The organism is Pelotomaculum sp. PtaB.Bin117, assembly GCF_002067195.1.
Lineage (GTDB): Bacteria > Bacillota > Desulfotomaculia > Desulfotomaculales > Pelotomaculaceae > Pelotomaculum_D > Pelotomaculum_D terephthalicicum.
The window spans coordinates 1-57,671 of sequence record NZ_MVQM01000164.1 but is presented as its reverse complement, the minus strand read 5'-3'; the positions used below and the strand labels follow the sequence as shown (position 1 = coordinate 57,671).

The window sequence follows — 57,671 nt, the reverse complement described above, 5'->3', positions numbered from 1 at the left end:
GACTCTGCTAAAAGCGGATAAAGAGATTGGCCGTGTTCAGGTGGCAGACCAAGTCACGGATGAAATTTGTGAGCAATGCGGGCGCAATATGGTGATCAAAATGGGCCGTTACGGCAAGTTTTTAGCCTGTCCGGGCTTTCCGGAATGCCGCAGCACAAGGCCGTTGTTAGAACCGACCGGTGTTGGCTGCCCGCGCTGTGAGGGAGAACTGGTTGCCCGGCGCTCAAAAAAAGGGAGAAAGTTCTACGGTTGCAGCCGCTACCCGGAATGTGATTTTACCATCTGGGATCAGCCAGCGAAAGAAAAGTGCCCCGCTTGCGGCGGCTTGATGGTTGAAAAAAAAGGGGCCGGGAACAAAATAAACCTGCGCTGTATAAATGAAAAATGCAGCCATAAGGTTGTCTCAAGTAATAAAGGTAAGAGCAGAGTGAAGAAAAACCCGAAAAACAAAGTAACCGGCAAAGAAATATTGTCGCAATAAGGTATAATTTATTGACGCGGCTGTTCAAGGAAACAAGGGAGGAATAATGGAAGAACGGGTGGTAACCGTTGTCGGAGCAGGTCTGGCCGGAGCCGAGGCAGCCTGGCAATTGGCAAACCGGGGAGTAAGAGTCAGGCTGTATGAAATGAGGCCGGGCAGGCAGACACCTGTGCATCGCACGGGGGATTTTGCGGAACTGGTTTGCAGCAATTCCTTGCGCGCGGCTGCTTTGACAAACGCGGTCGGTCTTTTGAAAGAAGAGATGCGCCTGCTCGATTCTCTCATTATGGAGTGCGCCGGAGAAACAAAAGTACCGGCCGGCGGCGCGCTCGCCGTTGACCGCGATACTTTTGCCGGCCGGGTTACTGAGAAATTGTCCGCGCATCCCATGGTGGAAATTAACCGTGAAGAGATTCTGCGGATTCCTAAAGACGGGGTGGTTATCTTGGCCACCGGGCCGCTCACGGCGGAAGCCATGGCAAGGAGCATTAGAGAGTATACCGGAGAAGAGTATTTGTATTTTTATGACGCTGTCGCTCCAATTGTAACGTATGAATCTTTAAATATGGAGAAGATATTTCGTTCCAGCCGTTATGATAAAGGCGAGGCGGCTTACTTAAACTGCCCGATGAACAAGGAAGAGTATGAAATATTTTGGAATGACCTGGTGCATGCCGCGAAGGCGCCGCGGCATGCATTTGAGCAGGAGAAACATTTTGAAGGATGTATGCCTGTAGAAGCTTTGGCGGCGCGCGGCCAGGAAACTCTTTTATACGGACCGCTCAAACCAGTCGGCTTGACTGACCCGCGCACAGGCAGGAGACCTTATGCGGTTGTACAATTAAGACAGGATAATATTGAAGGAACATTGTTTAATCTGGTAGGTTGCCAGACCGCTCTGAAATGGAACGAGCAGAGCCGGGTTTTCCGGCTAATTCCCGGGCTTGAAAGCGCGGAATTCGCCAGGTTCGGAGTGATGCACAGGAACACGTTTATTAACGCCCCGGTATTGTTGTTGCCTACTTTCCAGTGTAAAAAACGACTGTCCCTTTTTTTCGCCGGCCAAATAACCGGTGTGGAAGGATATGTCGAGTCTGCGGCATCCGGTTTGATGGCAGGGATAAACGCGGCGCTGCTGGTTAGCGGCAGGGAACCGGTTGCTTTCCCGCGGGAGAGCGCGCACGGTTCATTGGCGTATTACATTACTACCGCTGATCCGTCTCATTTTCAGCCGATGAATATCACTTTCGGTCTTTTCCTCAGCCAAAAGGCAAAAATCAAGGATAAAAAAGAGCGCTACCGGTTGATTGCCGAAAAAGCGCTGGAATCTATAAAGAAGTTCAAAGAAGCCGTTGTTTAAAAAGGGATTGCCATGTACAGCTACATTGACAACTTTTTAATTTACTTGAAAACAGAAAAAAATGCCTCTCCGAAAACAGTGGAAAACTACCAGAAAGACTTGTTTCATGGCTTGGAGTTTATTTCTCGTCAGATTAATAAAAAAGATTGCGTTATTCACCCGGCGGACCTGGACCACCGAATTTTTCGCAGCTTCCTTGCTTACTCGCAAAAAAAAGGCCTTTCGCGAGCTACCATTGCCAGGCGCCTGGCGGCCTGGCGGTCGTTTTACCGCTACTTGAAGCGGGAGGAAATAGTTGAGGAAAACCCTGTGGCAAAGCTGTCCAACCCTCGTTTGGATAAGCGCTTGCCTCGTTTTTTGTATGAAAATGAGGCAAAACTGCTGGTAGAAGCGCCTGATTCGGGGAATTCGCTGGGGATGCGTGACCGGGCAATCCTGGAGACCCTGTACGCCGGAGGGTTGCGGATTAACGAACTGGTATCCCTGAATCAAGGTGATCTGGACCTTGGCGCGGGGTACGTCCGGGTAATGGGTAAAAGAGCGCGTGAAAGGCTGGTGCCTTTAGGCTCGCAGGCGGTAAACGCTCTGTCGCGTTACTTAAAGGATGCCCGCCTGCAATTATTGAGTATCGCTTCCGGCAGAAAAACGAAAGGCGCTGAGCAGGCTCACGCTGAAACCATGTTTGCCGCTAAAATACCGTCCTTATCTTTGAATAGTGCTGTTTTTCTTAACCGGTGGGGTGAAAGGCTATCAGAGCGGGGAGTACGTAAAATAGTTGACAAGTATGTAAAAAAGGTCAGTATTGAAAGGAAAATAAGCCCGCACACGCTCCGCCATTCCTTTGCCACTCATTTATTGAACGCCGGGGCGGATCTTCGTTCAGTTCAGGAAATGCTTGGCCATATCAGCCTGTCCAGCACACAGATTTATACACATGTTACGGGTGAGAGATTGAAGCAAGTTTATCGAAAAGCCCATCCCCGGGCGGAGGAGTGAGTTAGCGGTTTGCGGACCGTTGCTTGCATTATTGATTCTTAAGGTGAAGGGAGTATGACAATGTTTCACGCTACGACAATTGTTGCGGTAAAAAAGGATGGGAAAGTAGCAGTCGCCGGTGACGGGCAGGTTACTTTCGGCCAGAATACGGTTATGAAAAAAGGAGCCAGGAAAATAAGGCGACTGTATAAAGATAAAGTCGTGGCCGGATTTGCCGGTTCCGTTGCGGATGCCTTTACCTTGTTTGAAAAGTTCGAGGGGAGGCTGGAGGAATACCACGGCAACTTGCAGCGGGCGGCAGTTGAATTGGCGAAGGAGTGGCGTACTGATAAGATTTTGCGTCGTCTGGAAGCGCTTTTGATTGTGGCCGGCAAGGAAGATTTGTTGATCATATCCGGAGGGGGCGAGGTAATCGAACCTGACGACGGTGTGGCGGCTATCGGTTCCGGAGGTCCATACGCGTTGGCGGCGGCGCGCGCTCTGCTCAGGCACACTCAGCTGAACGCCGGCGAAGTTGCCGGGGAGGCGCTGGCCATAGCCGCGGAAATATGTGTGTATACCAATGACAATATCATTGTTGAAGAAGTATAATGTGTCTCGTAATAACTTAGGAGTCAGGAGTCAGAATGTGGGATGGTTTATCGTCTAGAAGCATACTGAATACCTGAATAGTAATTATGTTTTATAAATATTCTAACGTCATATTCTAACGTCAGATATCTGGCATCAGACGACCGATATGGGAGGTTAAGAAATGGAAGAGCTAACACCGCGGCGCATTGTTGAAGAACTTGACAGATATATCGTTGGTCAGGGAAAGGCTAAAAAAGCTGTTGCCGTGGCCTTGCGCAACCGCTACCGGCGCAAAAAGTTGCCTGAAGATTTCAGGGATGAAGTAATCCCGAAAAATATCTTAATGATCGGTCCGACCGGCGTTGGCAAGACCGAAATAGCCCGCCGCCTGGCCAAGCTGGTAAAGGCTCCTTTCGTCAAAGTGGAAGCGACGAAGTTTACCGAGGTAGGATATGTCGGCAGGGATGTTGAGAGCATGATCAGGGACCTTGTGGAAACGGCGATCAGAATGGTCAAGCAGGATAAACTGGTGGAAGTAGAGAGTAAAGCTATGAAGATCGCCGAAGAGAAAATAATTGAACTGCTGGCGCCGTATCCGGTACCGGAATCTCCGCCGCGCAATCCTCTGGAAATGCTTTTTGGCGCCGCAAAACCTAATGAACAGAGCGACACCCCCCAGGACCAAAAGTTCAAACGGATCGATTTTGAAAGAGACATGTTGAAGGAAAAGCTGGCAAAAGGCCAACTGGAAAATGAAATCGTGCAGATTGAAGTCGAGGATAACAAACCTCCTATGGTGGAGGTATTTACCGGTTCGGGCATGGAGGAAATGGGTGTTAATATTCAGGATATGCTCGGTGGTTTTTTGCCGAAGAAAAAACGCAAGCGTAAAGTAACCGTGGGGGACGCCAGAAAGATCCTGGTGCAGCAGGAAGCACAAAGATTGATTGACATGGATGAAGTTACGTCAGAATCAATAAGACGGGTAGAAGAAGATGGTATCGTTTTCCTGGACGAGATTGATAAAATCGCCGGACGGGAAGGATATGGCCCGGATGTATCCAGAGGCGGAGTGCAGCGTGATATCCTGCCGATTGTTGAAGGCTCAACTGTTGTAACAAAGTACGGTCCGGTTAAAACCGACCACATTTTATTTATTGCCGCAGGGGCCTTTCATATTTCCAAGCCGTCAGATTTGATTCCGGAACTTCAGGGACGTTTCCCGATCCGTGTTGAACTTGAGAACCTCACCTGTGAGGATTTTCAACAGATTTTGACAGAGCCCAGGAACGCGCTGATTAAGCAGTATACCGAATTATTGGCCACAGAAGGATTGTCGGTTAAATTTTCAAAAAATTCACTTGAAGAAATCGCAAAAATAGCTTATACTGTTAATGAACAAACAGAGAATATTGGAGCTCGCCGCTTGCATACAATCTTGGAAAAGCTTTTGGAAGATCTGTCTTTTGAAGCGCCTGAGCTCAGTAATAAAATAATTGAAATAGGTCGTGAACAAGTTGTAGAAAAATTGGTTGATGTGGTTAAGAATGAGGATTTGAGTCGGTATATTTTATAAGGAGGACATAACGACAAGGATGCATAACTTGCTCGCGAAGACACGCGCTATCAATAAACTGGTTTTGAAATCGGTAGGACACGCTGTAGATTTTAATATAGTTTCCAGTATTCTTAGTAAGAATATTGAAGCAAGTATTTATATACTTGATCAGCGTGGCAAAGTTTTGGGATATTCTTATCTTAAAGGCTGGGTTTGTGACATTATGAGAGAGATTGTGGAAGGCCGCGGTGGGTTTCCCGAAGAGTATAATGAGAATTTAATGAAAATAAATGAAACCTCCGCTAACTTCAGCCAGGTTGGCAACGCATGTGTTTTTAATCAAAAACAACCATGTCGTTTTAACAATAAAATCACTACTATGGTGCCAATCGCCGGACCTGGTTCCCGTCTCGGCACTCTGGTACTGGCTAGATTCGGCAGCCACTTTACTGATGAGGACCTTATTTTAGGGGAGTACGCGGCAACGGTGGTAGCTTTGGAAATACTCCGTTCGCGGGCTAAAAAAATTGAGGAGGATGCCCGTAGTCGCGCGGCTGTGCAAATAGCCCTGGCCACCTTGTCATATTCCGAGTTGGACGCCATCCAGAATATTTTCGAGCAGCTCGGCGGTGATGAAGGATTGCTGGTAGCCAGCAAAATAGCCGATCGGGTAGGCATCACCAGATCTGTTATAGTAAATGCCTTGCGCAAATTTGAAAGTGCGGGTGTTATCGAATCTAAGTCTCTTGGCATGAAAGGCACATATATCCATGTTTTAAATGAACACTTATTGGAGGAACTGGAAAAACTCAGCACTGCGAAAAATAAGGGAATGTAATCCTGATGTGTTTAAAATATTGCCGCCCCGGCTTGCACCGGGGTGTTTTTTATGGTAGAATACGGCTTAGTGTGAATTACACACGTTACTGGATTCAGGTAAGGGTGCCCAGGTTAGGGACTTACCGGAGATGAAGGCAGCGGAGGAACAAACCATAGCGGGGGGAGGTGTTTATCAGATGGGTGTAATATCTATGAAGCAGCTATTGGAGGCAGGTGTTCACTTCGGACATCAAACAAGACGCTGGAATCCTAAAATGGCTCCTTATATTTTTACAGATCGTAATGGCATCTATATCATAGATTTACAGAAAACGGTCAAGAAAGTGGAAGATGCTTATAATTTTGTCAAACAGCTTTCCCTTGAAGGTGATTCTATTCTTTTTGTCGGCACGAAAAAGCAGGCCCAGGAGTCGGTGCGGGAAGAAGCAGAACGTTGCGGTATGTTTTATGTGAATCAGCGCTGGCTTGGAGGTATGCTCACTAATTTCCAGACTATCAGACGCAGGATTGACCGCCTGCATGAACTGGAAAACATGGAAGCAAACGGGACAATGGAAGTTCTTCCAAAGAAAGAAGTAGCCCAATTAATGCATGAGAAGGAAAAATTACAAAAATTTTTAGGCGGCATTAAAGATATGCGACGGCTGCCGGGAGCGTTGTTCGTCGTAGACCCCCGCAAAGAGCGTATTGCCGTTGCGGAAGCGCGCAAGCTGGGCATCCCTATTGTGGCCATTGTAGATACCAACTGCGACCCTGATGAGGTGAATTATATTATCCCGGGAAACGATGATGCAATCAGGGCGGTTCGCCTCTTAACAGGTAAAATGGCGGAGGCTGTTCTCGAAGGCAAGCAGGGAGAACAATTAGCGGAATAAGCTATATCCAGGCGGGGGCTGTTTTTTCGGGAAACCCCTGCCTTCTTTCTTCCATAAAAGTTCTTATTTGAATGTTTTAAGGGTAATTTTGGATATAATATATAAGTATGAATAGATGTTAACAAAGGAGGAGCTTTACTATGTCTGCTATATCGGCCAGTTTGGTTAAAGAACTGCGGGAGCGCACCGGAGCGGGGATGATGGACTGTAAAAAAGCCCTTAGTGAAAATAATGGTGATATTGAAAAAGCTGCCGATTATCTTAGGGAAAAAGGATTGGCGGCCGCAGCAAAGAAAGCCGGCCGGATTGCCGCGGAAGGTTTGATTGAATCTTACATACATGGAGCCGGACGAATCGGTGTAATGGTAGAGGTGAATTGCGAAACTGATTTTGTGGCTAAAACTGATGAATTCAAAGCTTTTGTCAGGGAGATAGCAATGCAGATTGCTGCCGCAAAGCCCGAATACGTTAATAAGGAGGACGTACCGGCGGAGATAGTGGATAAAGAACGTTCTATACTGCGTGCCCAGGCGCTGAACGAAGGCAAGCCGGAGAAAATAGTTGACAAAATGGTGACGGGCCGTATAGAAAAATACTATAAAGAAGTATGTTTAATGGAACAGCCTTTTATCAAGGATCCGGATATTACCGTTAAACAAATGCTGACAGAAAAGATTGCGAAAATTGGTGAAAATATTAATATCAGACGTTTTACCCGCTATGAGTTGGGCGAGGGAATTCAGAAAAGGCAGAATGATCTCGCCGCTGAAGTTGAGGCAGCTACACGTAATATAGGAAAATAATTTATTATAAGAGGATGATTTTTTATCCAAATAAATGCGTTAAATGGAGGCTTGCCTTGTATGGTATCACCGAAGTACTGGCGCATAGTATTAAAGCTAAGCGGGGAAGCTCTGGCCGGCTCTTTGGGTTATGGTATAGATCCTGATGTGGTGAATACTATCGCCAGACAGGTTAAAGAAGTAATGGAATCCAGGGTGCAATTGGCGGTGGTGGTAGGGGCAGGAAATTTCTGGCGCGGGATTGCCGGCAGCGCCAAGGGTATGGACCGGGCAACGGCTGATTACATGGGAATGCTGGCTACGGTGATGAATTCCCTTGCCTTGCAAGACGCTCTGCAAAAGCATGGGGTCGACACACGCACTCAGACTGCTATCGAAATGAGAGCGGTGGCCGAACCCTATATCAGGCGCCGCGCAATCAGACACATGGAGAAAGGCAGAGTGGTAATTTTTGCCGCTGGTACCGGCAACCCGTATTTTTCCACCGATACAACCGCAGCCTTGCGGGCGGCTGAAATTGAGGCGCAGGTTATTTTGATGGCGAAGCAAGTGGACGGCGTTTATGATGCTGACCCGCTGAAAAACCCGGATGCAAAAAGATTCAAAGAACTTTCCTATATCGAAATGATCAACCGTGGCCTTGGTGTTATGGATTCCACTGCGGCTTCGTTGTGCATGGATAACAAGATACCGTTAATTGTTTTTAATTTAAACAAAGAAGGAAACATAAAAAAAGCGATCCTTGGAGAAAAAATAGGAACTTATATCGGGGGTGAGTTTAATGGCAAAAGAGATTGTTAGTGAATCCGAAAGCAGCATGAAAAAAACCGTTGAGGTAGTAAAGAAAGAATTTGCCTCTTTGCGGGCAGGTCGTGCCACACCAGCGCTATTGGATAAGGTTATGGTCAACTATTACGGTACACCGACACCTATCAACCAACTCGCTAATATTTCAGTGCCAGAAGCCAGACTCCTGGTAATTCAGCCATGGGATAAAAACTCTTTGCCCGAAATTGAGCGGTCTATCATGAAATCCGATCTAGGCATTCCGCCTACCAGTGACGGCACGGTAATCAGGCTTGCCATACCTCAGCTGACCCAGGAAAGGCGGGCTGATTTGATGAAGGTTATTAAGAAAAAAGCGGAAGAAGGCCGGGTGGCGGTGCGAAACATTCGCCGCGACACCAATGAACAACTTAAAGCGGCGCAAAAAGAGGGCAAGTTGTCTGAAGATGAATTAAAACGCCGCCAGGATGAAGTCCAGAAAATAACCGATCGTTTTGTAAAAGAAATTGACCAGCTTTTGTCAACAAAAGAACAGGAGATAATGCAGGTTTAGATGAACGGTCGCCTTGATCTCGTTGGTCTTCCTTTAGACGATGCTCTTGAACGTTGCAAGGAACTGGGGCTGGCTGTCGATGTTTTAATCACCCGCCCTGTTCGAGGGTGGATATCTAGTGACAGACTGCGTGTTGTGCGATATAATTTTGTTGTTTCAGGTGAAGTAGTGCTGACTGCAGTCTTCGAATATGCAAAGAAAGGAGGTAGTGAGGGTGGCTTACAAGATAACTGATGAATGCGTGGCATGTGGTACATGCTTGGATTCCTGCCCGAATGAGGCAATTATTGAAGAAGATGATGCTTGTAAAATCGATCCGGAAAAGTGTGAGAATTGTGGTGTCTGCATAGACGCCTGTCCTACTGGAGCTATTATTGAAGAGTAATGGACCAGCCCCCTCACCTATACGAGGGGGTTGTTTATATGGTAAAATATGTACAACCGGCGATTCTGGAGGGCTTTATTGCTATGATTAATCGAATTGTCAACTTTTGGCGTAAGAGAGAGTCTGATGAATCAGGGCTGGAAGTGCAGGACTTGCTAAAAATTATTGATAAAAAAAGATTGCCCAAGCATATTGCTATTATCATGGATGGAAATGGACGCTGGGCGCAAAGGCAAGGGCTGCTGCGCACCGCCGGTCACAGAGCGGGAGCGGAGACCCTCAGGGATATAGTTGAATTGTGCTGTGAATTGGGAATCCAGGTGTTGACTATATATGCGTTTTCTACGGAAAACTGGAAGAGACCCCGGGAAGAAGTAATTATTCTGATGGATTTACTGGTGGAGTATCTTAATAAGGAAAAGAAAGAACTTAATAAGAAAGGAGTGCGTGTCAACCCGATCGGCAGGTTGAATGAATTGCCGCAACCGGCCAGGGATGCCCTGGCTGATGCTGTGAAATTAACCTGTGAAAATAACAGGCTTATATTAAACATCGCCTTGAATTACGGGGGACGCACAGAAATTATCGACGCCATCCGGGCAATCGCCACCGGTATAGAAACAGGTCGTTATAAAGCCAGTCAAATTGACGCGGATTTGCTCTCAGACCACTTGTATACTGCCGGCCAGCCTGAGCCCGATCTTTTAATCCGGCCTTCCGGGGATTACCGGATAAGCAATTTTTTATTATGGCAGATGGCTTATACCGAATTTTGGTTTACTTCCACATTATGGCCCGAATTCCGGCGCTATCACTTGCTGTGCGCCCTGGTTGACTATCAGCGGCGGGAGCGCCGTTTTGGCGGTTTAAAACAGAATGTTTAACATATATAAAACAGCCTGACAGGTTGGTGAAGCCGTGCTCCTGCAGAGAATTATTAGCGCCTTAGTGGGTGTGCCCTTGATTGTCCTGGCTGTTTGGCAGGCAGGCATACCATTGTTGCTGTTAACTGGAATAATTGTTTTTCTCGGGTTGAGAGAAATGTCGGAGATGCTTTCCCGATTGGGGATAAAACCGTCATTCTGGCTGGCCCAGGCCGGAGGTTTAATATTGCTCGGCGGCGCATATCTTTATCATGACGGCTATCCTGGTCCTACCATTACTATCATTTTATTCCTGGAGCTTATCGCGATAGTGGCTTTTTACCCGCGTTATTCACTGCTGGACATTGCGGGTACTCTGATGGGAACGCTTTATGTGGGCTTGATGTGCTATTTTTATCTTATTAGTACCCTTCCCGACGGGGGGACCTGGCTTATTTTTATGTTTGCCTGTACGTGGGCCAGCGATACTTTTGCTTTTTTTATCGGAAAAGCTTTCGGCAGAAAGCGAATCGCTCCGGTGATAAGCCCTAAAAAAACTCTGGAGGGAGCCTCCGGCGGTCTTCTGGGAAGTGTTATTATCGCTTATTTGTTTGGAATTGTTTATCCGTTTTTACCTTTACCCAAGCTGCTGTTATTAGGTTTTATGCTGGGAATTGCCGCCGGTGTGGGTGATTTGCTTGAGTCGGCGTTTAAAAGGCAGGCCGGCCTGAAAGACTCCAGCGCTTTAATTCCGGGTCATGGCGGCATACTTGACCGATTTGACAGCGCCCTGTTTACCGCTCCTTTGGTATATTATTTCGTACGACTATTTATTATTGGCTGAGGTGGCCTGTAAATGCCCAAAAAACTAGTTATGCTAATTTATGCGATAATAATTGCGTTAATCGTTATGATTGCTGTTAAGTATATATTGCCGGTGCTGGTGCCGTTTATAATCGCGCTGGTTTTTAGCATTATTATGGAGCCGATAATTGTGGCTTTACAGCACAAGGGGAGGCTGCCCCGCGGCGTTTCCACTTTTATTGCCATGCTTATCGTCTTTGGGGGAATTGGTGTTATCTTTACGGTAGTAACCTTGAAACTTGTTGCGGAGTTGGTTCAGCTTTCAGTTTCCCTACCCGGAATTGCAGCGGATTTAAGGGTTTATTTTCAAGATTTAATCGAAAAGGCGACGACGTTTTATGTGAATCTGCCACCATATGTTACTTCTTCACTTGAACAAAATATTAACAGTATTGCCGCGAACATCGAAGGTTTTATCACTCGGGTTGTCAATTCAATACTGCAGTATATTTCATTGGTACCCGGCACTCTCACTGTCTTGTTGGTGAGCGGGCTGGCCACATATTTTTTAGCCCGGGACCGCCATTTGATTGTTCAGTTATTGCTGCGTTTCGTTCCGGAACCGTGGGGTGAAAAGTCTGTTGAGGTTATGCGGGAAATATCAGCGGCCTTTTTAGGCTACTTGCGTGCTCAAGCCATTCTTATATCTATGACTGCTATAATTAGTATTACAGGTTTGTACATAATCGGCGCAAAATATGCCCTGACCATGGGGCTTTTGATAGGCTTTTTTGATCTGATCCCTGTTCTCGGACCGGCGGGTATTTACCTGCCCTGGCTAGCATGGTCCTTTGCCTCCGGTGATACGGGTTTTGGAATCAAACTGGCAATTTTATACGCCGTAGTAGTATTGATAAGACAGATATTTGAAACAAAAATCGTTTCGGCAAGTCTTGGTTTGCATCCATTAGCGACTCTAGTGGCAATGTATGCCGGATTAAAGTTGATGGGTGTTTTGGGTTTGGTGCTTGGCCCGGTCTTGCTTATTGGCGTACAGGCCGCGCTAAAATCGGGCATTTTAAATATCAAAACAAAATAAGCATAACTTATTCAGTAGCCAGTAGCCAGAATAAGAGAACAGTGTATTGTCTTTGAATTATTCTGAGTGCTGACTACTGAACACCAGATATTAACTACTAAGGAGTCAGAAGTCAGCATTCAGGGGTCAGAATAAAAAAACAGCTTATCGTTTTTTGAAATCTTTAAATTCTGATTACTGACTACTGCATTCTGAGTACTTGAATATTATTATTGGAGTCTGACATGAAAAGAGTTGTTATCCTGGGCAGCACAGGGTCAATTGGCCGGCAGGCACTTGAAGTTATCCGTCAGTTGCCTGACCGGTTTAAAGTAGTAGGTTTGGCGGCGGGTAAGCACTGGCAGCTCCTTGCCGGGCAAATCAGAGAGTTCCGGCCGGATGCCGTTGTATTGGAAAGAGAACAAGAGCTTAATAATTTACGCGATGAGCTCGTTTGGAGCGGGATTCCGGATTTGGCCTGGGGAAGGTCCGGGCTGGAAAACCTGGCCATGCTGCCGCAAGCTGACATCGTCCTGGTTGCGGTTACCGGGGCGCTTGGTATATATCCGACTATTGCCGCGATTAGCGCAGGCAAGGATGTCGCATTGGCTAACAAGGAAACCTTGGTGGCTGCCGGACATCTGGTTATAGAGTTGGCTGCGCAAAAGAAGTCGGCTTTGTTGCCGGTTGACAGCGAACATTCAGCGATTTGGCAGTGTCTTAACGGTCAAGAGCGAGGGGCTGTGGAAAAAATTATTTTAACAGCTTCGGGCGGACCGTTTCGTAATTTCAGTAAAGAACAGCTGGATAATGTAACTGTTGATATGGCGCTTTCTCATCCAAACTGGCAAATGGGCAATAAAATTACTATTGATTCAGCCACTTTAATGAATAAAGGGCTCGAGATTATTGAAGCAAAATGGTTATTTGGGGTAAGCTACGAACAAATAGAAGTGGTTATACATCCTCAGAGCATTATTCATTCAGCAGTTGAATTTTCGGACGGGTCGGTTATAGCCCAGATGGGGCAGCCGGATATGCGGCTGCCTATACAGTACGCCCTGACTTATCCGGAGCGACTGCCGGGCTGTTGTTCCAGGCTTAAATTGACTCGTTTGCAAGAATTGACTTTTGAAGAGCCGGATATAGAGAGGTTCCCTTCCTTAAAGCTTGCCTTTGAGGCCGGGAAAACAGGGGGGACCTTGCCCGCTGTGCTTAATGCCGCCAACGAGGTAGCTGTCAATTCTTTTTTGGAAAAAAGAATTCCTTTCCAGGCAATTCCCTTTATCGTGGGTGAAGTGATGGAAAAGCATCTGACGGCAAAACAGCCTGGTTTGGAAGAAATTATGGAGGCTGACTCTTGGGCCAGGGAAACTGGGGCCGCATTAATCAGAACCTTGTAACCGCTCAGTGGTCATGAGTCAGAATGAGTGAATGGTTTATCGCCTGGAAATATTCTGGATACTGACTGCTGAATTCTGAATGCTTGATTCCAATGATAATGCAAGGTGGTGTGTTTGTTGCTGACTTTTATCGCTTCGGTATTTGTGTTTGGCATGCTGGTTATTTTCCACGAGTTCGGTCACTTTAGTATTGCCAAACTGGTTGGCATAAAGGTTCATGAATTCAGCCTGGGCTTTGGGCCGAAGCTGTTTGGTATCCCTAAAGGGGAAACTTCCTACAACCTGCGGGCATTACCCCTGGGTGGTTTCGTGCGTATGGCCGGGATGGACCCGAATGAGGAGGAAGCTGATGATGAGCGCGGATTTAATAAAAAAACCGTGGGGCAACGTGTCGCTGTTATTTTTGCCGGGCCGCTGATGAATTTTATTCTGGCGGTGGCTTTGTGGGCTTTTGTCTTTATGTTTCAAGGTATACAGGTTGGAACAACTGAGATCGAAGCAGTCATTCCCGGTTCCCCAGCTGAAAAAGCCGGTATTGTCGCAGGAGATAAAATTGTGGCTGTTAACGGAGAATACTTGGAATGGGAGAAAATTGTCACCAGGATAAGTGAGCGACCGGAAGAAAGAATCGCTGTGACTATATCGCGGGATGGTATTGAAAAACAGTATGATATAGATACTTATAGAGATGAGAACGGCCAGGGGAAAATTGGCGTCAAGTCGGTTTACAGCTACCGTAAAATGGGTTTGATACCGTCTCTGGCACTGGGATTAGAGACGACTGGAAGGATTACAGTCACTATCCTTGACTTCATTGCTAAAATGATTTTCGGGCAAGTGCCGGCGGAACTCGGCGGACCGGTGCGGGTGGTCAGTGAAATTGGCAAGGCGGCGCAGGTTGGTTTTTTCTTCCTGCTGGAGCTTTCAGCTTTTTTAAGTATTAACTTAGGTTTGTTTAACCTCTTTCCGATCCCGGCACTGGACGGCAGCCGGATTCTGTTTCTGGCCTGGGAAAAGATTGGCGGCCGGCCGGTAGACCCGGTAAAAGAAAATTACATTCACCTGGTAGGTCTCGGGCTGCTGCTGCTGTTGATGGTGGTTATTACTTATAATGATATTCTCCAGTTATATATATTCAACCAGGCGCCGGGGCAATAATGATGAAAAGAAGACTTACAAAACCTGTTTTTGTCGGCAAGGTACAGGTGGGCGGCGGGGCGCCGGTAAGTGTGCAGTCCATGACGAACACCGACACCAGGGATATTCCCGCCACCATTTCTCAGATCAATGAACTGGCGGCCGGAGGTTGCCAGATAATCCGGGTCGCTGTGCCTGACCGGGAAGCGGCGGAGGCATTGCCTCTTATTCTAAAAGAGATTAATATACCGCTGATCGCTGATATTCACTTTGATTACCGGCTGGCTCTTGCGGCGATCGGAGCGGGTGTCGACGGACTCAGAATAAACCCGGGTAATATCGGCGGGCGTGAGAAATTTAAGGAAGTGGTGGCGGCGGCTAGGGAGAGGAATGTGCCTATCCGCATTGGAGTAAACGCCGGCTCGCTGGAAAAAGAACTGCTTGCGCGGGATGGCGGAGTAACCGCGGCGGCGATGGTTGAAAGCGCCGTGCGCCACATAAAAATGCTTGAAGAATTAAATTATACCAGTATTAAAGTATCTTTGAAAGCTTCTGACATCCCTTTGATGCTGGAGTCATACCGCCTGCTGGCGGGTTTGACGGACTATCCTTTTCACATCGGGGTTACTGAGGCCGGTACCATCCGTTACGGGACCATAAAGTCCGCTGTGGGCATCGGCATATTATTGAATGAAGGCATCGGCGATACTATTAGAGTATCTTTGACCGGGGATCCCCGCCACGAAGTGAGGGCCGGTCTTGACATCTTAAAGTCGCTGGGGATCCGCAAGCGGGGTGTGGAGCTTATCTCCTGTCCCACATGCGGACGTACCCAGATCGAACTGGTAAAGATCGCGGAGGAAGTGGAGGAAAAACTTCAAGGCTTGGACAAGCCGCTAAAAGTGGCGGTAATGGGATGCATGGTTAACGGCCCGGGCGAGGCCAGGGAGGCTGATATCGGCATTGCCGGCGGTAAAGGAGTGGGAATTATTTTCCGTAAAGGGAAAGTTATCCGGAAAGTAGTAGAAGCAAAGCTTGTCGAAGAATTGTTGAAAGAGGTAGAATTGCTGTAATATTCAGGAGTCAGGAATCAGGAGTCAGAATGAGAGAATGGTTTATTGTCTTTAAATATTCTGAATTCTGACTCCTTGAAAGAAAATACTGTCTGGAGGAGTTTTATGCGAACGACAGAGTTATTTGCACCTACATTAAGAGAAGTGCCTGCGGAAGCGGAAGTAGTCAGCCACCAGCTGTTACTGCGGGCCGGTTTTATCCGCCGGGAAGCGGCAGGGGTATACACATACCTGCCGCTGGCCCTGCGTGTGTTAAAAAAGATTAATCAGATCATCCGGGAGGAAATGGACCGCCAGGGCGGGCAGGAGTTGCAGATGCCGATTATCCAATCCGCAGAGCTGTGGCAGGAGTCAGGCCGCTGGGACGTGTACGGACCGGAACTTTTCCGTTTAAAGGACCGGCATGACCGGGATTTTGCCCTTGGTCCCACACATGAAGAAATAATTACCGCGCTGGTGCGGGGTGAGGTAAGCTCTTACAAGCAACTGCCACTTTTACTATACCAGATTCAAAATAAATACCGGGATGAGCGGCGGCCGCGTTTTGGTTTGCTGCGCGGCCGGGAGTTTATCATGAAAGATCTTTATTCATTCGACCGGGATGAGCATGGTTTGCAGGTGAGTTATCAAAAAATGCACGACGCCTATACCCAGGTATTCCGGCGGTGCGGATTGCGCTTTAGACCAGTAGAAGCTGATTCCGGAGCAATTGGAGGCAGTGATACCCATGAGTTTATGGTACTGGCCGATTCCGGGGAAGCTACCATCCTATTTTGTGAAAAGGAAGCATGCGGGTATGCCGCCAATGTGGAAAAGGCCGCGCAGCCCAATGTCACAGCCAAACCCTGCGAGGACTTGAAACAGCTTGCCGAGGTGCCGACTCCCGGCGCCCATACAGTGGAAGAGGTCGCTGATTTTTTACATGTGCCGCCGCAAAAGATCATAAAAACACTTCTATATGAAACGGAAAAAGAAGTTGTCGCGGTGTTGGTCAGAGGTGACCGTGACGTCAATGAGATTAAGCTGTCAAACGCTTTGCATTGCTTGCATTTGAAGCTGGCCGGGGCAGCCACGGTACAGAACATAACCGGCGCGCGGGTTGGATTTGCCGGGCCGGTAAATCTGAAAAGCGTAAGAATAATCGCGGATTTGGAAATCTCCGCATTGACCAACGCTGTTACCGGGGCAAATAAGGATGACGCTCATTTGATTAATGTTAACCCGGTTCGTGATTTTAACGTTGATATCGTCAGTGATATCAGGATGGTGCAGGCCGGTGAACCTTGCCCCCGGTGCGGTTCGACGCTGAAAGAGGCAAAGGGGATTGAAGTAGGCCAGATTTTTAAGCTGGGGGATAAGTATAGCAAGGTATTGGGAGCCACTTACCTTGATGAGAGCGGCCTAAAAAAGGCGATTATAATGGGTTGCTACGGTATTGGCGTTACCCGGACGATGGCTGCCGCCATTGAGCAAAACCATGATCAAGACGGGATTATCTGGCCGGTTGCCATAGCGCCGTTTCACGCTGTAGTCGTACCGGTGAGCGTCAAGGATGAAAAACAGACGGCCATGGCGGAAGAAACCTACGACCGGCTTGTTAAGGCGGGGATTGAAACAGTGATTGATGACCGGCCTGAACGCGCCGGGGTCAAATTCAAGGACGCTGACCTGATTGGCTACCCTTTGCGGATTACCGTCGGGGCGAAGGCTGTGGCGAATGAGCAAGTCGAGGTCCGGGTGCGTAAAACCGGTGAAGTGGTGATGATTCCTGTTAATAAGGTGGAAAGTTCTGTGATAAAGCTTTTGGGACAATTGTAATTATGTTAAAAAAAATACTTGTTTTATCAGTTACCGTTGGTAACGGGCATATGCGGGCGGCTGAAGCTATTAAAAAAGCAGCCGGTAACCTTTATCCGGAAACAGAAGTATCCATTCTGGACACTTTCCGCTATGCCAGTCCTTTTCTGGAAAAAGTAGTCTTAGGCACGTATATGGAAATTCTGAAAATGAGTCCGGTTGTATACGGTTACTTGTACCGACAGGCGGAGAAAGGGCAGCCTTTATCAGGACGCGGTAAGCTCGAATTCAACCGTATCTTAAACCTGCTGGTTGCGCCCAAGCTGGTGAAGTATATCAAGGATTTTCAACCGGAAGTAATAGTTTGCACGCATCCTTTCCCAGTGGGGATTATGTCTCACATGAAAAAGAAAGGTATGTTTACGGGACCTGTTTTGGCGGCTATCACGGATTTTACCATACATTCTTTTTGGATATTCCCGGGAGTGGATTATTACCTGATCGGCGACGAGCAATTACAGCCTGAATGTGCGGCGTTCGGGATTAAGCCGGAAAATGTGCGGGCTACCGGGATACCGATAGATCCGGCTTTCGAAAGGAAATATAATAAGAAGGAATTACGGGAAAAGCTCGGGTTGAATCCTGAACTCCCGTCGATATTAGTTGCGGGCGGCGGACTGGGCATGGGAAACCTGGAGTCTGCCATGAAAACGTTGGGAGAGTCTTTTGATGATTGCCAGCTGATGGTTGTTGCCGGTACTAATGACCTACTTAAGGAAAGGCTGGTAAAGCTCGCGCCTGACATGTCCTGTGCAGTAAAGATTTACGGCTACGTCAACAACATCCATGAGTTAATGGCGGCGGCGGACTTGCTGATCGGCAAGCCGGGCGGTTTGTCTTGCGCGGAGGCAATGGCGATGGGCCTGCCTGTATTTATTATTGATCCGCTGCCGGGTCAGGAAGAAAGAAACGCGCAATTCCTGGCGGGGGCGGGGGCAGGGTTGAGGGTTGACGAAAGGAATCTGGCCGGACAGGTTAAATCGTACTTGCAAGATGCCGGCCGCCTGGAAATAATGACCCGGTCCGCCATCACCCTAGGTAAACCTAGGGCGGCGAGTGACGCCGTTAGTATTATGGAGGAGGCTGTTGCAAACAGCCTAAAAAGATAGCCCTTGTCAACAAATGTCTTTTATGATATAGTAGTACCGGTAACAGTGCGTCAGCAACGTATTATTTTTTGGTCTTTTCAAAGAGTGGGTAATTCCCACTCTTTCGTCTTATCACGCAGTCAAAGGTTATATTCGCAAACAGTGGATAATTAGGAGGGTTTCTGGTGGCGAGTCTTCAAGTTGTGAAACTGGTCGAACAGATAGCTTTACCAATCGTTCAGGAGGCTGATCTGGAACTGGTGGATGTTGAGTTCTTAAAAGAAGGCGGCCGTTGGTATCTGCGAATTTTTATTGATAAACCTGAGGGAATCAGCCACGAGGATTGCCGTTTTGTTTCCGAGAGAATCGACAGGTTGCTTGATGAAAAGGTGCCAATTTCGCATTCTTATACATTGGAGGTGTCTTCACCCGGTATTGATAGACTTATAAAAAAGGTTGAAGATTATACCCGGTTTAGGGGGAGAAATATTGTTATTGCCACTTTTGCACCTATTAACGGCCGGAAGAAGTTTAGCGGCCGTCTTGCGGGCACACGCATGGGCGACGTGGTGATTGATATGGATGGCGCGGAATTATTTATTCCCTTGGAACAGATTGCATCGGCGCGGCTGGCAGGGGTACTTTGAGCTTGAGGGGGGGGAAGTAGGATGAATATAGAATTTTTAGAGGCCTTAAGAGATTTGGAGAAGGAGAAGGGCATCGCGGTAGATGTTTTGCTGGAAGCTATTGAAGCGGCTTTGCAATCTGCCTATAAACGGAATTTTGGCTCTCTGCAAAATGCCCGGATCCATATTGAGCGCGAGACCGGAGATTTTAAAGTTTATACCCAGCGCTCGGTAACAGAGTCGGTGGAAGACCCGCGTCTGGAGATTGATTTGGAGGAAGCGCAAAGAATAAACCCCAATTATCAGGTGGGCGATATTGTTGAGGCTGAAGTTACCCCGAGAAATTTTGGCCGCATAGCCGCACAAACAGCGAAGCAGGTGGTAGTGCAACGAATTCGCGAGGCGGAAAGAAATATTGTTTTTGAGGAGTTCGTAAATCGCGAGGGAGAAATAGTCACAGGCACAGTGCAGCGGTTTGAACAAAAAAATGTATTGATTGAGCTGGGTAAAACGGAAGCTATCTTAATGCCTTCAGAGCAGATGCCGGGTGAAGATTACCGGCACGGTGAAAGAATCAAGGTGTATATCGTCGAGGTGAGAAAAACAACCAAAGGGCCTCAAATCATGGTTTCACGTACCCATCCCGGTTTATTGAAGCGCCTTTTCGAATTGGAGGTTCCTGAATTGCAGGAAGGTATTGTGGAGCTTAAAGCGATTGCGCGTGAAGCGGGTGCCCGCTCGAAGATAGCTGTATATTCAAAAGATGAGAATGTCGACCCGGTGGGGGCTTGTGTCGGTCCAAAGGGGATGAGAGTTCAGAACATTGTCAATGAACTGAATGGTGAGAAGGTTGATATTATTAAATGGAACCCGGACCCGTCAAAGTTTGTTGCCAGTTCCCTAAGTCCGGCAAAAGTGATGGCTGTTGAAGTATGGGATGAGGAAAAAATAGCCAGGGTAATTGTACCGGATTACCAACTATCCTTGGCAATCGGCAAAGAAGGACAGAATGCGCGTCTGGCGGCAAAACTGACCAGCTGGAAGATAGATATTAAGAGTGAGTCACAAATGCAGGAAATATATTCTGAGGAATGCGGTGAAGTTTACAAAAGTCCGGATGAATAGTATAAATAGGAGGTAGGGGCGGTGCCTAGGGTAAAAAAAATACCCCAAAGGATGTGTGTCGGTTGCCAGGAAATGAAACCTAAAAGAAAGTTGATCCGGCTGGTGCGTACACCTGATGATACAATTGAGATTGATCTTACTGGAAAACGCTCCGGACGTGGCGCTTATATCTGTCCTGGTGAAGATTGTTTTAAAAAAGCAGTTAAGGGGAAGAAACTTGAAAAGGCTTTGAAAAGCCCAATATCCTCCGAAGTTTTTGACGCCCTGGCAAAGGAATTAATGAAAGTTAGCGGCCATTAAGTGGATATAAAAGATTCTAGCATTATTTATTGTTGTGCGGAGTTGGAAACGGGTGAGTATCCGTAAAGTATCCCTGTCTCGGTAAACATTTGATAGTTGAAAGGGGAGATGTAGTTCGTACAAGATATATATCATGGAGGTGAGCATATGGTGAAAAAACGGGTGCATGAAATAGCAAAAGAACTTAACATAGAAAGCAGGGAAATAATTAATAAATTGAGCGGTATGGGAGTAAACGTTAAATCTCATATGAGCGCGCTGGAGGATAATGATGTTGAACGTTTACTGAAGTTATACAAAAAAGAAACTCCAGAGGTTGGGAAAACAGTGCTCGAGCCGGCACCTGCCGTATCTCAGAAGCAAAAGGTGGAGAACAAGAGCGAGTCTTTAGCTGCAGATTTTAGAAAGACCCGGAAAACGGGAGGGCAGCAGATTGAGCAAAAAAAAGGCGGCAAGGCCCCGGAGGCTAACTATTACCGTGGTCCTGGCTTAGTTGACCGTGTTCCTTCCCGTCCACCGGACAGGCGTTTCGAAGAAAAACCGGTGCCGGGAGAAAAAACTTTGCAAAGAAGAATTGAGGGTCAGCAAAAAAATAACCAGGGTGTAAGAGGTAAAGCTGTTGAAGGGCATAGGGATCGTCAAGCATTCGACAGTCCTCAACAAAACAGGTTTCAGCCAACCCAGCCACAGGGTGGTAGACCCGATGGCGGGCGTCCGGAAAAGTCTTCACAAGATCGCATGCAAAACAGACGGCCGCAAATGGAAGGCGGCCGCCAGGAGCGCCCAATGCAGGGTAAACAACAGCAAAACCGGCCTCCTCAAGATAAAAATCCGGCCCCCCGTTATGATCGCCACAAAACAGGGCCGGGCCGGTCTGTCGACAATAGACAGCAGGGAGCGCCCAGACCGGCTGGTGCAACCGGTTCCCCGGGTGCTAGACCACAGCGATGGAATGAGCGAGGTGCCAGACCGGCCGGTCAGCCAGAGGCAAGACAGAAACCGTTTGAACGACCCGTTCAGGCCGGCGCCGGCCAAGGCGCCAGGACGAAAACAGACTCAACAATGGCGGCGAGGCCGCAGGGGCGGTACGATAATAAAGGCGCTGATAGACCAAAGACTCAGGATAAACCAAAGTCGCAGATTGGGCGACTGAATAGTAAGGGGCGTTATGATAAACGTTCTGTGAGCTTGGATAATACTGACGAAAAACTGCGTTCAAGGACTGCTGCAGGTCCGCGTAAAAAAGGAGCCGTTAAAACCCAGGAAAGTCGCCCGGTTGGGCCGGCTCAACCGGTAGAAAAGAAACCCGTAGTAATAGGTGAATCAATAACAGTACAAGAATTGGCTTTAAAGATCCACAAAAGCCCGGCTGAGCTGATCAAAAAACTGATGCAGCTTGGTGTGATGGCAACAATAAATCAGGAGATTGACAGCGATACCGCAAGCTTGCTGGCCGTGGAATTCGGATATGAGGTTGAGGTTAAGCTTCCGGTTGATCTGGAAGCGTTGCTGATGCAGGAACCGGAAGAGGATGCTGAACAGTTAAATCCAAGACCTTGTATCGTTACTGTGATGGGACATGTCGATCATGGCAAGACTTCTCTGTTAGACGCCATCAGACAGACCAATGTGACTGCCACAGAGGCCGGCGGGATTACTCAACATATTGGTGCCTATCAGGTTGAGCATGGTGGAAAGAAAATCACTTTTGTAGACACGCCGGGACATGAAGCTTTTACGGCTATGCGGGCGCGTGGCGCACAGGTCACCGATATTGCCATCCTGGTAGTTGCGGCTGAAGACGGGGTAATGCCTCAAACCATAGAGGCGATAAATCACGCCAAAGAGGCGGAAGTGCCGATTATTGTGGCCATTAACAAGATGGATAAACCCGGAGCCAACCCTGATCGGGTCAAACAGGAGCTTACTGAACAAGGATTGATAGCCGAGGAGTGGGGCGGGGATACTATCTGTGTTAATGTTTCAGCCGTCAAACGTGAAGGGTTGAAAGACCTTCTGGAAATGATCCTGCTGGTGGCTGAAATGAAAGAATTAAAGGCCAACCCTGAGCGTCCGGCCAGGGGAACAGTGATAGAGGCGGAACTTGATAAAGGTCGCGGTCCGGTAGCCACCGTGCTGGTGCAAAACGGTACTCTGAAGATTGGCGACAACATTATTGCCGGTTCCGCCATCGGGCGGGTACGCGCCATGATTGACGATAAAGGGCGTCGTGTAAAAAAAGCCGGGCCTTCCATGCCGGTTGAGGTATTGGGTTTTTCGGAAACACCGATGGCGGGCGACGTGTTTATTGTTGTCCAGGATGAGAAGCTTGCCAGAAGCATTGTTTCACGCAGACAGATAAAGAAAAGGGAAGAAGAGTTAAAAACCACCACCAGGGTGTCCTTGGACGACTTATTTAAGCGCATCCAGGAAGGCCAGATTAAAGAACTGGGCATTATCGTCAAAGCGGATGTGCAGGGTTCGGTTGAAGCTTTGCGGCAGGCGCTGGAGCGGTTAAATACCGGAGAGGTGAAGGTTAACATTATCCATGGCGGAGTAGGCGCCATTTCTGAAACTGATATCATGCTGGCGTCGGCATCTAACGCCATCATATTGGGATTCAACGTGCGTCCGGATGTAAACGCCAGGAAAGCTGCGGAGAATGAGAAGGTTGACGTACGGCTGTACAGGGTTATATACGAGGCCATAGAAGACGTTAAGGCGGCCATGAGCGGCTTGCTTGAGCCGGAATATAAAGAAGTGGCTCTGGGCAGGGCGGAAATAAGGAAGATATTCAGGGCTTCAAAAATAGGTACTATAGCGGGCTGCTATGTTATGGAAGGCAAGATAGAAAGGGATGCCGGCGTTCGGCTGGTGCGCGACGGCATAGTAATTCATGAGGGTAAATTAAATTCTCTAAAGCGGTTTAAAGACGACGTGAAAGAAGTATTGCAAGGATACGAGTGCGGCCTTGCTTTTGAAAAATTCAATGAGATGCAAGAGGGAGACGTTGTTGAGGCATTTACCGTTGAAGCTGTTAAAAGGGAACTCGCTTAAATGTAGATAGTCAAAGTTATATATAATCACTAACCTCTTACTAGGAGGTGTTAGGCAATGTCTTTCCGTTCTGAACGTTTAGCGGAAGCTATAAAAAAGGAAGTTTCTGATTTGCTGAGGGATGAAATAAAAGATCCGCGGATAGGTTTCGTCAGCATAACTGCAGTAAAAGTATCAAAGGATTTACGTTATGCTGATATTTTTGCCAGCGTTTACGGAGAGCCCGCCGCTCAAAAGGCTTCTATGGAAGCGCTCGCGAAAGCGCAGGGATTTGTCAGAAGTGAGTTGGGCAAGCGAATCCGGCTCCGTTACACTCCGGAGATCGCTTTTAAACTAGATCAATCAATAGGGCAGGGCGCGCGCTTAATTAAGCTTATGGAAGAAGTCCGGGAGAAAGGTGGCCCCTCCGATGAATAAGCTTGAGGTGATTGCCCGGGCCATCAGCAACGTAAAGCATGCGTTGATATGCGGTCATATCATGCCCGACGGTGACTGCCTCGGATCGGTACTGGCATTAGCGATGATATTGAGACAGCTTGGCAAACAAGCAACCGTTGCCGGTCCCGATCCTATTCCTGAGATATATGAGTTTTTACCGGGCATCCAGGATTACCGGGTCGGCAGCCCGCCGGAAGGCGCTTACGACACGCTAATTGCTTTGGATTGTCCCGTAACGGAAAGATTGGGTAGCGGTTACCGGGATTTGCCCGGGCGTGATTTGACTGTAATTAATATAGATCATCATGCCAGCACAAATTCTTACGGTACATACAGGTATATTGACCCTCAGGCGGCGGCGGTCGGAGAAATCATATTTGACTTGCTGCAGTTAATGAAAGTTAATATTTCTTTAGACATGGCAATTTGTTTGTATACGGCGATAGTTACAGATACCGGTTCATTTCAATATGAGAGTACCACCCCCAATACACATAGGCGAGCGGCTCATTTAATTGAAATGGGCGTACCATTTTCCCGGATAAACGTTCTTCTTTATGAAGAAAAATCGCGGGTTTCTCAGCTTTTATTAAGCGCAGCGTTGAAAACCCTCTCATTTAGCGATTGCGGCCGAGTAGCCTGGATGATTATCACCCGTGACATGCTGCGGGACACCGGGGCGAAAGATGAACATACGGAAGGAATTGTGAACTACGCCCGGTCAATTAAAGGCGTTGAAGTGGGATTGCTCTTTCATGAGCTGCCGGACGGCAAATATAAAATTAGTTTCCGATCAAAAAAAACGGTGGACGTTAACCGCCTGGCATCTTTTCTGGGTGGCGGGGGTCATTTGCGCGCCGCTGGCTGTGAAATCGCGGGAAAGATTAGTACAATTGAAAAAGAGGTGGTTGCGGCGGCAGTTCATGCAGCCGGAGGAGCGGGATTGTGATATGAATGGGATAATCAACGTGCTGAAACCTCCCGGGATGACCTCTCACGATGTGGTTGATTTTATCCGCCGCACATTTAAAATAAATAAGGTGGGACATACCGGAACGCTGGACCCCGGAGCAGCCGGGGTGCTGGTTGTTTGCCTGGGCCGTGCCACCCGCGCGGCCCGGTTTATTGCCGGGGACGATAAAGAGTACCGCGCGGAGATTACTTTTGGTACCGTAACTTCCACAGGGGACTCCTTTGGTGAAGTAATAGGCGAGTGTGACGCTTCATATTTGACCGCGGAAAGCGTTAAAGCATCACTGCCGGTTTTTACCGGGGAGATTAGCCAGGTGCCGCCGATGGTATCCGCGCTAAAGTGGCATGGGAAAAAGCTGTACGAACTGGCCAGAGCAGGTTTGACGGTCGAACGCCGGGCACGGGCGGTCACCATTAATAAGCTTGATTATATTGACGGCGCCGGTTGGGGTGGGCCTAAACCGGTGGCGCTGGTGCACTTAACCTGCTCCAAGGGAACATATGTCCGGACACTGTGTGAGGATATCGGCGATCACCTGGGATGCGGCGCTCATATGTCTTTTTTGGTGCGCACAAGAGCAGGCGTTTTTGAAATTGCTGATTCATGCACGCTGGAAGATATTAAGTCATTTGCTGCTGTAGGGAAAGCAGGTAATAATGCTTCTAATATCATTATTCCTGTGGAAGAAGCTTTATTAGGATTACCGCCTGTTAGAGTAAAGAGCGCGGCGGTTGCAGCGGTCAGTTCGGGCTCAAAGCTTTTTTTACCTGGAGTGGCTGAATTGCCTGACGGGTTGACCGAAGGTGTTCTTGTTCGCCTGCAAGGCCCGGAGGGGTTGTTAGCGGTAGCTGAGACCGGCTATGATCCGGCAGATCCGAGCAGGTTAGTATTTAAAACCGTTTGTGTGCTTGTATAATTATATTATATAAGGTAATCGTTGCTAGCGCTGCTAGGTAACACTAATGGTGCAGCTAACGAAAATATGGAAGTACTAATCAGGAGTCAGGAGTCAGGAGTCGGAATGAGAGATGGTTTATCGTCTTGAAGCATTCTGAATTTACGACTGCTGAATCTGAATGCCTGAATAATTAATATACGACCGAACCGGTTCCGTTCAGGCAGGAGGTTGTTAACTTGCATGTTTACCGCCATTGGCATGGCTTAAAGTATAAACATAAAAAGCTGGTAGTTGGAATGGGGAACTTCGACGGTGTGCATATCGGCCACCAAAAACTGATTTCTGAAATAGTGAGTATGGCCAATGAAATTTGTGGTACACCGGCTGTCTTTACTTTTCATCCTCATCCACTGGCTGTCTTGTACCCGGATAATTGTCCTCCGTTGCTGCTATCACATGAAGCGAAACAGGCGTTTATAGCCAAACTAAACGTAGAAGTATTGTTGCTGGTACCTTTCGACCTTGAATTTGCCAAGCTTTCACCGGAAGATTTTATCAAGACAGTGCTGCATGAAGAACTGGGGGCCAGTGGGGTTGTAGTTGGATATAATTATACTTTCGGACACTATGGCCGGGGAACGCCGGACTTACTGGAAGAACAAGCTTCTAAATACAACTACCAGCTGCGTGTGGTTCCTCCGGTAATAGTTGAAGGTCAGGTAGTCAGCAGTTCCCTGATTAGGGAGTTGTTAATGAAAGGCCAGGTGGTTGAGTCAGCCAAATTTCTAGGGTATTATCCGTTTATCGAGGGGCAGGTCGTAACGGGGGAAAGGCGTGGCGGCTCTCTTGGTTTTCCTACCGCCAACCTGAATATAGATCGAAAAATGCTGGTTCCTGCGGATGGTGTTTATTCGGTTAAGGTTTATGTAGACGGTGAAACCTATCTTGGCGTGGCAAATATCGGCGTCAAGCCGACATTTCAAGGTAACGCAAGGAATATTGAAGTGCATTTGCTGGATTTTTACCAGGATCTCTATGGGAAGAATATCAAAGTGAAATTTATCAGGCGGTTAAGAGGGGAAAAAAAATTTCCGACATCAACCGACCTGGTTAAACAAATAGAGCAAGATATTATGGAAACCCGGGCGGGGGTCGAAAGCAAATGAATAAAAAATAACGATTTTCAATATAATTTTATGGGCAGCGTTTACATAAGCGTTTGATTTGTGCTACAATTATCGCGTTAAACGTCCCGTATCATGAGAGGAGGCGTTAACCTTGACTGTGCCAAAGTTCGATTCTCCCGAGGAGGAGATTAAAAAGTGGCTCAATTATATCGCTCTGATTTGCCTGAGCGAGGAATTCCAGTCTCTGAAAAAAGAGCTGGAGTGCATTTACAACCAGTCAAACATTGAGAATGTCCGGTTAACAGCCTTCCAGGATGCCCTATATGCCTTTCTCGCGCAAGAGGGAGAAGAACGAATGTACCAATCTAACGCGTATTAGAGTGTAAACAGGATGAAGGTTATTATTACGGAACACGCCCGCAAGCGATTACGGGATATGAGACAGGATAGAATCACTATAGCGGACATCATTAACGCTGCCAGCGGCATACCAGGACGCATACCGACGGCTACCAGATTCCGTGGTTTTTTAGCTAAGCCTGGCAGAGTGTTTGATATTGTTGCCAAAGATATACCAGGCGGCCGCCTGGTCATAACAATAATCGGGAAGTAGCCTTCCCGAAGAACTGCAGGCTAGGTAACATGTTCTCCGGCGGTTGACTTGGCCGGCAGCGATTTCCCAAAAAGGAGGTGAACAGCATGGCTTTGACTACTGAAGACAAGCAATCCATTATATCCCAACATAAGCTTCACGATAACGACACTGGTTCCCCGGAAGTACAGGTTGCTATTTTGACGGAAAGGATTAACAACCTTACCGGTCACTTGCAGTTGCATAAAGGTGACCACCACTCACGCCGTGGTTTGTTTAAGATGGTTGGCCAAAGAAGGGCCTTGCTAAACTATCTGCGTGACCGGCATTTTGATCGATATCGTTCACTTATCGAAAAACTTGGTTTAAGAAAGTAGCGATGTTTTTGAAGCGGGCTAATTCACCCGCTTCTTCGTCATATGCGGGGGTTTGTGTATTTTATTCTACCCCGAAAGGAAATAATATTAAGAATGTCGAAGATATATTTTGTTAAATGTTTCATGTCTGTTACGGGAGGTATTGCTACTCAATGTTAAATAACCAAGTTTTAATTAAAGAAATTCTCGTCGGTGGTCGCCCGATGATCTTAGAAACCGGCAGGCTGGCAAAACAAGCGAGTGGTTCTGTTTTTGTCCGTTACGGGGATACCACCGTCCTGGTAACCGCTACTATGGCAGGCCACCTCAGGGCAGGGATTGATTTCTTTCCACTTACGGTGGATTATGAGGAAAGGTTTTACGCTGTGGGAAAGATACCGGGCGGTTTCATAAAAAGAGAGAGCCGTCCCAGTGAGAAGGCCGTTCTTTCCGGACGATTGATCGACCGGCCAATCCGCCCCCTGTTCCCTAAAGAAATGCGCAACGAGGTCCAGGTTATCGCCACAATAATGTCCGTGGACCAGGACCACGCACCGGAAATAGCCGCCATGATCGGCGCTTCAGCGGCGTTGCACATCTCGGAAATCCCTATTAAATACCCGATTGGCGGTGTTATTGTCGGCCGGGTGGACGGGCAGTTTATAATCAACCCTGTTTTAGCCCAGAACGAAAAAAGTGAAATGCACCTGGTGGTTGCCGGTACCGGAGACGCGGTAATGATGGTAGAGGCGGGTGCCCGTGAGATTCCGGAAGCGGTCATGCTGGAAGCGATATCTTTCGGACATGACGCTGTGAAAGAAATCGTTAGCTTTATTGAGGAATTTCGTGATGAAGCCCTGGCTTTAGGGCTGGCCAGGGAAAAAGTAACGCCTGTCATGTCCGAACCAGGGCCTGACATTATAGAAGCGGTAACCGGGAAGGCCGGGGAAAAACTTGAGGTTGCCCTCCGGCGGTGCGTAAACGAAAGACTTATTAAGCAAGCCCGTGAATCATATTTGGATGATGTTAAGAACGAATTGGTGGAGCAATTTATCGAAACCTTTCCGGAACAAGAAAATTCAATACGAACGGTTATTGACGCAGTTGAAAAGAAAATCGTACGCAGTATGATCACATCAGAAGGAGCGCGTATTGACGGACGGGCGATTACAGAGGTGCGCCCGATATCCGTTGAAGTGGGCGTTTTACCAAGACCCCACGGGTCCGGGCTTTTTACCAGGGGACAAACTCAAATCCTTTCAGCGGTAACCCTGGGAACAATTTCGGATGAGCAAATCCTGGACGGTCTAGGTGTGGAAGAATCCAAGCGATTTATGCATCATTATAATTTCCCGCCTTTCAGCGTGGGTGAGACCCGGCCGATCAGGTCTCCAGGCCGCAGGGAAATCGGACATGGAGCACTGGCAGAAAGGGCGCTTGCCGCGGTTATACCGAATGAAGAAGAATTTCCCTATACCATTCGCCTTGTTTCCGAAGCTCTTGAATCAAATGGTTCCACCTCAATGGGAAGCGTATGCGGCAGTTGTTTGGCTTTAATGGACGCAGGAGTGCCGATTAAAGCGCCGGTTGCCGGTGTTGCCATGGGTCTGATTAAAGAAGGCGATAAACTCGCTGTACTTACTGATATCCAGGGATTTGAGGATCACCTTGGTGACATGGACTTTAAAGTCGCGGGTACTGCCAAGGGGATTACAGCCCTCCAAATGGATATCAAAATCGCCGGTATTACCCGGGAAGTGTTCGAGCAAGCCCTGGCGCAGGCACATGAGGGTCGTATGCATATTTTAAATAAAATGCTTGAGGTTATTCCCGCTCCCAGACCGGAACTGTCGCCGCATGCCCCGCGTATTATCCATACCACGATTGACCCGGATAAGATACGTGACGTAATTGGGCCGGGTGGTAAGATTATTAAAAAAATCGTTGAGGAAACCGGTGCTGATATAGATATAGAAGATGATGGCCGGGTGTTTATTGCGTCTGTTGACCAGGAAAAGGGTAAAATAGCCCTGCAAATTATCGAATCATTGACAAAGGAAATCCAGGCCGGTGAAATTTATAACGGGCGTGTTACCAAGGTGATGGATTTTGGTTGTTTTGTTGAGATTATCCCGGGAGTTCTGGGGCTGCCGGGTAAAGAAGGCCTTGTTCATATTTCCCAGCTTGAACACCACAGGGTAAATAAGGTTGAGGATGTTGTCAAAGAAGGGGATATGATTCTGGTTAAAACTATTGGATATGATAATCAAGGCCGGTTGAAGCTGTCAAAGAAAGATGTTGTGCCTGCGCCGGCAGGAAAGGTCGCCAAGGACGACCGGGAAAGGTCTCGCGACCGGGGACCGCGGCCGCCAAGACGCCGTGAATTCGGCCGTGGTTAGCAAGACATTATCCTGATTGAGTAATAGCAGCTTGTTTTTTATTATGGATGTGTTTTTCTTTTGGGTAGTAGCATTACTAACACCTCGAATTAGAGGTTTTTTTTTATTTTAATAATAATGCTATGGGACGCATAGGATTTGTTAAGCAGTATCAGTAAATAATCAGAAAAGAAATTGGGAAACCTGATAAGGGAGATTATAAAGCTTTTCAATATATATAGTTCTAATTTAAAGGAATTAGAGCAAATATCACGAATATGTTTCAGGATGTATTTATATAGGAGGTTCCTTTATGTTCCATAAGGTTACTCTTGACAACAATATACATATTCTTTTGGAGCAAGTTCCCCATGTTCGTTCGGTGGCTCTGGGCTTTTGGGTTGATGTGGGTTCGCGTTATGAAAGCTCTGAGAACAACGGTATATCGCACTTTATTGAGCATTTGCTTTTTAAAGGGACTGAAAGGCGAACAGCCAAGCAGATTGCCGAGACCCTTGATGCGGTAGGCGGGCAGCTGAACGCGTTTACTACCAAGGAATATACTTGTTATTACGCCAGGGTTCTTGATGAATATTTTGACCTTGCCGTGGACCTATTGAGCGATATGCTATTTTACTCTAAATTTGCGCCGGATGATATCGACCGCGAGAGAAATGTCATCGTCGAAGAGATTAAAATGTACGAAGATGCTCCGGATGAGTTGGTACACGATATTTTTGCCGGTTCAATGTGGCAGGGACATGCTCTCGGCAGGCCGATTATCGGAACTGCCGAGGTGATAGAGCAGATTTCGAGGGATAAAATAGTTGAGTTTTATAATACCCATTATAAACCGGGAAATCTGGTAGTAACAGCTGCAGGCAATATAGATAAAGATGAGGTAATCAATAAACTTCGTCCAGTGCTGGAAACAAGAAAAGGTTATTTGCCGGCACGCGACATAATTGCTCCCGCGCCAAAGCGGGATGTGGTTTGCCGCAGCAAAGAAACTGAACAAGTGCACTTGTGCATTGGTACTCCCGGCTTAAGCCTGGAAAATGAGAAAACTTACACTTTCCAGGTGCTTAACACTATTCTTGGCGGAGGCTTGAGTTCGAGATTGTTTCAGGAGATCAGGGAGCAGCGCGGGCTTGTTTATTCAGTTTACTCTTATCATAGCTCATACCACGATACCGGTCTTTTTTGTATCTATGCCGGTCTGAGCAAGCAAAACGTAGATGAGGTATTAGAGCTAATATTTAAACAAGTGGAAGATATCAGGTTAAATAGCGTTAAATCCGAAGAACTTCAGCGGGCAAAAGACCAATTAAAGGGTAATCTGCTCTTGAGCTTGGAGAATGTCAGCACACGGATGAGCAGATTGGGAAAATCTCAACTTTATCTGGGGAAGGTTATCCCCCCGGAGGAGGTTGTAGAAAAAATAAACAAAGTAACGATAGCTGATATTCAGGAATTAGCCGCAGAAATGTTAAAGCCCGGGGATTTTTCCATGGCGACTATCGGGCCTTGGACGGACTGTGGTAACATGGAAAAAATGTTGTCAAGGTATGGAAGTCAATTGAGGCGTGAAACATAGATTGATTCAGCGAACCAGAATAGTTTAACGAATATTAATCCTCCGACGAGGAGGATTTTAAATTTGCCGGCGATAAGTTTTCCATGGAGGTATTTATGAGCTTTTCCATAACCGTAAAAGTAAAAAAAGTGTCTGAAAAAATAGGCGACACCATACCGTTTCCGCACTATGCCACGACAGGCTCAGCGGGGTTGGACTTACCGGCTTGCCTGGATGAACCTTTGGTGGTGCCCCCCGGCGCCAGAATGAAAATCCCGACAGGCATTGCCATTGAAATCCCGTTTAAACACATTGTTGGCCTGGTTTTTCCCAGAAGTGGCTTAGCTACCAAGCATGGTATTTCTCTTGCAAATGCTGTCGGGGTTATTGACAGCGACTACAAAGGAGAAATAATTGTGGCTGTTTACAATCAATCTATTAGTGAATACATAGTCAATCCGGGAGAAAGAGTTGCTCAACTGCTTTTCTTGCCGGTATATAATGCCGTCCTTGAACCTGTGGAAGAGCTTGAGGAAAGTGGTCGTGGCGAAGGTGGTTTTGGCTCCACCGGCAAAGTGTGAAATTTAGGTAGTCAAGAGTCAGAATGAGAAAACATTATGGTCTTGAAGTATTCTGACTACTGAATTCTGAGTACCTGTCTTTTTTATCATATTCCCGGCATGTCCTAAATAGATTATTACGGGGGTGGGACTATGCTAAATGGGTTATTATTCGGTACGGTTGTATTGTTGCTGGTAGTTTTTTCTGTCCGCGAAAGAGTTAAACAGCAGAGATACAGGGAAAAAGACTGGGGAGTAATTGGTGAAAGCAAATCCAGTCCACTTTCAAAAGCGCTAACCAACCTTATCGGAGTTGCTGGGGGTATCTATCTTTCACTTGTGTTGATATGTACCTTTGTTGAGCTGCAATTACCGGCGAGAGTGCATTTAGGACATTACAGCCTGGAGCCGTTGGCTGCAATTTCAATTATTATGGCTTTAGCTCAGCCTTATATCCTGAAGGTGATCCAGGCATGGCGAAAAATTTAACAATCAAATTGTCAATATATAAATTAAATTTCGCAAGGGGTGGTTAATATGAGATTGGGTGAGCTCGTCGGTAAAGAAATAGTAAATATTTATAACGGCGCGCGATTGGGTGTGGTAGATGAATCTGACATGGATATAGATATCGATACCGGTGAGATTCGTTCAATAATTCTGCCAAGGAAGAATAACATTATAAATCTGTGGATAGACAAGCCGAAGTTGATAATACCCTGGGAAGCTGTGAGAAAAATCGGCGCTGAAGTTATCATTGTAGAGCTGGATCAGACTAACCCGGCTTTTCAGCGCTATTCGTATTAGTATCCACGCAAGCTTAGTATAAATTAACATAAAACAGGAGGGGATACCGCCACCCCCTCCTGTTTTATGTTAATTTATACTAAGCTAGATTTACTTTACCTTCCGCCTCGTAGCCATATCCGATTTGGGTGCGCGGATTTCCAGGATGCCGTTGGAATATGTCGCTTCTACCTGCCCTGGAAACAAATTATTACCATATACTTTAAAATAAGCGCCCAAATTTTTTTGCTTATCTGTCATCTTTACAACCTGCTTTTGACATACTAAAAATTAAGCATAATTGGGGATGACAGGAGGTCTGACATGGCACGTCAACAAAGAATTGAATTGATTAAAAATATTGCTGAATTGAGAGATGCCGCCGTTATCTGCTATATTACAGGTGACCGGGAAAATATTAATACAAGAATTGCACCTGATGTGACAGAGGTTTTTTACAGACATTTGGAAATGCTTAATAAAAACGATCAAAGAACAGGCAGCCAGATAGATTTGTTTCTATATACTAGGGGAGGCGATGTCCTGACGCCTTGGCGATTAGTTCACCTAATCCGGGAATATACAAATCGTTTTAATATTATCGTTCCTTTTCGTTGTTACAGCGCTGGAACGTTGTTATGTCTGGGGGCGGACGAAATAGTAATGGGTAAAATGGGTGAACTCGGTCCGATAGATCCCAGTGTTGTAAACGCTTTTAATCCACAGGATCCCAACAACCCCACCGCTAGAATTCCGGTAAATATTGAGGATGTTTATTCTTATTTGGCTTTGGCCGGGGAAAAGGCCGGTGTTTGTAGTAATGACCAGCAGGTAAAAGCATTTACCCTTCTTGCGGAGCGGATTCATCCATTAGCCCTGGGGAATGTCCACCGGAATTACTTATTGATCAGATCGCTGGCAAAAAAACTGCTGGCGATGCATCAACAGCCGTTACGGGAAGGGATGAGCGAGCATATAATTGACAACCTTACAGAAAAACTGTACGCACACAATCATATGATTTCCAGGCGGGAAGCATCAGAAGAAATAACTCTTAATATCACCATGCCCGACGGCAATCTGGAATCTTTATTATGGCTGCTTTACCAAGATTATGCGGAAGAATTGGCTCTGTCGGAACCTTTTAACCCAGCGGAGAAGTTAAGTGGCAGTAGGATAGATTTTGAAGTTACCAGCGGCATAGTGGAGTCAATGTATGGTTCAGATGGTTTTGTTTTCTCCGGGGTTGTTGAACGGCGTGATTTTCCTGAGTCCGGTAAGGTAAATGTGAATATATTAAAGCAAGGTTGGAGAATTATTTCGTAGCATAAAATAATTTTGCAGGAGGAAGTAAGTATGAAAGATGAACTGACCAAAATTAAGAATGAAAAAATTAGTTTTAATTTTAAAACAAACGAAACAAAGTATTATCTTTTAACCAGGGGATCAGGATACCCGTTGGCTGAATTTACTTTTCCGGATCTGCCGGAGAGTACCGCGACAAGACTTGTGATTCCGGAAAATATGCCTAAAACATTGGACATGGTTCTTCTATATTAACATACAACAGTCTTTCGTATCGGCCTTTTGGTCTTTCCTGTTAACACACCCTTTCTAAATTGATAGTATTATGACTAAATTAAAGATAAATATACCAAGGCGGAATTCGCCGTTTAGGCCGTTGAAAGAGTTAGCCGTGTAGAGTTCACTTGCACTTAAGTGTCTTTTGTCACTTTAATTCTTATTGACATATCTTATTGACATATTTAATTATATATAAGAAAATTAAGTTTAAAAAGTTAGCGGCGATTTTCAGGGAGGTGTGGTTTTGCTTAGGGTTATTGTTGCCGGTGCTTATGGCAGGATGGGCCGGGAGGTGGTCAAAGCTATCTGGAATTCAGATGATCTGGAACTTATTGGTGCGGCCGACAGTAGGGGAGAAGGAGTGGATGTCGGTTCGTTGATTGAAGCCGGTGAGATTGGGATATCGATAGAAAAAGACCTGGAAGAGCTCATATTGCGGACCCGTCCTGACGTAGTAATAGACTTTACCACTCCTCAGGCTGTATACCGGAATGTAATGATCTGTCTGAATCACGGCGTGCGTCCGGTTGTCGGGACAACCGGGTTGAGTGAGGAAAAAATTCAGGCAATTATTGACCTTTCAAAATCATTGGGCGTAGGTGGTTTGATAGCGCCTAACTTTGCCATAGGGGCGATTTTAATGATGAGATTTGCCTCCGAAGCCGTGCGCCATTTCCCTCAAGTGGAAATAATCGAATTGCATCATGATCAAAAAATTGATGCGCCATCCGGTACATCAATAAAAACAGCCGAGGCGATTATTGAACAGCGTGGAGATCTCGAGCAAGGGCCGGTTAATGAATTTGAAAACATAGCCGGGGCGCGCGGGAGCAAGCTAACAGGTGGGATACGCATACATAGTGTTCGCCTGCCGGGGTTGGTAGCCCATCAGGAGGTCATTTTTGGCGGATTGGGTCAGACTTTAACAATCAGGCATGACTCTATCACCCGGGAATCGTTCATGCCCGGAATACTGTATGGGATACGTAAAGTAGCACATCTTGAAAGGGTGGTTTATGGTTTAGACAAACTGCTTTTTGATTAATCGCAACTTAATATTGACAAGCACCTTCATTTTTAATGGCTCATATAATGTGGGTAAACGCAGCCAACGATGTTAGGGGGTTTCCGACGGTTATGCAGCCAGATCTTGATGGGATTACCGTTGCTGTTATCGGAGGCGATGCCAGATACCTGGATATGATCGAGGAGTTACTTGCATCAGGTATCCGGGTGAATGTTACTGGCCTGCCTGTAAAAGACGGTACCAGCGGTGTTGTTCTCTCGAGTAGTTTAGTGGATAGTCTGAAGGGTGTTAAAGCTGTTGTCCTGCCTATTCTTGGCATTGATGATAAAGGGCTTTTGCACTGTGTTTTGTCCGAACAGACCTTTACCCTAACTGAAGAAATAATGGCGGCTTTACCTGTTAAGACTCTCGTTTTTACCGGACTTGCCGGTACGCTGCTCAAGCAGATGACTGCAAGTTTAGGCCTTCGTCTTATCGAACTAATGAATCTGGACGAGGTGGCGATATTAAATTCAATTCCTTCGTCAGAAGGCGTTGTCCAGATGGCGATGGAAATGTTGCCGATAACTATTCACGGTAGTTCGGCTATTGTCATCGGGTTTGGCCGAACCGGCCGGACACTGTCCCGTTTATTATGGGCGATGGGGGCGCGAACGGGGGTTGTCGCCAGAAAGACTGCGGACATGGCCAGGATTATTGAGATGAATCTAACCCCTGTTTCTTTTACAGAAATGAGAAGCTTTATGGGTGAAGTCGATATAATTTTCAACACGGTACCCGCGCCGGTTTTGACGGAAGACATATTAACAGGTATAAAACCCGGCACGGTAATCATCGACTTAGCCACAGCGCCGGGTGGAACTGATTTTCAGGCGGCGGAGCGTTTAGGACTAAGAGCCGTTCTTACGCCTAGTCTACCGGGCAGGGTTGCGCCTAAAACAGCCGGCCGGATATTAGCCAAGGCGATCACAGGATTTCTGGCAGGGGAAACGGCAGGCGGCTTGCCCGGTTTTTAGATAACGGAGGTGCTTGAGATGCGTTTGCAGGGGGTCAAGGTTGGTTTTGCCTTGACTGGCTCTCATTGTTGTCTGGATGATGTTATACCGCAAGTGCGCAATTTAGTTAATGAGGGTGCTGAAATTTATCCGGTAATGAGTGACGCGCTTTATGCCACTGACACTAGATTTGGATCCAGCCTAAAATGGCAAAACTTGATTAGTGAAATTACCGGCCGTGAAATAATTTCTACTATTGCAGACGCTGAACCCATTGGGCCACAGAAACTTCATGATATAATAGTAGTTGCTCCATGTACGGGAAACACGCTGGCCAAATTAGCCAACGGGATTACTGACAGCCCGGTACTGATGGCCGTAAAGGCTCAATTAAGAAATCAGCGGCCGGTGGTGCTGGCTGTTTCAACCAACGATGGTTTGAGCATGAACGCCAAAAATATTGGTTTGCTGCTTAATATGAAAAATATCTTTCTGGTTCCTTTTGGACAGGACAATCCGACCGAAAAGCCGAGCTCGCTTGTGGCGAAGTGGGATTTGCTAGTAAATACGATACAAGATGCATTAATGGGTAAACAGTATCAGCCACTACTGGTGGTACATCAGGTGGGACATAATTAGGCAAATATTATCAGAATGACACTGTGAAAATGCAAAGTTAAACTCCTGTAAACCCTGTGCAATCTTGTCCGAAAAATACCAGTTGGGACTAGGCAATTAGAAGTGATAACTTTTAAATAAATATTTTATTAAGGGGGTTTTTCTTTGTCGGAGTACAAAGTAGTTTTAGTCGGGGCTAGCGGCGCAGTGGGGCATGAGATTCTAAAAGTGCTTGATGAGCGGAACTTTCCTGTAGGGGATTTAAAACTTTGCGCCACTTCCCGTTCCGCAGGTAAAGAAATGGCTTTTCGGGGGAAGAACTATAGTGTGGAAGAAACAACTCCAGACTCGTTTAACGGCGCCGATATTGTTTTTTTTGCCGGAGGGGCGGCAAGTAAGGAGTTCGGGCCGGCAGCTGTTGAGCGGGGAGCGGTGATCATTGACAACAGCAGCAATTTTAGGATGGATCCTGCGGTTCCCCTGGTGGTTCCTGAAGTGAACCCTGAGGATGTTAAATGGCATAAAGGAATCATCGCCAACCCGAACTGTTCGACTATTATCGCGGTAGTGGCATTGAAACCAATCCATGACGCGGCGAAAATAAAGAGAATTGTAGTGTCGACTTATCAGGCGGTATCCGGTGCCGGGGCGGAAGCTATTGAAGAATTGACTGTTCAGACCAAGGCGGTTTTAGAACAGGGTAAAATCACCCCGGAAGTGTTTCCATACCAAATAGCGTTTAATTTAATACCGCATATTGATGTTTTTATGGATCTGGATTATACAAAAGAAGAATGGAAGATGGTGAAAGAAAACCAAAAGATATTGCATGACGATTCTATAGCGATTACCGCCACTACCGTCCGGGTGCCGGTATACCGCAGCCATTCTGAATCGATAAATATTGAGACCGAGAGGAAGCTTACCGCTTTAGAAGCGAGACAGGTGTTCGAAAAATCTCCGGGTGTTGTTGTTGTAGACGATCCGGCGGCAAAGAAGTATCCAATGCCGTTATTTGCGTCTGACCGGGATGAGGTTTTTATCGGTCGTATCCGCGAGGATAATTCCATTCCTAACGGCCTGAATATCTGGGTTGCAGCCGATCAACTGCGAAAAGGCGCTGCAACTAACGCAATTCAAATTGCTGAACTCTTAATTAAGTATGATTGTTTAATGAAAAAATAATAATCTCAGGAGTCAGGAGTCAGAAGTCAGAATAAGAGAACCAATCGAATATTGAATCTAGAACTCCTTGAACAAAAATGTTAACTTTCGATTTCCTGCTTCTTAGGCAATCAAAATTTTTGCGCCGTCTAAGAAATTTATGAAAGCTTAGTCTAATCGTCAGGATTTATGCCTGACAAGGTGTAAAACTTTTAATTGCCCAACTTCGGACCGGACTCTTGTGTTCATTCTGAATTCTGACTACTGACTGCTGAAAAAAGTGGCTACCGAAAGGAGTATATATGGAATTTATTGTTCAGAAGTTTGGCGGCACGTCCCTTGTTGACGAAGAAATGCGTTTAAAGGTTGCCGCCAAGGTAGCCGAAGCCAGCCAGGAAGGCTACTCTCCGGTTGTTGTTGTATCCGCTATCGGACGCCGAGGAGAGCCTTATGCGACGGATACACTCCTTTCATATGCCGGCAGCGGTAATAAGGAACTATCACCCCGTGAAGCTGATCTTCTGATGTCCTGCGGGGAAATCATATCAGGCGTGGTGTTGGCCGCCACCATACAAAAAATAGGCTACCCGGCTATTTTCCTCACGGGAGCGCAAGCCGGTATAATTACTGATGATAATTATAACGAGGCAAAAATCATTAAAGTTGACCCTCAATGTATAGTACGACACGCTCTGGAAGGGAAAATTGTCATCGTTGCCGGGTTTCAGGGTATTACCAAAGAGGGGGAAGTAACGACGCTTGGCAGAGGCGGCAGCGATACCACCGCAGCGGCTCTTGGCGTTGCGCTGGAGGCAACCAGCGTGGATATTTATACGGATGTTGAGGGAATTATGACCGCGGACCCGCGCATTGTATCTGACGCGAGACCTCTGGAGACAGTAACTTATAACGAGATTTGCCAGCTGGCTCAAGAGGGAGCAAAAGTAATTCACCCCCGGGCTGTGGAAATTGCCATGCAAAAAAATATTCCTTTGAGAATTAAATGCACTTTTAGCGACGCTCAGGGCACGCTGGTAACTTCGTATGGTGAAGTGTATAAGGGTTCTATAGATATTACCAGGGACCGTACAATAACGGGTATTACAAACATCCCTGATGTCAACAGGATGAGAATAGTGATTAAAGATTGTCCGGATGTCCCTGAATTTCAGAAAAAAATATTTAATGCGTTGGCGCAAGCCGGAATCAGTTTGGATCTGATCAATGTACTACCGGAATCAGTTCTTTTTACAGTAAAAAAATCGGTTGCGGCCAAAGCGGTTCGTGTCCTGGAAAACCTTGATATTTACCCTGAGGTGCTGTCTGATTGCGCAAAAGTGGCGGTTGTGGGAGCTGGAATGACCGGTGTTCCCGGTGTTATGGCGAAAATTGTGGAGGCGCTGTCTGCTGAAAAAATACAGATATTACAATCCGCTGATTCTTATACAACAATTTGGATACTGGTAAAGCGGAATGAGATGGAAAAATGTATCCAAATCTTGCACCGGCAATTTAGGCCGGGTGATTATTTATAAAGAAGGTGAAAGAATTGACAAATGATTTCGGGCGAATGATTACAGCCATGGTTACACCTTTTAATGATGATCTTACAATTAATTTTGATCAGGCTAAAAAGTTAGCTTCTTACCTGGTGCAAACCGGATCGGACGGATTAGTGGTTGCCGGTACGACCGGTGAATCGCCGACACTTAATACAGATGAAAAGGTCGGTCTTTTTAAAGCGATCGTTGAAGAGGTTGGTGGTAAAGCTGCTGTAATCGCCGGTACCGGCAGCTACTCGACTGCCGACAGCATAGCCTTGACTCAAGCTGCGCAAAATGCCGGGGTTGACGGTGTTATGCTGGTAGCGCCTTATTATAACAAGCCACCACAGGAGGGGCTTTTTCAGCATTTCAAGGCTATAGCCGAAAGCACGGATCTGCCGATCATCCTTTATAACATACCAGGCAGAACTTCAGTTAACATGTTGCCTGACACAGTGGCCAGACTTGCCCAGATCAGTAATATTGTCGCAATCAAGGAATCAAGCGGCAGTATGGATCAGGTTAGTGAGTTAAAACGCTCCCTGCCTGACTGTGTGGCCATATACAGCGGTGACGACTCATTGACCCTGCCGATTCTTGCCCTGGGCGGCAAGGGTGTTATTAGTGTGGCTTCTCACTTGATCGGTATGCGGATTAAAGAAATGATTAATGCTTATCATTCCGGCAATACTAACTTGGCCACAAAAATTCACCTGGAACTTCTACCGGTTTTTAAAGGGTTGTTTATTACTACCAGTCCGGCGCCTGTAAAAGCTGCCTTAGGCATCATAGGCTGGCAGGTAGGCGGTCTGCGTCTTCCGTTAGTGGAAATTAACGCGGTGGAAAAAGAAAGCATTAGCTCCTTATTGGTAAACATGAAATTATCATAGAAGGTTGAATATTATATCTCTGACTGTGGGAGATGGATTCCGCAGTAATTTGTCCAAGCCTTTTATCGCTGGCTTGTTGCGGGCAAAGAAATGAAGTATAATATTACTTGAGTGCTAAGTGGGCTTTCCTAAAACCTCCAGTCAAAAAAATATTCCCCACCTTCTCCGAGTTTATCTCACCGGTTGCAGTAATGATAGATAGTTGTTTTTGGTAGGTTAAGGAGGTGCGGATTTGGCGCGAGAACCCAAATTGTCCCTGATTCCTCTGGGAGGATTGGGGGAAATCGGCAAAAATATGATGGCGGTGAGATTTGGGGAGAATATTTTAGTTATTGACTGCGGTTTAATGTTTCCGGAAGAAGAAATGTTGGGGATAGATATTGTTATTCCGGATATTACCTATCTGTTGGATAATAGGGAGCATGTGCGCGGGATAGTGCTTACCCACGGCCACGAGGACCATATCGGAGCCCTGCCGTATGTCCTGCGGCAGTTAAATGTTCCTGTGTATGGCACAAGGCTTACCTTGGGCTTGCTGCGGGGCAAGCTGAAGGAGCGGAATGTTGACGCCACCTTAAATTCGGTTAAACCAAGGAGTATCGTTCAAATCGGCCCGTTCAAGGTGGAATTTATCAAGGTGTCGCATAGTATTCCGGATGCCGTGGCAATTGCCGTGCATACACCGGTGGGAGTGATTATTTACACTGGTGACTTTAAGTTTGACCAGACGCCGGTCGACGGCCAGGTTACAGACTTTCACCGGTTGTCCCAGTTGGGAGACAAGGGTGTCCTGGTTTTACTGTCGGATAGCACCAACGCTGAAATACCAGGATACACCCTTTCTGAGCGAATGGTGGGAAATACCTTTGATGATACCTTTCGCCAGGCTACTGAGCGTATTATTATCGCCACCTTCGCATCAAACGTGCACAGGCTCCAGCAAGCCATCCAGGTAGCTCATAAGCAGAACCGCAAGGTTGCCGTTGTGGGACGGAGTATGGTTAATGTGGTCAGTGTGGCTTACGAGCTTGGATATCTTCATATTCCCGAAAACACGATGGTCGAGTTAGATGAGGCGAACCGTCTGCCAAGGCACAAGGTGGTCATTTTGACAACCGGCAGTCAGGGAGAGCCGATGTCGGCTTTAACGAGAATGGCCTTGTCAGACCATAAGCAGGTAGATATCGTACCGGGCGACACGGTTATTATTTCGGCCACGCCCATCCCCGGAAACGAAAAGGTGGTTGCCCGGATTATAGACCAGCTTTTTAAACAAGGGGCGCATGTTATCTACGAATCTGCTTCGAGTATACACGTTTCAGGGCATCCTTGCCAGGAAGACCTCAAAATGATGATTAACCTGGTCCGCCCCAAGTTTTTTGTTCCGGTGCACGGAGAATACAGAATGCTTATTAAGCATGCCGAACTGGCCAAGGAAGTTGGGGTTTTGCCGGGTAATGTCTTTGTGGCTGAAAATGGCCAGGTACTGGAATTTACCCGGCGCGCCGGGCGAATCAACGGTAGAGTAACAGCCGGGAAAGTGCTTGTTGACGGCTTAGGTGTCGGAGATGTTGGCAATATCGTTCTCAGAGACCGCAGACAGCTTTCCCAGGACGGAATTCTAATCGTAGTGGTTACTATAAATCGCGAGGCCGGGTTGATTGTGGCCGGTCCTGACATAGTATCCCGGGGTTTTGTATACGTGAGGGAATCGGAAGAATTGCTGGAAGAAGCAAGGATAAAGGTAAGGACTGCATTAGATATATGTATGGAACATGGTGTATCGGAATGGACAACCATTAAATCGCAAGCAAGGGATGTTTTAGGAAAATTTCTTTATGAAAAAACTAGGAGAAGGCCAATGATTTTACCCATCATCATGGAGGTTTGACGAAAGCAATTACAAATAGTACCTAATATGAATAAAGCCGCTAATGCGGCTTTTTCGTGTTTTAACGGATATTATAGTAAATATAGTGAAAAAATATATTGCATAGGGAAATAATAGCTTATATAATAAAGACAAGCAACTTATGTCGAAAGACATAGGTCGCAAAGCCACGGACCTAATGGGTATTAAATTTGCCTTATGGTAGCCGGGCTGCCTTAGGTTGTTATTAAAGCCAAGCCTAAGTATTTTACTTGGGCTTGGCTTTAATTTTGACAAATTTCGATAAATTATGACGCTGAAAATGTTTTTGATTAACGAGGCGCCACGCATGATTAATACGAATATGATTAAAGGCATGTTTCTGTTTTTTTAGGGTTTGGATTGCTTAATAGTTCATACGCCTATGCCGTGGATTTGAACGGTGTTAGTATGGGCCCGCCAATTGTAGATAAAACCGTTAAACCAGGGGAAAGCTTTGAACAGGAATTTAATGTGCAAAACCGAACAGACGGAACTGTCGAGCTCGAGGCTTATATACAAGATTTTCGCGTGGAGAATAATCAATGGGACAAGGTAGAGGATACCGATTCTAGCTGGTCGCCCATGACTTGGGCCACTGTAATCAACGCTCCGGAAAAACTAAATAGTGGGGAACAAGGTAAAATAAGCGTCAAGTTCGATGTTCCTAAAAATGCGGAAAAGGGTGAATATGTAACTTATTTTAACGTCAAATTCATACCTGTGGTCGCAGGGCAAAAGGGGGAAATGACTGCGACAATTAGCGTTGCATCAGAAATTCGTTCGTTAGTTTACGTAAAAGTATCCGATGCCGCAGGGAATTTAAATCTGATAAGAGCATGGCTCGTGAATAAAGCAGGTACCGGCTTCTGGCATGTCAGTAAGCCTGTCTTTACTATTTCGGTAGTTAATACAGGCAATGTGCATCTGGAAGTGCGGGGCAATATTGATATTACGGACGTGAGCAGAAACCAGGGGGCAAAACTTAATGTACCCATGTTTAACGTTTTACACGGCAAAGAGAAAGAGATTGAAATTCCCTGGAATGAAGCGCCTTTAATCGGTTATTTCAAAGGTAAAATACAGTTGACCCATGATGGTGAAAACTTTGATGAGCGGGAGTTTTCCTTTGTGGTCGGGCCCTTGCCGACACTAGCGGGCACCGTAATAATTTTTTCAGCAGTTATTCTTGCAGTCATTCTGTATATCCGCAAGCTGCAAAAGCAATTGAAGGATGCGGAAAAGACTGCGAAGCAATAATCCCGGGTTATAGTGCTTTGAATAAGGCTATCGATGAAGAATTAGATATCCCAGTTGGTCCGGGTAAGAACATAAAAGGAGGTGAATCTATGAGTAAGAAAGCTGTTGCCATTCTTTTGACATTAGGAATCCTGATGGCTGGGGCAGGTATTGTAAATGCAGCTACCTTGAGCATTACTGCTAATGTTTCATCCTCAGTAACCTTGGCTCTTGACCCAAGTTCCTTTACATTTGATGGTGTGCAGCCGGGTGTTGCTTCTGCTCCCCAGGAGTTGACAGCCACTACTACAGGTAGTGACGTTCTTTACAATTTGCAGTTATCCAGCACTGCCTTTACTACGGCTGGATCGTCCCATTCGGCCAGCACGCTGCAATACAAACCAACTGCCTCTGGCACTTATGTGTCAGCTTCAGGAACCGCTACAAATATGATGACTGCTTCCAGTGTCGCTGACAGCGATGGGGATGCAAAGACTTTTGATTTGCGTGTTAACTTCCCGTCTAGCGCAAATAATGGTACCTATGCTGCCACTGTAACAATTACTGCTACTCCGTCATTATAAAGAATTATTGCCAAAAACAAATGATCCGAAACAAGGCTGCCACCCAAAGCGGACTTTGTCTTGGCAATAATCAATGCTATTTTAACACTAATTCTATTTAAAAAAAATAGAATTCAGGTGGGAAAATAGCAGAAAAAAAGTATAGTGTCTGGGATTATTTCTCAGACACTATACTATTGTCTACTTTGCCGGAAACAAATAGCGACTTGATTAAGGAGGAAGATTTGTTTGAATAAATTGACGGTTAAGCTCGTTTGTTTGTTTCTGGGGTTGCTAAGTTTGACAATTTGCCCGGCAAGCGAAGCCGATCTTGAAATAAAAATCGATCCAAGAAAACAATTTGAAGTTGTATTGGATAATAATTCTTTGTCATTTCCATTGGTTGCTACTGGGAAAATGAGTGAAGAAAGAAGTATCACCACCTTGGTCAAGGGAAATGATTTTTATCAACTATACGTTCAGGCAACGGTTTTAAAAGCAGATGGCTTAAAAGAGCTTTCGCCGGCAGTATTGGAATTTAGAGAAAAATCGGAATCGCGTTGGCTGCCCGCTTCAGATACGCTTATACCTGTATTGGCAACACCGGCGATGGCAAACGTGATGGGCGATCAAAAGGAAATTACTTTTCGCTTAAATGTTCCAAATTCTGCCAAGGCTGGTTTGTACAGTTGTGAGGTAACTATTATTGCCAGAGGGAGAGAAGATTTAAATAAAAGTATGACCGAAGGTGTTTACAAAAGCACGAGCGAAGACGTGATAGAAGATGCTAATAAAAGTACGAATGTGGATGTTAACAAAAGTGTGACCGAAGATGTTTACAGCTAATACGTTTATTTTCAGAAAAAATTTATCCGTTCAGCAAGCTTGCGCGTTGAGCCTGACTATTATATCCTGCGAATATTCGATGAGGCGTAACTCGGCTTCATTTGCTTTAAGGGCATGCTCAGCCTGTTTGCGCACGGTGTATCATTAATCACACCGGTCAAACCGGCAAGTTGTTTGCCTTTCTTGACTTATTTACATGTGGTATATTTATTATATTTTCGATATAAGTTGTCAAAACCCTTTTTATGCCAGGATACCTATATATGAATTGTTAATATATGCTTGATTAGCTGTTTTCAACTATATCCCATTTGTTGCAGCGTGAGCCCCAGCGCCCGATAACTTTTTCTCCCTCGTAAATCTCAACTATTTCACAAACGTTTGGACAACCGTCACAGTCAAAATTACCGGTACGGTATGGGAGCCCCATTATTTTAAGTCCTTTAAAGCGGGTTTTGCCGGTCAAGGCAACTTCTTCCCTGGCTAGCTGGGCCGCGCCGATTGCCCCCATTATTCCGAAATGCTCCGGTATTTGTATGGGCATGCCTAGGGCTTCTTCAAAGGCGGCTCTGATGCCCACATTGGCGGCGACCCCGCCCTGGAACATCACGGGCGGCAATATTTCTTTGCCCTTGCCGACGTTATTGAGATAATTCCGGACCAAAGCCTGGCACAAGCCTTTGATGATATCCTCAACCTTATGTCCCATTTGCTGTTTGTGGATCATGTCCGATTCGGCAAAAACTGTACACCTTCCGGCCACACGGACAGGGGTTTCGGAACGGAGCGCCAGTGCCCCGAACTGGTCAATCGGAATGTTTAGCCGGGAAGCCTGCTGGTCCAGAAACGATCCTGTGCCGGCCGCGCATACTGTATTCATAGCGAAATCAGTCACAATTCCTTCGCGTAGAATGATAATCTTTGAATCTTGGCCGCCGATCTCAAGAACTGTCTGAACATCGGGAATGAGCATGGATGCCGCTACGGCGTGCGCGGTTATCTCGTTTTTAATCACATCCGCTCCGACCATTACTCCGGCCAGATAACGGCCGCTCCCTGTGGTGCCAACCCCCGCGATTTCTAAATCCGCGGGAAGCAGACCGGCAGTCTGTTTCAGCCCTTCCTGGATTACTTCGATGGGCCTACCCTGAGTGCGCAGATAAAGACCGGTGAGCACTGCTCCGGTCTCGTCAAGAATGACGACGTTTATACTCACTGAACCGACATCAATACCCAAGTATGCCTTCATAACAATCCTTTCCATATTACTAGCATGTAAAAGACTCGATTCCACTCTGGAATTGTTTTTTTCTCTTCAGCAAATCAACAAAGGCTTCAAGCCGTGTATTCATGCCGGCTTTTCCTGTCTGCTCGTCAAGGAAAAAAGTAAGAACGGGGATATTATAATCTTTACTTACCTTTGTTAGGATGGTACGTGCCACTATCTCCGGAATACAAGTAAATGGAGCGAGCTGGATTATCCCGTCGAAGCCGCGTTTGGCATAGAGGACGGTGTGACCGATAGAATCCCGGCCATGCCCTCCAATTAGTTCAGGAAGGTAAGGAGAAGCAGCTTCTTTAACTGTAATGCCCTCTGACGTTTCGTTCCACGAGTTATCCCTGGTCCAGCCGGTTAGGAACATCGATTTTTCCACTTCAACCCCCAGGTTTCCAAGAGTCTCTTCTATTTCCAAATTGCTGGCCGGTTCTAAGAGAACGTAGATTTCCCCGACGATGCCGACTTTCAAAACATTGCGATTGGCATCCTGGGGAATGCTGTTAAGCGCTTCCAGAGCGGTGGATTCGGCTTCAACAATTTGTTCGGTGGTATATGCCTGATCGATCCATTCCAGGGCTTTCCTGTAAACTTTCGTAGTGTTGCCGCGGTTGATTTCCCTTGGCCGTACTATATGGCTCAGTTTTTCAAGGTTATCCAGAGCTTGGAGCTTGCGCCACGCCCGCTTTACATGGGCGATAATGCCTTTGATGGAAATGCGTGCCTTGTTTAGCGCGCGAACACTTTTATAAAAATTAAAGGGGTGCAGACGAGGTGGTTCAATAACGATCATTTTGACCTTGTATCCTAAATCACTGAGTAATTTATGGTGTAGCATGGCATATTCCCCGGCACGGCATGGTCCGACGCCGCCCGAGGTGACAATAGTGTCGATTCCCATTTCTATTGTTTCCAGATAGGTGCCCATCAGTATTTTTAGCGGAAAACAGGCAAATTCAGGAGTGTATCTGATCCCCAGGTCTAAAGTGCGTTTGCTTGGGCGCGGTGGAACCACCACCTCGTTTCCTAAATCTTCAAGAAACATTTTAAAGGTCCGGTAGGATTCACCCATGCGCGGGAAAGTTATTTTAGACATGCCAACGCCTCCTTCCGACGCTTCACCATGTCAACAAAGGCTTCAAGACGCGTAGACATGCCGGCTTCGCCAGTATGCTCGTCAATCATCAAAGTCATAAAAGGAATGTTTTTGTACTTCTTCGCTTCCAGTTCAATAAACTTGTTCAACAGCGAGTCCGGCCCGCATCCGAACGCGGTGAGGTGAAGCATACCGTCAATACGTCCTTGTTTAAATAATAGATGGGCGGCTTTTAAGGCCCTGTCGCTGAAAGTCCAAAAAAGCCGTTTCGGCAAGCCGCAATTTTTCTGCCAGGCCAACAATAACGGGGAAATATTCTCAGTGGTAATAGTACCTACTCCCAAACGCCGCAGTTTATCCAAAAGATTGACAGAGATAAAACTGTCATAGATGTTGTATGGATAACCAATAACTGCAAAATTAAGGCTTGGCTCAGGAGGCTTTGACAAAGACCCCGGTTTGCGCAATAAGCTCATCGCTTCATGTGGATTCCAGCCGCTCTGTAATAGTTTGTTATAACGGTTCAAGGTGCGGCATGCCTTTTTATAAGCTCGAAAAGATGAGTGCTTACTGGCATTGAAAATACTGCCAATTTCCGTGTAAGCTTTGAGCATGGCAAAATAACCCTGGCGTGAGTCCATGCGAATATCGATAACCGGCGGCAAACCGGTTATCGAATGCCTGATCATATCCGGCAAACCAAGGAATTTGGGGCAGTATATAGTTTTACGGTTAACGCAGACAACTCTAGGAATAAAGAGGTAGTCAACACGGTCTTTAAGCCCCATGACATGCCCGAAAAAAATCTTAACTGGCACGCATGCGTCAGCAAGCGCCTCACGAACACCATTGTTCAGTATATCTTTAGTCGTTTTTCCAGAGGTAACTACCTGAACGCCGATTTCGTTAAAGAAGGCCTGCCACAACGGGTAATAGATATAATATAGTAAAGCGTTGGGGATGCCGACTTTAACAGCCAAAACAAGGTTTCCTCCCTTTTTGTCAAGGCAAATTCCGTATAACTATATGAACTATCAGGCATGTTATACCAGCAATTATGTATAAAAGAATTCTATGCCCGGGGAAAAAATCCTTCAAAGTTCGGTATTAAAACTATAACCATCATATCAATGCGGGGAAAAAAAGAAATATTGCAGGATATTGGCGATATACAGAGAAATAATACTGCAATGATGTCTATCCGGTTTTGGATCATTGTTGGAAAGGTGTGATAATTTTGGCCGGTAAAGAAGGGGAAGTCCTTTTGGCAAAGCGAGTATATGAAGGAAATATCATTAACTTGAGAGTCGATACAATCACTTTGCCTGGCGGGCGAACTGCGAAACGTGAAGTTGTAGAGCATTCCGGCGCGGTCGCGGTTGTGCCTGTGAATGAAAAAGGAGAAATCCTCCTGGTGAGACAGTACCGCCATGCCACCGGAAAATCGTTGTTAGAAATACCCGCCGGAAAGTTAGAGCCGGGTGAAAGCATGACGGATTGCGCCGGGCGAGAATTACTGGAGGAAACCGGGTATGAGGCAACTAAATTAAAGAAAATGGTTAGTTTTTTCAGCACCCCTGGCTTTACTAATGAAATGCTGCATCTTTTTTTGGCCACCGGACTTGCTTATAAAGGGCAGAAACTGGATGAAGAAGAGGATATTGATGTGCTGACCATGCCGTTTGGACGCGCCATCGAGTTGATCTGGAAGGGGGAGATTTGTGACGCTAAATCAATTGCGGGTATATTGGCCGCGCCGCATTACCTTAAAGAAAGCTAACGGGCCATTGGTACCCTGTTAGCTTTTCATTAACCATAATAATTATAACGGCATTAATTGATAGTCATGGAAGAGAGCATCTCATGTTTCAAATACACTTCAAAAACAATTTCTTTTCCATTAAATCTTGCCAACTGCCGTCCCGGGGGTAATTTCCCATCGTGGCCGGGTGAATACCTCCTGTCGGCTATACTGATAATGGTCGGGGTGAGTTGCCGGGCGATTACCTTAGCCTTGCGGTCTCCGCCGGCGCCGGCGTGAATTACTCCCCGGCAGCAGCCCATTACCAGCACGTTCCCGCCGGACACTATTTCGGCGCCAGGGTGAACGTCTCCGAACACAACGACGTGTTCGGGCGATGATATTTTCTGGCCGGAGCGCAGGGAGCGGCGCACTAAAAGGGCCGCCTCACCGGATCCGGCATTAGTGTATGTCTTAGGGGCCGGCTCTAAATCTGTCTTTATTCCCATGTATTCATCTGTGTTAGGTACTAATCCATATTGTCTGCAAATGCTTACCAATTCGTTTTTTTGGTCGGCTGGAATGTCCTTCTGGTTTTGGAATAGTGAAAATTTCGCTCCTTTAAAAAACCCTCTGGCAGACTCCATCTTGCGCAGGAGGTTCTCCTTAATATCTTCGAAATCACAGCTTGAATCAAGGACGATCACAAGACCGTTCCTGGTTCCCTTAATTCTGACCGTATCTTGATTCATAATCGACCCCTTCCCCCATATTTTTCATTGATTATATTATTTCGATTCATTTGGCTAATTTCCTCTTTGTTATAAAAATAATCAACAATAATTAGAAGCATGGGTGAATAAAAACACTTTATTTGCGGTACCCTCAAATAAGTAATATTGTTCATTGGGGAGGAGGTGAATAAAAATGGCAATTGTTGAAGTAAGTGTAGTGCCGATGGGAACACCTACGCCAAGTATCTCCAGCTACATTGCCGATTGCTGCGAATTGGCAAAAAAGGAGGGCGGCATTAAAAGCCAGGTAACTTCTATGTCAACTATTCTTGAAGGTGATTTGGACAAAGTAATTGATGTAGTTAAAAAAATGCATCAGGAGCCTTTTAGAAGCGGTGTGGGTAGAGTTGTTACATCGGTAACTATTGACGACAGGCATGACAAACCTGATTCTATGGCAGCACGTGTGGATTCTGTAAATAATGTAGATCTTTAATCTTGCGTTTGTTTTAATTTTTTTGATAGTTTTCCGCTACGGTGGCATAAATAATATTACTGATTTTATCTTGTAAAAATACACAGAACAAGCCAGGGGGTAGAGAAATGTCTGAATGGAGGAAAGATCCCATCGTCGACCGTTGGGTTATTATTTCCACCGAGCGCGGGAAACGGCCAAATGACTACAAGGATATATCGGAAAATAAAAAAACTCATGAATGTCCCCTATGTGTTGGGAAAGAAAATTTCACGCCGCCAGAAATTATGGCCTACCGTGAGCCAGGCAGTCAAAACAACAGGCCCGGTTGGTGGGTTAGAGTAGTTCCCAACAAGTTTCCCGCTTTGAGGGTTGAAGAGGAATCTTCTTTGAGTCAGCAGGGGATATACATGTCTATGAACGGGATCGGCGCGCATGAACTCATTGTGGAATCTCCCAGCCATGAGCCCGGTCTCGATACCCAGACAGAGAAACAAGTGGAAGAAGTTATTTGGGCGTGGCGGGAACGCTCTCTGGATCTAAGAAAAGACTCCAGGCTAAAGTATATCCAGATCTTTAAAAATACTGGTCCGGTGGCAGGCGCCTCCCTGGAACATACTCACTCCCAGCTTATTGCTACACCTTTGGTCCCTGTAGAAGTCGTTCAAGAATTGAACGGAGCGAGGGAATATTCTTCCCGGCACGGATCATGTGTCTATTGTGACATGGTCAGTCAGGAAATCGCCGAGCAGTACAGAGTTGTTGTTGAAAGCAGCAATTTTTTGAGTTTTAGTCCTTTTGCTTCCCGTTTTCCTTTCGAAACTTGGATTGTACCGAAGGAACACCAATATGATTTTGGGCAGATCCGCGAAGAAATGGTGAGAGACTTGGCCGGTATTTTAAGGACGACTTTACGCAAGATTGCCATAATGATTAGAAACATACCATATAATGTGGTTCTTCATACCGCACCAGTGAATATCCAAGAAGAAATGCATTATCACTGGCACTTGGAGATCATGCCGCGCCTTACCATAATGGCGGGATTTGAACTGGGAACGGGGTATTTTATTAACCCGACTCCACCTGAAATGGCCGCACAAGCCCTCAGGGACACGGAAGAGTTCTATCCTCTGCATGACGGGTCTAGCCGGGAGGTGTATCATTATGTTTGATCGTCCCTTGAAAATTCTCCTTGTTTCGTCCGAGGTGGTTCCTTTTGCAAAAACGGGCGGACTGGCTGATGTTGCCGGCTCCCTGCCAAAGGCACTGGCGACCGTTGGCAACGATAGCTTGGGCAACGATGTCCGGGTGGCTATGCCGCGCTACCGGCAAATCGAAGGAGATACTTATAAAATGGATTTCCCGGTTCCTTTCAACAACCGTTATGAAACTGCTATTATCAGGGAAAGTTCCATTGAAGCGCACTATCGAGGTGAGCGCAGAACAATACCGGTCTATATGGTGGATAATTATCATTACTTTTACCGGGACCGCATGTATATGTTTGACGATGAAGCGGAACGGTTCGCTTTTTTCTGCAGGGCATTGCTGGAGATGCTGCCGAAGCTGGAATGGCAGCCTGATGTTATTCATTGTAATGACTGGCAGAGCGGGCTGATCCCCTTGTTTTTAAAAACACATTATCTGCAAAACGAGTTCTATAACCGGATAGCTACAGTTTTTACAATTCATAATCTGCAGTATCAGGGCAATTTCCCCAGGGACGTGTTGCAAGTCCTCGGGCTGGGTGAAGAATATTTTCACCCGGAACGATTGGAGTTTTACGGTGCGGTTAGTTTCATGAAAGCGGGAATTGTATATGCTGATGTAATTAATACTGTCAGCCGGACTTATGCGGCGGAAATCCAGCACCCGGAGCTTGGCGAGCGTATGGACGGACTGCTGCGGAAACGTTCCGCGGACTTGTATGGCATTGTCAATGGAATTAATTATCACGAATTTAACCCGCGGACCGATCCGCGGATTCACCGCAATTTCGACCAGTACAGTATAACGAATAAAAAGGAAAACAAGTTTGCCCTGCAAAGAGAACTGGAACTCCCCGTCAGGGATGTTCCGGTAATCGGATTGATCTCGCGTCTGGTGGATCAGAAGGGATTGGATTTAATTGCGGAAATAATCGATGAGATCATGGATGGTGATATTCAGCTCGTAGTATTGGGCAGCGGTGAAACTTATTATGAAAAAATGTTTGAAACAATTAAATCCCGCTATCCGGAAAAGATGGGTATATATATCGGGTTTAACGCTATACTGGCTCAGCGCATTTATGCCGGAGCGGACATGTTTCTGATGCCCTCGCGGTTCGAACCATGCGGTCTTGGACAGTTGATCAGCCTCAGGTATGGGACAATTCCTATTGTGCGTTTCACCGGCGGGCTGGCTGACACGGTGAGTGACTATAACCCTGCAAACGGTTCAGGCAATGGTTTTGGTTTTACCGAGTATTCCAGTGTGAAGTTATTGGATGCCCTTAACAAGGCGCTTCAACTATACCGGGAACAAGTAAACGATTGGCAAAAGCTGGTTATTAACGCAATGGAACTGGACTTCTCCTGGGCGCGATCCGGAGTTGAGTATATTCATTTATTCCAGGAAGCCATGAGCAAACACCTTTCTATCCAAAGAACTGCCTAAAAGTGAAGGCATAAAGCGTATGAGCAGAAAAATTGTAACTACTCAGACCTAACGCCTAATTTAAGTCTTAGATATAACTTGAAACAAAGGGATTCCCCCATAAGGGGCATCCCTTAAAGTATACTTTCAAGCCGTCGTGCTTGGCGATTCCAGTGTAAACGGGCTTTTCATGGAAAATTTCGCAGTCTATCCGCAAAAATTTTGAGTTTATTCGCAAACGCTACAATCAGTATATGTTATTACCTTCCAACTTTCTATATAATGTCGACCGACTTATGCCTAATAATTTTGCAGTTTTAGATTTATTTCCGTGTGTATTTTTCAAAACTTGTAAGATAGTTTCCTTTTCAAGATTGTTTAATGAACAGATATTTAACCCGCTTTCAACGATACTATTCTCCAAATCTTCCAGCCTAATAATATTATCTTTGCAGAATAATACAGCCCTCTCTATTACATTTGCCAATTCTCTAATATTGCCGGGCCAATTAGAACTTTGTAAAAAGTTAGTTGCATCTTTAGAAATTTCTTTGATTTGTTTATTGTTTGCTTCTCCATATGTCTGTACAAAATAATTAACTAAAGTTGGGATATCCTCAAGATGATTACGCAACGGAGGGATATTTAACGAAACAACTTTTAATCTGTAATATAAGTCTTTTCTGAATTTACCATCGTAATAAAGTTTTTGGAGGTCTTGATTTGTAGCAGCAATAATTCGAACATCAATTTTTTTAGCACGCAAGCCTCCCACACGCATAACCTCTTTTTCTTGAATAATTCGCAACAGCTTACTTTGAAGCTGCATGGGCATATCTCCAATTTCATCTAAAAAAATAGTGCTTTTATCTGCCAGTTCAAACTTACCCGGCTTACCATGCTTGCTTGCGCCTGTAAAGGCTCCGCCTTCATAACCAAATAACTCTGATTCGGCTAGTTCTGCCGGTATAGCCGCACAATTAATATTAATGAATGGTTTGATACATCTATCACTAGCATTATGAATAGCTTGTGCAAACAATTCTTTACCTGTCCCGCACTCCCCCGAAATAAGAACAGTTGCAGAAATTTTTGCTGCCTGTAGAGCCTTCCTTTTGAGTTCTTCCATTACCTTACTTTTGCCGATAATTGAATCAATAGTATATCTTGTACCATTTATTTCATAAAGTTCTTCCTGCTTGATTTGATGAAAAGATTTTTGTTGGGTATTTTTTATTTGACAAAAACTTTTGATATGGTCCACTAAAAAGCGAATGATATAATCGCTGGTTATGAAACCGATAGGTTTACCATCAAGATCGACGACAGGAGTTTGACCTATTCTTGCTTTGAGTAACCATTGGTTAAGTTCAGAAAGATTATTAAATCTTTCATTTTCCTTAAAATACAATACGTCTGTTATAAAATGGTCTACTAACGTGTCTTTTGTACTTACTCCTTTTAGTAAGCAGTCAAATAAATTGGACCGTGTGAATATCCCGATAAGATGGTTGCTTGAATCAACAATAGGAATTCCGCCGAGTTTAGTTTTTCGGAAAATTTGTATAGCTTCATGTATTGTACTGTTGCGATTAAGAAACAGTGCAGTTGGTACGGTTAGGTTTTTTGCCAGCATTATGCTATTCACCTCGCACTTAAGATTTATGTGTCCCATAATCATCCAGTGTATGTTCTTGGCACGATATCCGCTCAAGAACTTACGATGCGGACAGCATATATGTATCCAATTAATATGGGCCATCAGCCATCAATTAATTGCTTATCTGCAACTTATTTGGTTAATATTCCTGATTCGGTTTTATCAAAAATATTTTTCGAAAACAAAATAATTTTCCTGATCAATTAAAAGTTTATTATAATTATTCTAAATTTTTTTAATTGTTTAGTCAACAGTTAATAAAAAAAGCTCTGCAATCTCAATACCTTTGATCTGCATAAGGATAAAAAGTTTCTACAAAACCAAGTGGGAAATAGCTTTGGCATAAACATTGCAAATAATCCATGATTAAGGGGCATTTATGAAGGGGGTTTGTTTAAACTACATGTGGAAAGAGGTAGTAGCTAATCTTGAACTAAAGGAGGGATGTTTTGATTATCGATTTACCTGATATTTGAGAGGTCTTTAGCTGGCTGAATAGACAATATATTCTCAATGTTCTTAACTTTTTGAAAATATTAAGGAGGTCAATAAATGAATAGCGACATAGCCACATCAACAAATGTAAAACCGGTAAGTAAAAAAACGCCGCCGGAAGCAAAAGCAGCCATAAAGGGAGCTTTTTTGGGCTTTTTTATTGACATGTTTGATATCTATTTGCCTGTCATCTGCCTGGCTCCGGCAATGGTGTATTTTCTGCCTAAGGATTTGCCCGTAACCACAACGAATACTTTATTTTATATAACCTTGGCGGTAACTTTGCTGGGGAGACCCCTTGGTGCGGTTATATTCGGCCATTTCGGAGATAAGATAGGGAGGAAAAAATCATCGCTAATTTCTGTAGCTGGTTTTGCGGTAATGACATTACTTATAGGTGTGCTTCCCGGATATCAGACACTGGGGTTGGCGGCAGGTGGCTTGCTTTTGGCGTTTAGATTTATAGATGGGATTTTTTTGGGGGGACAATACTCGACAGCAGTGCCCCTGGCAATGGAGTACGCGCCCAAAAGCAAGAGAGGGCTTTACGGTGGAATTATTCAATCCGGCTTTCCCGTTGCATATATACTTGTTTCCATAATTACCTCGTTTATGCTTAAATATATGCCGGCCGGAGGGCTTGACTCGCCATACATTCAGTATGGCTGGAGAATCCCGTTTGTTGCAGGTTTTTTCATATCTCTAGGGTACCTTTGGTTTTATTATAAAAATGTTGAGGAATCAAAGTCGTGGGAAAAGACGGAAAAGGTTAAAATACCGCTTGTTGAAGTTCTTAGTGGCGAAAGTTTGCGTAATTTCCTGCAGGTGTTTATATTGATGAACGGCCTGTTTTTCCTTGCAAATTCCATACTGTTTGCTATTCCGGGTATTCTCATAAATATTTTAAAAATGCCGGCTTTTCTGGTGACGAATGTAATGATGGGTGTTTATGTTGTTGACTTTTTTGCATATATAATCGGCGGCGCGTTAAGTCAAATAATCGGCCGGAGAAAGCTGTTCATCATTACTGGAGTACTTTCTTGTACCATCTTACCGTATATATACTACCTTGTTGTGAAATACGGTACGACAATGGGTTCCTTTGCATTGTTCGTATGTATATCAATATTGATTGCCGTGACGTTCGGCGGGTCATTCTCATTTTCAATGCCATATATCAATGAAAGGTTTAAAACCTCAATAAGGTCTTCGGGGTTCGGCATGGGATACAGTTTCGGAGTTATAATTCCTTCGTTTTACTCGTTCTATATGCTGGCTCTTAAAGGCATAGTACCTTATGAGTATACTCAGATAGTGCTTCAGGTATTAGGCGGCGTTTTAACTGTGATAGGCGCCGCGATGGGGCCGGAAACAAAAGATATTGACTTGGGGCCGTCATGATGTGTTGCATAATGTAAAATCTGTGCTTGTTTGGTTTGGCCGCTAAGGCCAAACCAAACAGCGGAAGTAATTAATTTACGGATGATCATTCAGGCAATAAAAATTACTGAATATTAAATTGGAGGTGTTCACATATGCGCTTTAAAGGAAAAGTCGCTGTTGTTACAGGCGGGGCAAGGGGTATAGGCGAGGCGGTAACGCTGGGCTTAGCCAGGGAAGGGGCTGTCGTAAATATCGTTGATGTTTTAGAGACAGAATCAAACGATATTGTTAATAAAATCAGGGAAAATGGAGGTGAGGGGCGTAGTTTTATAGTTGACGTGACAAAGAGCGATCAAGTGAACAAGATGGTCGAAGAGGTTATTGGAGCCTATGGCTCAATAGATATTTTGGTTAATTGCGCCGGGATTCTTATTGCCTCGCCAATAATTGATTGCAAGGAAGAAGATTGGGATAAAGTATTAAGTAT

Annotated in this window: 59 protein-coding genes and 1 riboswitch (1 of these 60 running past the window's edge); of the genes, 53 read left to right on the top strand and 6 right to left on the bottom strand. The window is 45.8% G+C overall.

The window, feature by feature from the left end; all coding sequences use genetic code 11:
• From topA to A4E54_RS12510, 35 genes are all read left to right on the top strand, one after another.
• Positions 1-481, top strand: the final stretch of a protein-coding gene (topA, locus tag A4E54_RS12680) for a type I DNA topoisomerase (protein ID WP_240083018.1). Its footprint begins 1,670 nt before the window's first position; the window shows 481 of its 2,151 coding nt (coding positions 1,671-2,151); the start codon falls outside the window, past its left edge; it ends in the stop codon at positions 479-481.
• Between the two features lie 46 nt (positions 482-527).
• Positions 528-1,841: a methylenetetrahydrofolate--tRNA-(uracil(54)-C(5))-methyltransferase (FADH(2)-oxidizing) TrmFO gene (gene trmFO, locus A4E54_RS12675; protein ID WP_240083017.1), complete on the top strand. Its 1,314-nt coding sequence runs from the start codon at positions 528-530 to the stop codon at positions 1,839-1,841.
• 12 nt (positions 1,842-1,853) lie between these two features.
• On the top strand, positions 1,854-2,837 hold the full coding sequence (gene xerC / locus A4E54_RS12670; RefSeq protein WP_240083016.1) for a tyrosine recombinase XerC: 984 nt from the start codon (positions 1,854-1,856) through the stop codon (positions 2,835-2,837).
• 60 nt (positions 2,838-2,897) lie between these two features.
• Complete coding sequence (hslV, locus tag A4E54_RS12665) at positions 2,898-3,428, top strand: ATP-dependent protease subunit HslV (protein ID WP_282442313.1); 531 nt, start codon at positions 2,898-2,900, stop codon at positions 3,426-3,428.
• A 163-nt stretch (positions 3,429-3,591) separates the two neighbouring features.
• Positions 3,592-4,986, top strand: a complete 1,395-nt coding sequence (hslU, locus tag A4E54_RS12660; RefSeq protein WP_240083014.1) for an ATP-dependent protease ATPase subunit HslU — start codon at positions 3,592-3,594, stop codon at positions 4,984-4,986.
• Positions 4,987-5,005: 19 nt separating this feature from the next.
• On the top strand, positions 5,006-5,806 hold the full coding sequence (gene codY / locus A4E54_RS12655; protein ID WP_240083013.1) for a GTP-sensing pleiotropic transcriptional regulator CodY: 801 nt from the start codon (positions 5,006-5,008) through the stop codon (positions 5,804-5,806).
• 178 nt (positions 5,807-5,984) lie between these two features.
• Positions 5,985-6,683 carry a 30S ribosomal protein S2 gene (gene rpsB / locus A4E54_RS12650; protein ID WP_240083012.1) on the top strand — a complete coding sequence of 233 codons (699 nt, stop codon included), beginning with the start codon at positions 5,985-5,987 and terminating at the stop codon, positions 6,681-6,683.
• Between the two features lie 140 nt (positions 6,684-6,823).
• A complete protein-coding gene (gene tsf / locus A4E54_RS12645) occupies positions 6,824-7,486 on the top strand; it encodes a translation elongation factor Ts (RefSeq protein WP_240083011.1) in 663 nt (220 codons plus the stop codon).
• A gap of 60 nt (positions 7,487-7,546) precedes the next feature.
• Entirely contained in the window at positions 7,547-8,287 is a 741-nt protein-coding gene (pyrH, locus tag A4E54_RS12640) for a UMP kinase (RefSeq protein ID WP_240083010.1), read from the top strand.
• The gene (gene frr / locus A4E54_RS12635) at positions 8,268-8,825 is read left to right on the top strand and encodes a ribosome recycling factor (protein ID WP_240083009.1); all 558 of its coding nucleotides are present in this window, start codon (positions 8,268-8,270) and stop codon (positions 8,823-8,825) included. The genes pyrH and frr overlap by 20 nt, the downstream gene beginning before the upstream one ends.
• Before the next feature lie 214 nt (positions 8,826-9,039).
• A complete protein-coding gene (fdxA, locus tag A4E54_RS12630) occupies positions 9,040-9,210 on the top strand; it encodes a 4Fe-4S ferredoxin (RefSeq protein WP_240083007.1) in 171 nt (56 codons plus the stop codon).
• A gap of 83 nt (positions 9,211-9,293) precedes the next feature.
• Complete coding sequence (gene uppS, locus A4E54_RS12625; protein ID WP_240083072.1) at positions 9,294-10,094, top strand: undecaprenyl pyrophosphate synthase; 801 nt, start codon at positions 9,294-9,296, stop codon at positions 10,092-10,094.
• 34 nt (positions 10,095-10,128) lie between these two features.
• On the top strand, positions 10,129-10,917 hold the full coding sequence (locus A4E54_RS12620; RefSeq protein WP_240083006.1) for a phosphatidate cytidylyltransferase: 789 nt from the start codon (positions 10,129-10,131) through the stop codon (positions 10,915-10,917).
• A 12-nt stretch (positions 10,918-10,929) separates the two neighbouring features.
• A complete protein-coding gene (gene ytvI, locus A4E54_RS12615; protein ID WP_240083005.1) occupies positions 10,930-11,976 on the top strand; it encodes a sporulation integral membrane protein YtvI in 1,047 nt (348 codons plus the stop codon).
• 224 nt (positions 11,977-12,200) lie between these two features.
• A complete protein-coding gene (locus A4E54_RS12610) occupies positions 12,201-13,358 on the top strand; it encodes a 1-deoxy-D-xylulose-5-phosphate reductoisomerase (protein WP_240083004.1) in 1,158 nt (385 codons plus the stop codon).
• A gap of 117 nt (positions 13,359-13,475) precedes the next feature.
• Positions 13,476-14,516, top strand: a complete 1,041-nt coding sequence (gene rseP, locus A4E54_RS12605; protein ID WP_240083003.1) for an RIP metalloprotease RseP — start codon at positions 13,476-13,478, stop codon at positions 14,514-14,516.
• A 2-nt stretch (positions 14,517-14,518) separates the two neighbouring features.
• Positions 14,519-15,568 (top strand): flavodoxin-dependent (E)-4-hydroxy-3-methylbut-2-enyl-diphosphate synthase, encoded by a 1,050-nt coding sequence (gene ispG, locus A4E54_RS12600; protein WP_286726328.1) that lies wholly within the window; start codon positions 14,519-14,521, stop codon positions 15,566-15,568.
• Positions 15,569-15,673: 105 nt separating this feature from the next.
• Entirely contained in the window at positions 15,674-17,386 is a 1,713-nt protein-coding gene (locus A4E54_RS12595) for a proline--tRNA ligase (protein WP_240083001.1), read from the top strand.
• Between the two features lie 2 nt (positions 17,387-17,388).
• Positions 17,389-18,534: an MGDG synthase family glycosyltransferase gene (locus A4E54_RS12590; RefSeq protein WP_240083000.1), complete on the top strand. Its 1,146-nt coding sequence runs from the start codon at positions 17,389-17,391 to the stop codon at positions 18,532-18,534.
• Between the two features lie 164 nt (positions 18,535-18,698).
• Positions 18,699-19,160 carry a ribosome maturation factor RimP gene (rimP, locus tag A4E54_RS12585; RefSeq protein ID WP_240082999.1) on the top strand — a complete coding sequence of 154 codons (462 nt, stop codon included), beginning with the start codon at positions 18,699-18,701 and terminating at the stop codon, positions 19,158-19,160.
• 21 nt (positions 19,161-19,181) lie between these two features.
• Positions 19,182-20,264 (top strand): transcription termination factor NusA, encoded by a 1,083-nt coding sequence (nusA, locus tag A4E54_RS12580; protein WP_240082998.1) that lies wholly within the window; start codon positions 19,182-19,184, stop codon positions 20,262-20,264.
• Positions 20,265-20,285: 21 nt separating this feature from the next.
• Entirely contained in the window at positions 20,286-20,564 is a 279-nt protein-coding gene (rnpM, locus tag A4E54_RS12575; RefSeq protein ID WP_240082997.1) for an RNase P modulator RnpM, read from the top strand.
• Between the two features lie 147 nt (positions 20,565-20,711).
• Positions 20,712-23,621: a translation initiation factor IF-2 gene (gene infB / locus A4E54_RS12570; RefSeq protein WP_240082996.1), complete on the top strand. Its 2,910-nt coding sequence runs from the start codon at positions 20,712-20,714 to the stop codon at positions 23,619-23,621.
• A 57-nt stretch (positions 23,622-23,678) separates the two neighbouring features.
• Positions 23,679-24,038, top strand: a complete 360-nt coding sequence (gene rbfA, locus A4E54_RS12565) for a 30S ribosome-binding factor RbfA (RefSeq protein ID WP_240082995.1) — start codon at positions 23,679-23,681, stop codon at positions 24,036-24,038.
• Positions 24,031-25,008 carry a DHH family phosphoesterase gene (locus A4E54_RS12560; RefSeq protein ID WP_240082994.1) on the top strand — a complete coding sequence of 326 codons (978 nt, stop codon included), beginning with the start codon at positions 24,031-24,033 and terminating at the stop codon, positions 25,006-25,008. The genes rbfA and A4E54_RS12560 overlap by 8 nt, the downstream gene beginning before the upstream one ends.
• Complete coding sequence (gene truB / locus A4E54_RS12555; protein WP_286726321.1) at positions 24,953-25,948, top strand: tRNA pseudouridine(55) synthase TruB; 996 nt, start codon at positions 24,953-24,955, stop codon at positions 25,946-25,948. The genes A4E54_RS12560 and truB overlap by 56 nt, the downstream gene beginning before the upstream one ends.
• A 218-nt stretch (positions 25,949-26,166) precedes the next feature.
• A complete protein-coding gene (locus tag A4E54_RS12550) occupies positions 26,167-27,096 on the top strand; it encodes a bifunctional riboflavin kinase/FAD synthetase (RefSeq protein ID WP_240082992.1) in 930 nt (309 codons plus the stop codon).
• A 112-nt stretch (positions 27,097-27,208) separates the two neighbouring features.
• On the top strand, positions 27,209-27,436 hold the full coding sequence (locus A4E54_RS12545; RefSeq protein ID WP_240082991.1) for a hypothetical protein: 228 nt from the start codon (positions 27,209-27,211) through the stop codon (positions 27,434-27,436).
• A gap of 12 nt (positions 27,437-27,448) precedes the next feature.
• Positions 27,449-27,670, top strand: a complete 222-nt coding sequence (locus A4E54_RS12540; RefSeq protein WP_240082990.1) for a hypothetical protein — start codon at positions 27,449-27,451, stop codon at positions 27,668-27,670.
• An 86-nt stretch (positions 27,671-27,756) separates the two neighbouring features.
• Positions 27,757-28,026, top strand: coding sequence for a 30S ribosomal protein S15 (rpsO, locus tag A4E54_RS12535; protein ID WP_240082989.1), 270 nt, complete (start codon positions 27,757-27,759; stop codon positions 28,024-28,026).
• A gap of 152 nt (positions 28,027-28,178) precedes the next feature.
• Positions 28,179-30,404 carry a polyribonucleotide nucleotidyltransferase gene (locus A4E54_RS12530; RefSeq protein ID WP_240082988.1) on the top strand — a complete coding sequence of 742 codons (2,226 nt, stop codon included), beginning with the start codon at positions 28,179-28,181 and terminating at the stop codon, positions 30,402-30,404.
• A 292-nt stretch (positions 30,405-30,696) separates the two neighbouring features.
• The gene (locus A4E54_RS12525) at positions 30,697-31,980 is read left to right on the top strand and encodes a M16 family metallopeptidase (protein WP_240082987.1); all 1,284 of its coding nucleotides are present in this window, start codon (positions 30,697-30,699) and stop codon (positions 31,978-31,980) included.
• Positions 31,981-32,075: 95 nt separating this feature from the next.
• A complete protein-coding gene (dut, locus tag A4E54_RS12520) occupies positions 32,076-32,540 on the top strand; it encodes a dUTP diphosphatase (protein ID WP_286726317.1) in 465 nt (154 codons plus the stop codon).
• 132 nt (positions 32,541-32,672) lie between these two features.
• Positions 32,673-33,008, top strand: a complete 336-nt coding sequence (locus A4E54_RS12515) for a hypothetical protein (RefSeq protein ID WP_240082985.1) — start codon at positions 32,673-32,675, stop codon at positions 33,006-33,008.
• Between the two features lie 48 nt (positions 33,009-33,056).
• Positions 33,057-33,326, top strand: a complete 270-nt coding sequence (locus tag A4E54_RS12510) for a YlmC/YmxH family sporulation protein (RefSeq protein ID WP_240082984.1) — start codon at positions 33,057-33,059, stop codon at positions 33,324-33,326.
• Between the two features lie 90 nt (positions 33,327-33,416).
• Here the strand turns inward: A4E54_RS12510 and A4E54_RS12505 are convergent, their stop codons facing one another.
• Positions 33,417-33,566: an Hsp20/alpha crystallin family protein gene (locus A4E54_RS12505; protein WP_240082983.1), complete on the bottom strand. Its 150-nt coding sequence runs from the start codon at positions 33,564-33,566 to the stop codon at positions 33,417-33,419.
• Between the two features lie 63 nt (positions 33,567-33,629).
• Here A4E54_RS12505 and A4E54_RS12500 point away from each other — a divergent pair, with 63 nt between their 5' ends.
• The 12 genes from A4E54_RS12500 (at position 33,630) to A4E54_RS12445 (ending at position 45,684) form a co-directional block, all read left to right on the top strand.
• On the top strand, positions 33,630-34,631 hold the full coding sequence (locus A4E54_RS12500) for an SDH family Clp fold serine proteinase (RefSeq protein ID WP_240082982.1): 1,002 nt from the start codon (positions 33,630-33,632) through the stop codon (positions 34,629-34,631).
• Between the two features lie 30 nt (positions 34,632-34,661).
• The gene (locus A4E54_RS12495) at positions 34,662-34,865 is read left to right on the top strand and encodes a hypothetical protein (RefSeq protein WP_240082981.1); all 204 of its coding nucleotides are present in this window, start codon (positions 34,662-34,664) and stop codon (positions 34,863-34,865) included.
• Positions 34,866-35,133: 268 nt separating this feature from the next.
• A complete protein-coding gene (gene dapB / locus A4E54_RS12490; RefSeq protein WP_240082980.1) occupies positions 35,134-35,934 on the top strand; it encodes a 4-hydroxy-tetrahydrodipicolinate reductase in 801 nt (266 codons plus the stop codon).
• Positions 35,935-36,026: 92 nt separating this feature from the next.
• Positions 36,027-36,932, top strand: coding sequence for a dipicolinate synthase subunit DpsA (gene dpsA, locus A4E54_RS12485; protein WP_240082979.1), 906 nt, complete (start codon positions 36,027-36,029; stop codon positions 36,930-36,932).
• 18 nt (positions 36,933-36,950) lie between these two features.
• Positions 36,951-37,550 carry a dipicolinate synthase subunit B gene (locus A4E54_RS12480; RefSeq protein ID WP_240083071.1) on the top strand — a complete coding sequence of 200 codons (600 nt, stop codon included), beginning with the start codon at positions 36,951-36,953 and terminating at the stop codon, positions 37,548-37,550.
• A gap of 144 nt (positions 37,551-37,694) precedes the next feature.
• A complete protein-coding gene (locus A4E54_RS12475; protein WP_240082978.1) occupies positions 37,695-38,714 on the top strand; it encodes an aspartate-semialdehyde dehydrogenase in 1,020 nt (339 codons plus the stop codon).
• 281 nt (positions 38,715-38,995) lie between these two features.
• Positions 38,996-40,228, top strand: coding sequence for an aspartate kinase (dapG, locus tag A4E54_RS12470; protein WP_240082977.1), 1,233 nt, complete (start codon positions 38,996-38,998; stop codon positions 40,226-40,228).
• Positions 40,229-40,242: 14 nt separating this feature from the next.
• The gene (dapA, locus tag A4E54_RS12465; RefSeq protein WP_240083070.1) at positions 40,243-41,127 is read left to right on the top strand and encodes a 4-hydroxy-tetrahydrodipicolinate synthase; all 885 of its coding nucleotides are present in this window, start codon (positions 40,243-40,245) and stop codon (positions 41,125-41,127) included.
• A gap of 232 nt (positions 41,128-41,359) precedes the next feature.
• A complete protein-coding gene (locus A4E54_RS12460; RefSeq protein ID WP_240082976.1) occupies positions 41,360-43,018 on the top strand; it encodes a ribonuclease J in 1,659 nt (552 codons plus the stop codon).
• 124 nt (positions 43,019-43,142) lie between these two features.
• A riboswitch (cyclic di-GMP riboswitch) is annotated at positions 43,143-43,236 on the top strand.
• 163 nt (positions 43,237-43,399) lie between these two features.
• Positions 43,400-44,296: a COG1470 family protein gene (locus A4E54_RS12455; RefSeq protein WP_240082975.1), complete on the top strand. Its 897-nt coding sequence runs from the start codon at positions 43,400-43,402 to the stop codon at positions 44,294-44,296.
• 89 nt (positions 44,297-44,385) lie between these two features.
• Positions 44,386-44,859 carry a hypothetical protein gene (locus A4E54_RS12450; protein ID WP_240082974.1) on the top strand — a complete coding sequence of 158 codons (474 nt, stop codon included), beginning with the start codon at positions 44,386-44,388 and terminating at the stop codon, positions 44,857-44,859.
• Positions 44,860-45,087: 228 nt separating this feature from the next.
• Positions 45,088-45,684: a hypothetical protein gene (locus A4E54_RS12445; protein WP_240082973.1), complete on the top strand. Its 597-nt coding sequence runs from the start codon at positions 45,088-45,090 to the stop codon at positions 45,682-45,684.
• A gap of 286 nt (positions 45,685-45,970) precedes the next feature.
• Here the strand turns inward: A4E54_RS12445 and A4E54_RS12440 are convergent, their stop codons facing one another.
• From A4E54_RS12440 to A4E54_RS12430, 3 genes are read right to left on the bottom strand one after another with little or no spacing between them, the layout of a single operon-like run.
• The gene (locus tag A4E54_RS12440; protein ID WP_240083069.1) at positions 45,971-46,933 is read right to left on the bottom strand and encodes an acyl-CoA dehydratase activase; all 963 of its coding nucleotides are present in this window, start codon (positions 46,931-46,933) and stop codon (positions 45,971-45,973) included.
• A gap of 19 nt (positions 46,934-46,952) precedes the next feature.
• Positions 46,953-48,056, bottom strand: a complete 1,104-nt coding sequence (locus A4E54_RS12435; protein WP_240082972.1) for an acyl-CoA dehydratase activase-related protein — start codon at positions 48,054-48,056, stop codon at positions 46,953-46,955.
• Positions 48,044-49,036, bottom strand: coding sequence for an acyl-CoA dehydratase activase-related protein (locus A4E54_RS12430; RefSeq protein ID WP_240082971.1), 993 nt, complete (start codon positions 49,034-49,036; stop codon positions 48,044-48,046). Before A4E54_RS12430 ends, A4E54_RS12435 begins: the two co-directional genes overlap by 13 nt.
• 284 nt (positions 49,037-49,320) lie before the next feature.
• Here A4E54_RS12430 and A4E54_RS12425 point away from each other — a divergent pair, with 284 nt between their 5' ends.
• Positions 49,321-49,836, top strand: a complete 516-nt coding sequence (locus tag A4E54_RS12425) for an NUDIX hydrolase (protein WP_240082970.1) — start codon at positions 49,321-49,323, stop codon at positions 49,834-49,836.
• A 53-nt stretch (positions 49,837-49,889) separates the two neighbouring features.
• Here A4E54_RS12425 and minC read toward each other — a convergent pair whose 3' ends face one another.
• On the bottom strand, positions 49,890-50,549 hold the full coding sequence (gene minC, locus A4E54_RS12420) for a septum site-determining protein MinC (protein WP_240082969.1): 660 nt from the start codon (positions 50,547-50,549) through the stop codon (positions 49,890-49,892).
• 175 nt (positions 50,550-50,724) lie between these two features.
• On the opposite strand from minC, the gene A4E54_RS12415 reads away from it, so the two are divergent.
• The 3 genes from A4E54_RS12415 (at position 50,725) to glgA (ending at position 53,667) form a co-directional block, all read left to right on the top strand.
• Positions 50,725-51,027: an MTH1187 family thiamine-binding protein gene (locus tag A4E54_RS12415; RefSeq protein WP_240082968.1), complete on the top strand. Its 303-nt coding sequence runs from the start codon at positions 50,725-50,727 to the stop codon at positions 51,025-51,027.
• Positions 51,028-51,134: 107 nt separating this feature from the next.
• Positions 51,135-52,181 carry a galactose-1-phosphate uridylyltransferase gene (galT, locus tag A4E54_RS12410; protein ID WP_240082967.1) on the top strand — a complete coding sequence of 349 codons (1,047 nt, stop codon included), beginning with the start codon at positions 51,135-51,137 and terminating at the stop codon, positions 52,179-52,181.
• Complete coding sequence (gene glgA, locus A4E54_RS12405) at positions 52,174-53,667, top strand: glycogen synthase GlgA (RefSeq protein ID WP_240082966.1); 1,494 nt, start codon at positions 52,174-52,176, stop codon at positions 53,665-53,667. Before galT ends, glgA begins: the two co-directional genes overlap by 8 nt.
• 226 nt (positions 53,668-53,893) lie before the next feature.
• Here glgA and A4E54_RS12400 read toward each other — a convergent pair whose 3' ends face one another.
• Positions 53,894-55,282: a sigma-54-dependent Fis family transcriptional regulator gene (locus A4E54_RS12400; protein WP_240082965.1), complete on the bottom strand. Its 1,389-nt coding sequence runs from the start codon at positions 55,280-55,282 to the stop codon at positions 53,894-53,896.
• Positions 55,283-55,858: 576 nt separating this feature from the next.
• Here A4E54_RS12400 and A4E54_RS12395 point away from each other — a divergent pair.
• Positions 55,859-57,202, top strand: a complete 1,344-nt coding sequence (locus A4E54_RS12395; RefSeq protein ID WP_240082964.1) for an MFS transporter — start codon at positions 55,859-55,861, stop codon at positions 57,200-57,202.
• A 134-nt stretch (positions 57,203-57,336) separates the two neighbouring features.
• On the top strand, positions 57,337-57,671 hold a 335-nt coding region (locus A4E54_RS12390), incomplete at its 3' end, for an SDR family NAD(P)-dependent oxidoreductase (RefSeq protein WP_286726312.1).

What these genes read in the sequence shown, in the direction of transcription:
- trmFO (WP_240083017.1), top strand. Translation starts at nt 528, where the DNA reads ATGGAAGAACGGGTGGTAACCGTTGTCGGAGCAGGTCTGGCCGGAGCC.
- xerC (WP_240083016.1), top strand. Translation starts at nt 1,854, where the DNA reads ATGTACAGCTACATTGACAACTTTTTAATTTACTTGAAAACAGAAAAA.
- hslV (WP_282442313.1), top strand. Translation starts at nt 2,898, where the DNA reads ATGTTTCACGCTACGACAATTGTTGCGGTAAAAAAGGATGGGAAAGTA.
- hslU (WP_240083014.1), top strand. Translation starts at nt 3,592, where the DNA reads ATGGAAGAGCTAACACCGCGGCGCATTGTTGAAGAACTTGACAGATAT.
- codY (WP_240083013.1), top strand. Translation starts at nt 5,006, where the DNA reads ATGCATAACTTGCTCGCGAAGACACGCGCTATCAATAAACTGGTTTTG.
- rpsB (WP_240083012.1), top strand. Translation starts at nt 5,985, where the DNA reads ATGGGTGTAATATCTATGAAGCAGCTATTGGAGGCAGGTGTTCACTTC.
- tsf (WP_240083011.1), top strand. Translation starts at nt 6,824, where the DNA reads ATGTCTGCTATATCGGCCAGTTTGGTTAAAGAACTGCGGGAGCGCACC.
- pyrH (WP_240083010.1), top strand. Translation starts at nt 7,547, where the DNA reads ATGGTATCACCGAAGTACTGGCGCATAGTATTAAAGCTAAGCGGGGAA.
- frr (WP_240083009.1), top strand. Translation starts at nt 8,268, where the DNA reads ATGGCAAAAGAGATTGTTAGTGAATCCGAAAGCAGCATGAAAAAAACC.
- uppS (WP_240083072.1), top strand. Translation starts at nt 9,294, where the DNA reads ATGATTAATCGAATTGTCAACTTTTGGCGTAAGAGAGAGTCTGATGAA.
- ytvI (WP_240083005.1), top strand. Translation starts at nt 10,930, where the DNA reads ATGCCCAAAAAACTAGTTATGCTAATTTATGCGATAATAATTGCGTTA.
- A4E54_RS12610 (WP_240083004.1), top strand. Translation starts at nt 12,201, where the DNA reads ATGAAAAGAGTTGTTATCCTGGGCAGCACAGGGTCAATTGGCCGGCAG.
- ispG (WP_286726328.1), top strand. Translation starts at nt 14,519, where the DNA reads ATGAAAAGAAGACTTACAAAACCTGTTTTTGTCGGCAAGGTACAGGTG.
- A4E54_RS12595 (WP_240083001.1), top strand. Translation starts at nt 15,674, where the DNA reads ATGCGAACGACAGAGTTATTTGCACCTACATTAAGAGAAGTGCCTGCG.
- A4E54_RS12590 (WP_240083000.1), top strand. Translation starts at nt 17,389, where the DNA reads ATGTTAAAAAAAATACTTGTTTTATCAGTTACCGTTGGTAACGGGCAT.
- nusA (WP_240082998.1), top strand. Translation starts at nt 19,182, where the DNA reads ATGAATATAGAATTTTTAGAGGCCTTAAGAGATTTGGAGAAGGAGAAG.
- infB (WP_240082996.1), top strand. Translation starts at nt 20,712, where the DNA reads ATGGTGAAAAAACGGGTGCATGAAATAGCAAAAGAACTTAACATAGAA.
- rbfA (WP_240082995.1), top strand. Translation starts at nt 23,679, where the DNA reads ATGTCTTTCCGTTCTGAACGTTTAGCGGAAGCTATAAAAAAGGAAGTT.
- A4E54_RS12560 (WP_240082994.1), top strand. Translation starts at nt 24,031, where the DNA reads ATGAATAAGCTTGAGGTGATTGCCCGGGCCATCAGCAACGTAAAGCAT.
- A4E54_RS12540 (WP_240082990.1), top strand. Translation starts at nt 27,449, where the DNA reads ATGAAGGTTATTATTACGGAACACGCCCGCAAGCGATTACGGGATATG.
- rpsO (WP_240082989.1), top strand. Translation starts at nt 27,757, where the DNA reads ATGGCTTTGACTACTGAAGACAAGCAATCCATTATATCCCAACATAAG.
- A4E54_RS12530 (WP_240082988.1), top strand. Translation starts at nt 28,179, where the DNA reads ATGTTAAATAACCAAGTTTTAATTAAAGAAATTCTCGTCGGTGGTCGC.
- A4E54_RS12525 (WP_240082987.1), top strand. Translation starts at nt 30,697, where the DNA reads ATGTTCCATAAGGTTACTCTTGACAACAATATACATATTCTTTTGGAG.
- dut (WP_286726317.1), top strand. Translation starts at nt 32,076, where the DNA reads ATGAGCTTTTCCATAACCGTAAAAGTAAAAAAAGTGTCTGAAAAAATA.
- A4E54_RS12515 (WP_240082985.1), top strand. Translation starts at nt 32,673, where the DNA reads ATGCTAAATGGGTTATTATTCGGTACGGTTGTATTGTTGCTGGTAGTT.
- A4E54_RS12510 (WP_240082984.1), top strand. Translation starts at nt 33,057, where the DNA reads ATGAGATTGGGTGAGCTCGTCGGTAAAGAAATAGTAAATATTTATAAC.
- A4E54_RS12505 (WP_240082983.1), bottom strand. Translation starts at nt 33,566, where the DNA reads ATGACAGATAAGCAAAAAAATTTGGGCGCTTATTTTAAAGTATATGGT.
- A4E54_RS12500 (WP_240082982.1), top strand. Translation starts at nt 33,630, where the DNA reads ATGGCACGTCAACAAAGAATTGAATTGATTAAAAATATTGCTGAATTG.
- A4E54_RS12495 (WP_240082981.1), top strand. Translation starts at nt 34,662, where the DNA reads ATGAAAGATGAACTGACCAAAATTAAGAATGAAAAAATTAGTTTTAAT.
- dpsA (WP_240082979.1), top strand. Translation starts at nt 36,027, where the DNA reads ATGCAGCCAGATCTTGATGGGATTACCGTTGCTGTTATCGGAGGCGAT.
- A4E54_RS12480 (WP_240083071.1), top strand. Translation starts at nt 36,951, where the DNA reads ATGCGTTTGCAGGGGGTCAAGGTTGGTTTTGCCTTGACTGGCTCTCAT.
- dapG (WP_240082977.1), top strand. Translation starts at nt 38,996, where the DNA reads ATGGAATTTATTGTTCAGAAGTTTGGCGGCACGTCCCTTGTTGACGAA.
- A4E54_RS12450 (WP_240082974.1), top strand. Translation starts at nt 44,386, where the DNA reads ATGAGTAAGAAAGCTGTTGCCATTCTTTTGACATTAGGAATCCTGATG.
- A4E54_RS12440 (WP_240083069.1), bottom strand. Translation starts at nt 46,933, where the DNA reads ATGAAGGCATACTTGGGTATTGATGTCGGTTCAGTGAGTATAAACGTC.
- A4E54_RS12435 (WP_240082972.1), bottom strand. Translation starts at nt 48,056, where the DNA reads ATGTCTAAAATAACTTTCCCGCGCATGGGTGAATCCTACCGGACCTTT.
- minC (WP_240082969.1), bottom strand. Translation starts at nt 50,549, where the DNA reads ATGAATCAAGATACGGTCAGAATTAAGGGAACCAGGAACGGTCTTGTG.
- A4E54_RS12415 (WP_240082968.1), top strand. Translation starts at nt 50,725, where the DNA reads ATGGCAATTGTTGAAGTAAGTGTAGTGCCGATGGGAACACCTACGCCA.
- galT (WP_240082967.1), top strand. Translation starts at nt 51,135, where the DNA reads ATGTCTGAATGGAGGAAAGATCCCATCGTCGACCGTTGGGTTATTATT.
- glgA (WP_240082966.1), top strand. Translation starts at nt 52,174, where the DNA reads ATGTTTGATCGTCCCTTGAAAATTCTCCTTGTTTCGTCCGAGGTGGTT.
- A4E54_RS12400 (WP_240082965.1), bottom strand. Translation starts at nt 55,282, where the DNA reads ATGCTGGCAAAAAACCTAACCGTACCAACTGCACTGTTTCTTAATCGC.
- A4E54_RS12395 (WP_240082964.1), top strand. Translation starts at nt 55,859, where the DNA reads ATGAATAGCGACATAGCCACATCAACAAATGTAAAACCGGTAAGTAAA.